Genomic DNA, 57,671 nt, shown 5'->3' with positions numbered 1-57,671 from the left:
GAAGGACAACAGGTTGCCGAGGGCGATGTGTTGCTGATTCTTGAAGCGATGAAAATGGAGACTCAAATTTGTGCGGCAAAATCCGGTACAGTGCAAGGCATTAATGTGAAACAGGGCGATGTGGTTGCTGTTAATCAAACCTTGATGAGCATTGCGTAGAGGTGAGATATGGAAGGTATTATTGCTCTGTTTAAAGGAATGGGAATAATGCATCTCGAGTGGGGGCAAGCTGTGATGATTGCGGTGAGCGTGCTTCTGCTCTGGCTTGCTATCTCCCGAAAATTTGAGCCACTTTTGCTCGTGCCGATTGGTTTTGGTGGATTGATGTCGAACATTCCCGAAGCCGGAATGGCAATGACGGCATTAGACAATTTGCTCCATAGCGGCACGGCGGAACAGCTTGCGATGGTCGCGGCGAAAGTGAATAGCTCTAGCCTTGATCTGCACGCCATCAAAGATGCGATTGCACTTTCTGCCCCTTCCGTTCAAAACGAATTGGAAGTGATGGCTGGCGATATGGGCTATACCGCTGGTGTGCTGGCTTTGTTCTACAAAGTAGCGATTGGCTATGGCGTTGCTCCGCTTATCATCTTTATGGGCGTGGGGGCGATGACCGATTTCGGGCCATTGCTTGCAAACCCTAGAATGTTGCTACTTGGAGCAGCGGCTCAATTCGGTATTTTTGCAACCGTACTTGGGGCGTTAGGCTTGAACTGGCTTGGCATTATTGATTTTACCTTGCCACAAGCGGCAGCGATTGGGATTATCGGTGGGGCAGACGGCCCAACCGCCATCTATTTAGCCAGCAAACTCGCTCCTGAATTGCTCGGGGCGATTGCAGTTGCGGCTTACTCTTATATGGCGTTAGTGCCGCTTATTCAGCCGCCGATTATGAAAGCCTTAACCACCGAGCAGGAACGCAAAATTCGTATGACGCAACTGCGTGAAGTGAGCAACCGTGAAAAAATCATTTTCCCGATTGTGCTACTGCTTCTTGTTGCGTTGCTGTTACCTGATGCGGCACCACTACTCGGTATGTTCTGTTTCGGTAACTTGCTCCGCACCAGCGGCGTGGTGGAACGCTTGAACGACACTGCTCAAAATGCGTTGATCAACATCGTGACGATTTTCCTCGGCTTATCCGTTGGGGCGAAATTAGTGGCAGATAAATTCCTCCAACCGCAAACGTTAGGGATTTTGGTGCTCGGTGTGATCGCTTTTGGTATCGGCACGGCAAGCGGTGTGATTATGGCGAAAATTATGAATCGCTTCAGCAAACACAAAATCAATCCGCTGATTGGCTCGGCTGGGGTTTCAGCGGTGCCGATGGCAGCTCGTGTTTCTAACAAAGTGGGGCAAGAATATGACAAACAAAACTTCTTGCTCATGCACGCAATGGGCCCGAACGTGGCAGGGGTGATCGGCTCGGCGATTGCCGCTGGAGTGATGTTAAAATATATTGCGAATATGTAGCCATTGTACGCTACAAAAGCTTCCGAATATCTTCTCTCGGGAGCTTTTTTATTTTGTTGATAATAATTCTCAAAAAGTTATTGACTTATTATTTGAGAACTATTATCATCAACTCACTTCAAAAATAATAGGTAATCACTCCAACTCTTTACGCCGTATTTCCCCCACAGAATGCGGCGTTTTTTTCATCTTCGCTGCAAAAAGCCTATCAATTTCAATTCAGACCGCTATAATAGAAGCATTTTTTGACATATTAAGAAAGGAAAGATCAATGACTCAATCTATCGAATCGCTCCTTGCCGAACTCAAGCGTGGCGTGGAAAATATTTACTCAGAAGAAGATTTAATCGCAAAATTAAAAGAAAACCGCCCATTACGTATTAAATTAGGGGCAGACCCAACGGCTCCAGACATTCACTTAGGGCACACCGTAGTCTTGAACAAACTTCGCCAATTCCAACAATTTGGTCACGAAGTTTATTTCTTAATCGGCGATTTCACCGGAATGGTAGGCGATCCGTCAGGCAAAAACTCAACTCGTCCGCCATTAAGCCGTGAAGACGTGTTACGCAATGCGGAAACCTACAAAGAGCAGATCTTCAAAATTTTAGATCCGCAAAAAACCAAAATCGTGTTTAACTCCGATTGGCTTGGCAAATTAGGTACAGAAGGAATGATCCGTTTAGCCAGCAACTACACCGTTGCCCGTATGCTTGAGCGTGAAGATTTCAAAAACCGCTTCACCAACCAACAGCCGATTGCGATCCACGAATTTATCTACCCATTATTACAAGGCCACGACTCTGTTGAACTGAAAGCAGACGTGGAACTTGGTGGTACAGACCAAACCTTCAACTTGTTGGTAGGACGTGAATTACAAAAATCTGCAGGGCAAAAACCGCAAGTAGCGATGACGTTACCACTTCTCGTTGGCTTAGACGGTGAGAAAAAAATGTCGAAATCCCTCGGCAACTACATTGGCGTGACGGAAGCTCCAAGCGAAATGTTCGGCAAAATTATGTCGATTTCAGACGATTTAATGTGGGATTGGTACAACCTACTTTCATTCCTCCCATTAGACGAAATCGCCCAATTAAAAGCAGATGTTGCGAACGGCAAAAACCCTCGTGATGTGAAAATTCTGTTAGCGAAAGAGATCATCGCACGCTTCCACGATGAAACCGCCGCCGATGCTGCAGAACAAGAGTTCATTAACCGCTTCCAAAAAGGGGCAATCCCGGACGAAATGCCGGAATTTACTTTTGAAGGCGACATCGGTTTAGCCGCATTACTGAAAGAGGCGGGCTTAGTGCCATCAACTTCTGAAGCAATCCGCTCGGCTCAACAAGGTGGTGTGAAAATTGACGGTGAGAAAGTCGAAGATGTGAAACAAAATGCTCAAAAAGGCACTTTTGTTTACCAAGTCGGCAAACGCAAATTTGCACGCATTACCGTGAAATAATTCCATTTAATAAGCAAGCGGTCATTATTTGCAATTTTTTTGCAGATAATGACCGCTTGTATTTTCTTATAAATCAATAAGTTACTTCGCAACCGGCACTAAATCCAGTGAAAGATCGTTATCAATCACTTTGAATAACAAATCAATATTCGGGTGCTTGCCCACGTTGACTTTCGCATCTTCAACGTGCTCCGCAAACCATTCAATGCCTTGTTTTGCTACTGTGGCATCTAATTTTCCATCAAATTTTTCATAAAGTGCATAGTAGAGTCTGAGCGAGCCTAGTTTGCCTTCAATTGCTGGAATATGTTGCATTACTTCACCGCTATTAATCACATCTAAGCCTGAAAGGTGATCGATGGCTGGAAAAGTCGCTAAGTAATCTTTAAATTGCATTTTATTCTCCCTAATAAATAAGGCAGACACAATGCCTGCCTTTTGATTATATGCTGTTATGATTAAAATTTATAGCTTAAAGAACCACTAATTTTACGCTCTGCACCATAGTAGCAATAGAAATCACAAGCGGCGACATAACGGCGGTTGCCTACGTTATCTACATTTACTTGTGCAATCCAGCTTGGCGTAATTGCATAGCGAGCCATTAAATCAACTACGGTTGCTGACGGTACTCGATAATGTGAGTAGTTGTTATAGAGTGATTTAGTTGCAACACTATGCCCAATATGACGGATACCTGCTCCAAGTGTTAAGCCACTTAATGCACCATTATTAAATGTATAAGCAGTTTTAGCTGATAATATATTAGTTGGAATATATTGATTTCGGTATTTTGTACCTATTGCTAAACCAGTATTATAAGTATGATCTGTTGCTACCTTTGTTTCAGACTTCGTGTAAGTATAAGCAAGCGTTGCATTCCAGTTTTCAGTTAAATTAGCATCAATCTGAACTTCCATACCTTTACGGTAAATCGGATCACCGCTAGACACAGTTACACCGCCATCTTTAGATTGTAACGCCCCAGTATCTTTTGCACGGAAACCAGCTACAGAAATCGTACCATCTAACCAAGTTGGCACATATTTCACCCCTAATTCATATTGGCGAGTGATTTGTGGATCATAGAGCTTGTTTACACCACTCACACCCAACGGCATATTGAATGATTCGCTATAGCTAAAGTATGGGTTAAGACCTAACGGTGCCTCATACATAAATGAACCAGAATAAGAGGTTACATTATATTTAGCATCTTCGGATAAATTGCCTTCTGATACATTAGAACGATCGTGACGAACACCTAAACCTAAAATATATTTATCAGCTAAACGAGCGTTATTTTGCAAATAGAAACCTAATTGACGCCCTTTAAGCATATAATGCTGAGTATCAAATTTCGTATCTTGAGCTTTCCCCCAACCTATTTGTGGATTATAAATATTTGTAGGTGAGGTAGCATAAGCATTACCATAGAGAGATGCCGTTGATCCCCAAGCCCACCCATCAGGTGAATACATTGTATCTACTCTGTTATGTCGATAATCCACACCAACAACCAATGTATTTTTCAGCCAATCATTGTTATAGTCCCAGCTTAAATGATTGTCTAATGTATGTGAAATCGCTTTACCATTGTTATATACCACTCCACGATCTATATTACCATTTGCATCAACAGTACTAAAAGGATAAGAACCACGATGGAAGTTCTGAGCATGTTGATATCTATAGCTCGAATTTAAACGTAATCCATTATCAAAGTTATGGCTGAACTCATAACCAACACTATATTGACGGTTAGTTTCAGTATCGTTTACCGGATCACCTAAATTTGTCGAGCGATCAATATAACCATTCGCCGCTGGCACTAATGTTCCATAAGCTGGGTAGAAGTTACTACTTGGCGTACCATGATCTCTTTGATAGCTGGTTAATAAGGTAAAACGTGTTTTATCGCTAATATCCCATTCAATAGTTGGGGCAACATACAACGTTTGATTATTCGTTAAATACCATTCTCCATCACGGCTTAAATAACTTCCGACAACACGATAACGCAAGCTCTCATCATTTAAAATCTTGCCTGTATAATCCGCTGCAAAACCATACTGGTTATGGCTACCAAACGTCGTTTTAAATTCGCCCTGCCCGATTTTTTCACGGTGAGCTCGTTTAGTTACATAGTTAATCAAACCACCACCATTAGCCGCACCAAAAGTCATCGAATCTGCACCTTTTGTCACCTCTACAGCTTCTAAACCGAAACTGTCTACATAAGGTGTAAAGAAACCATAGCTAAAGGTTGGCAAACCATTTACAGCTTGCGAAACTTCTGCCCCACGTACACGAAACCAGTTAGTGTTAGTATCGTTTCCAAAAATTTGATTCGCAAAACCTGCTTGGTATTTTGCGATTTCATCTAGTTTATCGACTTTTTGATCGTCTAATTGTTCACGAGTAACCGCCACCGCAGATTTAGCTTGATGAAATGGTACTTCACCCATTTTATACATTGAACCGCTTGATACTGTTACTTCATCAAGCAATGCATTCTGTTCATTAGCAATAGCACCTTGTGCTATTGCAAGTAGCACTACTTGCGAAATTGCTGTGTATGCGAATGCTTTTTTCATTTTAATTCCTTAGACAATTTATTGAGAAAATGCAAAATTTTTGGCGATTATAATAATGAATCTCATTTAAGTAAATGAAAAGAAAATTAAACTTTCCTTACCATTAGTAAAAAATAAGTGCCTCCAATCAGGGTTGCTACTAACCCCGCAGGGAGTTCATACGGGAACATAATTTGTCTGCCAAACCAGTCTGCTAACACCATAATCAAACCACCTAACAAAGCTGAAATGAATAGTTGCTGATAAGCCCTCGTTACCCCTAAAAATCTTGCAATTTGTGGCACAAGTAAACCAATAAAACTGAGTGGACCAATAATCAAGGTGGCTAACGCAGTTAATAAAGCACTAAATAAAATCAGTATCCAACGAACCTGTTTAAGGTTCAGCCCTAACGCTTGAGCAACAGGGGCTTGTAAAGATAATATTTCTAGCCAGCGGCTAAACATTAAGCTGACAAGTAATAACACAATACTTGTAATAGCAAAAGGTAATGCAAGCTCCGCACTCACACTTTGAGTCGAACCAGATGTCCATGCAATGAGTTGATTAGCTCTTGGATCACCACTGGCAATGGCAATACGTTGCAATGTATCAAAAAAGGCGGAAAGCGAAATCCCCGTCAGCAATACCTTTTCTGGCAACATACCGCTCTTTTGATTAATCAATGTAATGACAAACAACACTGCCAATGCTCCTAAAACTCCTGCTAACCAAAAATATTCAGTTTGCTGTGCAGAAAAGAGAAATAGCATCACTAAAATTCCCATTGACGTACCTGAAGATACTCCCAGTAATTCAGGGCTTGCCATTGGATTAAGAGTTAAACGTTGTAAAATCACCCCCGCTACAGCTAATAAAATGCCAACCGACAGCGCAATTAATACACGCGGGTAACGAATTTCCAGCAGTCCTTTCTCCCATTGCGTTTCTATCTTGATAAACGATAAACCGCCTTCAGCATTGCCCATAAATAACGCCAATAACACTGCTGCCATAAATCCAAATATAATGAATCCGATTACAAGCGGTGAAATTTTGCGACTATTTTGCAAATACGTTTCTTGCACTCGCCCTGTATGAGGCAAAGCTTTAAACATTAACCACAATAATAATGGCGTGCCAAGTAAAGCTGTAATTGCCCCTGTTGGTAAATTGATTCCTTTAAAATGAGCTAACAATTGTAAACATAAATCGGTAACACAAAGTAACAATGCTCCAAAACTAAAAGCAGAAATTAACTGCCCTCTTAAAGTTCTGACACCAAACTGACGAACCATTGTTGCGGCTGTTAGCCCAACAAACCCAAGCATTCCTACTGCAGATACCACTACAGCAATTAAAAATGCTGAAACCAACACCCCTATGAATCGTAACTTTCCAACTGATACTCCTAGACTTTGAGCATTATTGTCATTCAGTGATAAAATCGTTAAAGGGCGAATTAACACTGCAACTAGCACAAAAGTTGGCACAGATTGAACGATCAGCCAAAGGCTATCTCGCCAACTTTCTTGAGTAAGTGAACCAGCTCCCCATTGCGATAGCCCTCTTGCTTCCTCTGGGTAAAATAGCATCATCATTGCCGAAAATGAGCCAAAATAAAGATTAACGACTAAACCTGCTAAAATCAGCAACAATGCCGACATTGTTTTTCTCATTGCAAGACTTAATACCAACACCAAACTCAATACCGCACCAAAAAGAGCAATCACACTTGAACCCTGTTCTAACCATTGCGGAGCAAAAATCGCCGTAAGAAATAAGGAGAATTGCGAACCACTGCTGATACCAAGTGAATAATCCGAAGCTAGAGGATTAGCTAAGACTTGTTGTAATAACAAACTGGCAAAACCTAAAATTCCCCCTGCCAATAATGCCATTACTACACGAGGAAGCGTGTAGTTTTGTACTAAAAGCAGCTCTACATTTTCAGTAGCTTGAAACAACGCCCAAACACTCGTTTCACTCGGTAATTGTGCATTCAATAAAATGGCAAATAACCCACAAAAAATGACCGCTAGTAACAAGCCTAATCGTAAAATAGGTTTAGCTACCACTCTTCACCTCCATTCATTAACGCATTTGCCAGTACATCAGCAAAACGTTGAGCGGAAGGAATACCGCCAAAAGTCCAGCCTTCAGGTAAAATCAACGGTGTTTTTGCCATTTCTAAACGTTGCCAAATACTATTATATTTCAATGCTGAAGCTATATTTGTAGGATAAGGCTTAACCACTACAAATCGACTGTTTTGTGGCAAGCTGACTAATTGCGTTACGTTAATCACTTCAAAGCCCCAATTATTGTGTGAACCGCGCCAACTATTTTCAAAACCAAGCTGCGAAAGCACCGCACCAAAGGGGCTATTTTTCGCATAAATTCGTAAATGTCGTGTGTCGATAAACTGCACTAAGGCAATAGGGCGATCTAGATATGGCGCTACAAGCGGTCGAATTTGCTCAATTTTTTGCAAATAACGCTGCTTGAGTGTATTGAAGGCTTCTGGCTTTTCAATCAGCTCTGCCACTTTTTCCGATGCACTGAGAATATTTTGCCACGCATCACCCTCACGATAAAAATCTACAATATCAATCTGCTTGGTAAAGCGAGCTAACATTGGCGTAGCTTGAGCATAAAAACCACTATTAATAAAATGTAACGACTGATTCTCTTGGCTTTGGGAAAGTAACAATAACTGTTCAATATTAGGCTGTAAGCGAATGCCGAGATCTTTCACGCTTTTAGGTAAAGCAGGCTCTTTTACCCATTTTTGATAGCTATCCACATCGCCCACGGCAACAGGCGTTTCGCCTAATGCAATTAACGTTTCGGCGACTGTCCAATCCAGTGTGGCGAAACTTCTTTGCGATTCGCCGGCTAAGGTGATGTTAGTAAAAAAAAGAGAAAAAACAACCGCTTGTAATAATTTCATCAGATTAGTCATTAATAAAAACTCACTGGTCGTTTGGTTTCAGGGTGTTCAATCACATTAAGGTCGATGCCATAAATGGCTTTCAATGAGGGAGAATTCACAATTTGGTGAGAATTCCCTTCCGCTAATAATCTTCCGCTGTGTAAAGCGATGAGATGGTCGCAATAACCTGAGGCTAAATTAATATCGTGAATCACAATAATAATGCCCAAATTTAGCTCGTGGGCAAGCTTTTGCACCAACTGCATCACTTCAATTTGATGAGCTATATCAAGGGCGGCAAGCGGTTCATCAAGCAATAAAAATTGGCTTTGCTGAGCCAGCAACATTGCCAGCCAAATACGGGAACGTTCGCCGCCAGACAGCACATCCACCAGCTGATCGGCAAATTTTTCGGTGTGAGTTAGGGATAACGCTCGTTCAATGGCAGCGTTATCTTCCGCTTTATTGCGGCCAAATAAACCGTTCCACGCATAACGTCCCATTGCGATCAGCTCTCGGGCAGTGAGGTTAGTGGCCTGCGGTAAATGCTGGGGCAAATAGGCAACTTGCTTGGCAAATTCACGGTTAGACCATTCGTTTAGCTCTTTTTGATTAAAGGTAATTCTGCCCGATGAATACGGATTTTGTTTTGCCAGTAACTTGATTAAGGTGGATTTACCCGAACCATTATGCCCGATTAAGCCATAAACTTTACCTCGCTCAAATTGCAATGAAATCGGATGCAATAAACGCCGAGTTGGAATATCAAAGGTTGCATTTTCAACGCTAAACACGTTTTTTCCTTAAACGATAAATAAACTGTCCTATTCTAGTTAAAAACGATTAGCATTTAAACCACTTTTTAGGCGTGTAATAACAAAAAGGCTACACCAAGTGTAGCCTTATTAAAGAACATCTTAATTCCAATGTAATAGTCCGTTCACTGCCGTGCCTTTTACATTAAATTGATTATCGAAAATAGCTAAGTTTGCAATTTTACCTACCTCTAATGAACCGAGCGTATCATCCACACCGATTGCTTTCGCTGGGTAAAGGGTACTCATTCGGATTGCTTCATTGAGGCTAATGTCACAATGCAGAACTACGTTGCGGATCGATTCAATCATCGTAACCGCTGCTCCGCCTAAAGCACCAAACTCATCGTAACATTTGCCATCTTTTACCGTCACTTTTTTGCCGACGAAAATGAACGATTCAATATCGCTACCAGCAGCAGCTACCGCATCGCTTACGATCACTAATTTATCGCCTTTCGCTTTTTTCGCAATGCGGATATTTCCCCACTCTACGTGCAAGCCATCGCAGATAATGCCGGCGTAAATGTCGCTGTCTAGCACCGCACCAACTACGCCACCTTCACGTCCGTTGCTCACCGGCGACATCGCATTGTGCAAGTGGGTAGCGAATGATGCCCCTTCGGCAATGCGTTGTTTGGTTTCAGCGTAAGTCGCATCGGAATGCCCGATGGAGACGATGATACCCGCCTCGTTAAAATGTTTAATGTGGTTAGCAGTTGGGTTTTCCGCCGCAATAGTGACTTTGGTGATCACATCGCTGTTTTCGCAGAGAAAATCCAACATTTCAGGGCTGATTTCACGGATAAATTCCGGGCGATGTACCCCTTTTTTCGCCACACTTAAATAAGGGCCTTCAAAGTGAATCCCCAATGCTTGGTTTTTGTGTTTGGCTAAATAGTCACGCATTACCGAAACTGCCTGCTTCATCCCCTCATCAGGCGAAGTGATGAATGTCGGCAAGTAGCTGGTTGTGCCTGAACAGAGGTTGGTTTCCTGCATAATTTCTAAGGTACGAGTGGTGATTTCCTCGTTAAACATCACGCCACCGCAGCCGTTTAATTGCAGATCGATAAAACCGGCAGATAAATTCGCACCAGCTAAATCAATTTTTTCTAAATCGCTTGGTAAATTTTCTTCTAGCGTAATCTCGGCAATTTTGTCATCTTTCACCACTAAAGCGTGCTGATACAACACCTCTTCACCGGTGTAAATCACACAATTTGTTAAGGCATAATAGGTCATTTTTCGTTCCTTTTTATGGCAACAAGCGGTCGTTTTTGCAACATTTTTTGCGAAAAGAACCGCTTATAATCAAGCACTAACGTGCTACGTTTTTCTCTAACTCTTTGAAATACTTCACAGTTTTAACTTTCAGCTCTTGGGTTGCCGGCTCATCGCACACCACAATGCCACGGCGGTGTAACTGCAAGCAGCTGATTGTCCAGAGGTGGTTCACGGCACCTTCCACACACGCTTGTAATGCTAGAGCTTTATTATGACCTGTAACTAAAATCATCACTTCTTCCGCATCAAGCAATGTGCCAACGCCCACCGTTAACGCAAATTTTGGTACTTGGCTGACATCATTATCAAAGAAACGAGAGTTCGCAATGCGAGTATCTTCGGTTAAGGTTTTGATACGGGTGCGAGAAGAGAGTGAAGAAGCTGGCTCATTGAACGCAATGTGACCATCCACACCTACACCGCCCATAAAGAGGTGGATTTTGCCGTAAGAACGGATTTTTTCTTCGTAACGTTCACATTCTGCATTAACATCTTCCGCCATACCGTTCAAAATATTGATATTTTCTAACGGCACATCAACGTGATCAAAGAAGTGTTTGAACATAAAGCTATGATAACTTTCAGGGTGTTCCTTAGGTAAGCCAACGTATTCGTCCATATTAAATGTTACCACGTTTTTAAAGCTCACTTCACCCGCTTGATAGAGTTTAATTAATTCTTTATAAGTTTTTTCTGGCGTACCGCCGGTTGGCAAACCAAGCACGAACGGTTTTTCTTTAGTCGGTTTGAACGCATTAATGCGATCAACAATATAACGAGCTGCCCAAACACTAACATCGTGATCCGTTTCTAATGGAATTAAACGCATAATATCTCCTTAAAATATAAATATTGAATGAATTGCTTCATTTTTTATGATTTTAATGAAATATAACTTCAAATTCTATTTTTTATGCTGTTTTTGTGATCTGGATCACATAAAATTTAAGCAGTCGGATTTTTGCAAAAATCTGCAAATTTCCGACCGCTTGTTATGCTTAAATCGACTGTGGCGATACGGCATTTTGGTAGCCGAACTGCCGCCACGCTTCGTACACCACCACCGCAACGGAATTGGATAAATTCATACTGCGGCTGTCTTTGCACATTGGAATGCGGATTTTCTGCGACATCGGCATTTCCGCCAACAATGGCTTTGGAATACCCCGGCTTTCTGGCCCAAACATTAAGAAATCGCCCAACTCATATTTCACATCGCTATGATTTTGTTCGCCTCGGGTGGTGAGGGCGAACAGGCGTTTCGGCTTGGCTCGTTCCAAAAAATCCTCAAAGTTTTTGTATTTTTGAATATCGACAAACTCGTGATAATCCAGCCCTGAGCGGCGGAGTTTTTTGTCGTCCCAAGCGAAACCGAACGGCTCAATCATATGCAGACGAAAGCCACAGTTGGCACAAAGGCGGATAATGTTTCCGCTGTTTTGCGGAATTTCAGGTTCGTATAAAACAATATCTAACATTTTACACTCCAGTTGAAAACGTAGGGGCAAATTGCAATTTGCCCCTACCTCGTAACGATTATATATGCTTCACAATCCAACAATTATGAATCTGCGGATTGCGTTCAAAATCAAGCGGTAGGGTTTTGTGCGAGATATTTTCTGCCGTCAAGCCGAGTTCCGCCAAGCCGTCAAAATCCATTTTGAAACCCCGTTTGTTGTTCGAGAACACGATGGTGCCATCTGCGGTTAAAATGCGTTTGAGCTGCGTCATCAGCTTGATGTGATCTCGTTGCACGTCCCAGCTGTCTTCCATTCGTTTGGAGTTAGAAAACGTTGGCGGATCCACGAAAATCAGCTCAAAACGCTCCCGACATTCCGCCAGCCATTGCAAACAATCAGCTTGGAACAAGCGATTATTACGTAGTGGTAAATTGTTCAGTTCCAAATTCTGCTCCGCCCAGTTCAAATAGGTGTTCGACATATCCACCGTGGTGGTCGATTTCGCCCCATTGAGTGCAGCGTGAATGGTTGCCGAGCCGGTGTAGGCAAACAGGTTCAAGAACGTTTTGCCTTTCGCCATTTCGCCCACCATTTTACGGGTTAGGCGGTGGTCGAGGAACAAGCCGGTGTCCAGATAATCGGTCAAGTTTACCCAGAGTTTCGCCCCATATTCATTGACGTAGAAATAGTCGCCTTTGTTCGCCAATTTTTCGTACTGATTCGTGCCTTTCTGTTTTTGGCGAACTTTCAGCACCAATTTGTTGGTTTCCACGCCGGTTACATAAAGCGTGGCAGAAACCGCATCCAGCAAGCGTTGGCGAGCTTTTTGCTCATCAATATTTTTCGGGGCTTGGTACTCTTGCACCACGATGTTATCACCGTATCTGTCCACCGCCAAATTATATTCCGGCAAGTCGGCATCGTATAAACGGTAGGCATCAATGCCCTGCTGCTTCGCCCATTTTTCGATTTTTTTGATATTTTTCGCAAGGCGGTTCGCAAAATCCGGAGCCACTTGGCTGTTTTGCTCAAATTGTAAATTTTCGTCTAAATCTGACCGCTTGTTGGCATTTTCGCTGATCAAATAATTCTTCTGCACGCAATCCAACGGGCCATTTTTCGCCTTGAACTGGCGGGCAGAGCGCAAACGCAGGCAATTTAATAATTCAGGCTCGCCGCTGAAAATCGAGGCATTCCAGCCGCCGAATTGCTGTTTTAAACGCTGCCCGAATACGGAATAGAGCGCAATTAACGCAGGTGTTGTGCCTAAACGCTCACCGTACGGTGGGTTACAAATCACTGTGCCGACTTGTTCCGGGCATGGATTTTTAAGTGCCGCCACATCACCTTGTTGCCATTGGATTAAATGATCCACGCCAGCATTTTTAGCGTTTTGTTTGGCTTTGGCAAGCACACGGTGATCGAGATCGAAGCCGTAAAACATTGGGGATTCAGGCGAATGATGATTCGCCCCTACGTTATTAAATGCTTCATCTAACACTTCACGCCATAATTCGACATTATGCCCTTTCCACGCATTAAAGCCCCAATATTTGCGGTGCAATTGCGGGGCAATATTCGCTGCCATTTGAGCTGCTTCAATCAGTAGCGTGCCTGAGCCGCACATCGGGTCAACCAACGGCGTACCTTTTTTCCAGCCGGAGCGTAGCACAATCGCTGCCGCCAAGGTTTCACGCAAAGGGGCTTTGCCGGTTTCTTCACGGTAGCCTCGAATGTGTAGAGCATCGCCGCTCAGATCAAGGGAGATCACCACATTTTCACGATCTAAATAGACGTGGATTCGTACATCTGGATTGTCTTTATCCACCGTTGGGCGAGCTGAGCCTTTGCGTTCAAAATAGTCCACAATGCCGTCTTTGACACGCATTGCCCCGAATTGGGTGTTGCGAATTTCACGGTTAGTGCCGTTAAAATCCACAAAAAAAGTATCACGAGGATCGAACAGTTCCGCCCAGTTAAAGGAAACGATGGAAGCGTATAAATCGCTGTCGCTGAAAATTTTGGTAGTGATTAACGGCAGTAAAATGCGAGAGGCTAGGCGGCTGTGTAGCAACGCTTGGTACGCCCCTTTTTGCGTAGTGGTGAAATGCACGCCGCCTTGGGCGACTTTGCATTCTGCCCCGCAAATTTGTTCCAACTCGGTTTTGAGTATTTCCTCAAAACCTCGGGCTGCGGTGGCGAAATAGGTGGTTTGGTTCGTCATATTCTTCATATTTCAAAATAAAAATTGGGGCTATTATAGCCGAACAAACGGTCTTTTTCTTGCAAAGTTTTGCAATTTCTTGATGAATTAAAAACTTAGCTAAGATCAAAAAAGAGGCATTTATTAAAATCGTAAACTTGCTATTTCGCAGTAATAATTGCAGAATTAACCGATTATGAAGAAAAAAAGGAGAAAGAAATGGCAACTCCAACAACAATTTTATTAATTGATGACCACCCGTTAATGCGTCAGGGAATGCGTCAGTTATTGGAATTAGACGATAAATTTACCGTGGTAGGCGAAGCCAGCAACGGCACAGATGGCATCAAATTGGCATTACAGCTTGAGCCGGACGTCATCATTTTAGACTTAAATATGAAGGGGCTTTCCGGATTGGATACGCTGCGTTCGTTGCGAGCGCAGGGTGTAGATGCTCGCATTATTGTGCTAACCGTTTCAGATGAGCAATCGGACGTATTTGCCTTAATGGACGCCGGAGTTGATGGCTATTTATTGAAAGATACCGACACACCGGAATTGTTAGATAACATTCGCCGAGCGGCAGCTGGTGAGGTGGTGTTAAGCGAAACGGTTCGCCAACACTTGCTCAATCGCCAGCCGGAAAATGATCCGCTAAGCTGTTTAACCGACCGAGAATTAGACGTTCTCCAGTGGATCGCAACAGGGATGTCAAATAAACAGATCGCAGCCCAGCTCTTTATTTCGGAAGAAACGGTGAAAGTGCATATCCGTAACCTGTTACGCAAGCTAAACGTGCATTCTCGTGTGGCGGCAACGGTTCTCTATTTAGAGCAACAAAAAGGCTAAATTAAGACGCATAAAAAACGCTGAATATGAAAATATTCAGCGTTTTACTTTATCTGACGAACCGAATTTCGCTGTACCAATTCAGGCTCAAGCATAATGGTTTGGAAATCGCTCGACTTCGCCCTAATCCGCTTCAACAAGGTTTCCACCGCCAATTTGCCAAGCTCTGCTTTCGGTTGGCTGATAGTAGTGAGCGGAGGAGAGAGATATTTCGCTAACTCAATATCATCGTAGCCGATAATCGAAATATCGTTCGGCACAGTTAAGCCTTTCTGCCAAACAGCTTGGTAAGCCCCAACCGCTATGGTGTCGCTGCAAGCAAACACGGCAGTCGGTTTTTCGGGCTGTTCGAGCAATTTGTTCATTCCCTCAATGCCGCTGGCGAAATCAAAATGGCTTTCGATAATCCAATTTGGATTCAGCGGAATGTTCGCTTCCGTTAAGGCTTTTTTGTAGCCTTCCAAACGGTTTTGAGCGAGGGATTTTTTGAGATTGCCCGTGATGATACCGATTTTGCGATGCCCTGCTTCAATCAAGGTTTTTGTCGCAAGATAGCCGCCAGATATTGAGTTTTCAAAGATTTTATCCGCATTTAGCTCAGTAAACCACCAGTCCACCACCACAAGCGGCAGTGGAATATTTAACTGCTCACCGCTGTTTAGCCTTGCATCGCCACACATTAACAGTAAGCCATCAACCTGCCGTTGCACCAGCATTTGCAAATGGTGCTGCAGGCGTTCAGCATCGCCATTGGTGGTGGCGATAATCAAGTTGTAATGATGCTGTTGGCAATATTGCTCCACCCCTGCCATCACTTCTGCAAAGAAAGGGTTGCTGGTGGCGGTCACCAACATGCCGATCGTTTTGGTCTCTTTCACCTTAAGGCTGCGAGCCAAAGCGGAGGGGGTATAATTCAGCTCTTGCACCACTCGCAGCACCTTTTCCCGAATTTCCTCGCTCACAAAACGGCTGCTGTTGATAACGTGGGAAACAGTGGAGGTGGACACCTTCGCCAAACGAGCAATATCTTTCATCGTTGCCATTTGCAAAATTTCCTCAAAAAGAAACCGCTTGTTACTGCTTACTCAAAAAATCTAAGGTTTCTTGACGGCTTGGAATCGAAGGCTGTGCCCCTTTTCGGGTTACGCTGATGGCTGCCGCTGCATGGGCGAAACGAATTGCCTCGCCAAACGGTTTATCTTCCAACATTGCGGTGACTAATGCTCCGTTGAAAGTGTCGCCGGCTGCCGTGGTATCCACTGCTTGCACTCGAAAGCCTGCCACGATGTTGCCCGAGCCGTTTTCACTCACAAACACGCCTTTTGAGCCAAGTGTAATCAGCACGGTTTCGATCCCTTTTTGGTGGAATACCTCTGCTGCTTGGCTAGCGGTGGCTTCATCAACCACTTTCACGCCGGTGAGAATTTCCGCTTCGGTTTCGTTCGGGGTGATCATATCCAACAAGCCTAAAAGCTCGTCCGGTAACGCTCTTGCTGGTGCTGGGTTTAACACCACTTTTGTGCCGTGCTGTTTAGCGATTTGAGCCGCTTGGATAATCGCAGGCAATGGCGTTTCTAGCTGCATTAGCAAGCAATCGGCTTCGGAAATCGCAGATTTGGTTTCAGCCACGACTGATTCGTCTAAATGTCCGTTTGCTCCGGCTGAAATCACGATACTGTTCTCGCCTGATTCCGCCACTTGGATCATCGCAATGCCGGTCATTTGGTTGTCGATGGTTTTGATTGCCCCGACATCAATGCCGTCTTGAACAAACGCCGTCTTCATCGCACGTCCAATGTCATCATTGCCGATACAGCCGATAAACGATACCTTCGCCCCAAGGCGAGCCGCCGCTACCGCTTGATTCGCCCCTTTGCCGCCGTAAGCGATGTGGTAACTATGCCCTGTGAGCGTTTCCCCCGGTTTGGCAAAATAGGGGACGGAAATCACGTGATCAGCGTTAATGCTACCGAGAACGGTGAGTTTTTTCATAGTAAGTCCTTAGTTGCCAACATTTTTGTTTACCCAGCACGGCAAAGCCGTACTGGGTTACGCATAATTCAGCCCCTCTGGGGCTGTAAAGCGATTATTTTGCGATAACTTTTAAATCCACTGGGATTTTCGCTTCGACTTTTTCGCCTTTTAACACTTTGTCAGCGGTTTCCACGCCAAGTGAGCCGATTAAGTCCGGTTGTTGAGCAATCGTTGCCGCTAATTTGCCGCCTTTAACCGCTTTCACGCCGTCATCTGTACCGTCAAAGCCAACGATTAATACATCTTTCTTCGCAGCACCCACGGCACGCAATGCACCTAATGCCATTTCATCGTTTTGAGCAAAAATCGCTTGTACATCGCCTTTGCTGGCTAATAAGTTTTCCGTTACGTTTAAGCCTTTGGTGCGGTCAAAGTCTGCCGGCTGGCTGGCAAGTACGTTGAATTTGTGAGCGTCAATCGCTTGTTTGAAACCTTCGCCACGTTCACGAGCCGCTGATGTACCGGCAATCCCTTCTAATTGGATCACTTTTGCCCCTGCACCTAATTTTTGTGCGATGAAATCACCAGCCATTTTACCGCCGGCTACGTTGTCTGAAGCGATATGGCTTACCACATCACCTTTCGCTGCACCACGGTCAAGGGTGATTACCGGAATTTTGTTGCGATTTGCAATTGCCACTGCATTTCCGACCGCTTCCGAATCCGTTGGGTTAATTAAAAGCACTTTCGCCCCACGCACGGTCAAGTCTTCCACGTTAGAAAGCTCTTTTGCCGGGTCATTTTGTGAATCAAGCACCACTAATTTGTAGCCTAATTCATCCGCTTTCTTTTGAGCACCATCTTTAAGGCTCACGAAGAATGGGTTGTCTAAAGTAGATACTGCTAAGGCAATGGTCTCTTTCGCTGAAGCAGTTGCCGCTACAGAGAAACTTAACATAATTGCTGAAGCTAAAGTCGTTAGTTTTTTCATAGAAAATCTCCTTTGAAGATTGATTACACTTTTTTCGTGCCTAAGTAATTATCAGCCAATACCGCTGCGAGAATAACCAATGCTTTGGCGATCATCTGATAATATGAAGAAATGTCTAATAAGTTTAGTGCATTGTTTAAGAAGCCGATAATTAATGCCCCAACTAATGTGCCCATTACACGTCCTTTACCACCCATTAAGCTGGTTCCGCCAACTACTACCGCTGCAATCGCATCCAGTTCGTATGAAATCCCAGCCGTTGGTTGTGCAGATGAGAGACGAGAGGTCACAATTAAGCCTGCCAGTGCTGATAAGAAACCGCTCACGGCAAATACGAAGATCTTAATTTTAGTAACGTTAATGCCTGAAAGTTGGGTCGCCGATTCGTTGCCGCCTAAGGCGTAAATGTAGCGTCCAATTGGAGTGTGTTTGAGGATATACCAAGCAAGAGCGAACACCACCGCCATAATCCAAATTGGGAACGGAATCCCGAATAAATAGCCTGTTCCGATGAATGAGAAAGCGTCTGCTTGGTCAGAAAAACCAGTGCTGATTGGTCGCCCGTCCGTGTAAACCATGGTTAAACCACGCAATAATGTCATTGTAACTAAGGTGGCGATAAAGGCTTGCACTTTTCCTTTGGCAACAATGGCTCCGCTAATGCCACCAAATGCTGTACCTAGCAATAACACAAGAGGGATCACTAAGAAAATCGGCAGTTCTGAGCCGACTAGGGTTGCCGCCACCGCTCCGGTTAAAGCTAAAACCGAGCCGACAGAAAGGTCGATCCCTGCAATTAAGATCACGAAGGTCATTCCCACCGCAATAATCGCATTAACGGATGTTTGACGTAAAATATTGAGAATGTTATCCACACTGAAGAAATCAGGGTTGATCATCGACACAATCACGATCAAAATGAATAACGCCACAAATGAACGCTGTTCAATTAAAAATCTGCCTAATTGAAATTTATTTGCTTGAGTTGTCATAAAAACACCTTAATTTAATGTTCTGTTTTGCCAATTGCCGCTGCGAGCAATTTTTCTTGGGTTGCTTCTTCACGAGAATATTCGGCTTTGATTTTGCCCTCGTGCATCACCAAAATGCGGTCGCTCATTCCAAGCACTTCCGGCATATCGGACGACACCATCAAAATGCTGAGTCCATCTTTCTTAAATTCGTTGATTAATTGATAGATCTCTTTCTTCGCTCCCACGTCCACGCCTCGGGTCGGCTCATCTAAAATCAGCACATTCGGACGAGTCATCAAGCCTTTTGCAATCGCAACTTTTTGCTGATTACCGCCAGAAAGCAAACCGATTTGCTGTTCACGGCTTGGCGTTTTGATGTTGAACATTTCGATAAAATCATCCACTGCCATTCTTTCTGCTTCGTGGCGAATGGAGCCACCTTTGGAGAAATGATCGAGCGAAGTCAAAGACATATTCTCTTTCACCGACATTCCTAAAATCAGCCCATCACCTTTGCGATCTTCAGAAATATACACAATGCCGTTGTTCAAGCCATCTTGCGGACAGCTGTTTGAAATAGCCTTGCCTTTCAGCTCAATCGTACCACCTGTTTTTGGCAACGCACCGTAAAGCACTTTCATTAACTCGGTACGCCCTGCTCCCATTAAACCTGAGATGCCGACAATTTCCCCTTTGTGCAGTTGGAACGACACATCATTCACACCGCTACCGGTTAGATTTTTCACATTCAGTAACAGCTCGCCACGAGGTTGCTCCAAGTGAGGATATTGCTCTTCCAAACGGCGACCCACCATCATTTCGATCAACTTGTCTTCATCAAGATCCGCGACTCTCGCCTCGCCGATAAATTGACCGTCACGCAGTACCGTCACGTCATCGCAAATCTCGAAAATCTCTTTCAAGCGGTGAGAAATATAGACAATGCCACGATTTTCCGCTTTCAACTCACGAATCACCTTAAATAACGCCTCGGTTTCAGTGTCGGTTAAAGCATCGGTCGGCTCGTCCATAATGATCACTCGAGATTCAAAACTCAAGGCTTTGGCAATTTCGACCATTTGCTGCTCACCGATGGATAACTCCGAACAGAGCTGATGACTGCTATGTTTCACGCCAAGTCGAGCGAGTAATTTGTCTGCCTCTGCGTACATTTTTTTCCACTCAATCGCCCCCCAAGCGGTTCTAAATTCACGCCCGAGGAAAATATTTTCCGCAATGGTTAAATTGCCGACTAAGTTAAGCTCTTGGTGAATAATACTAATACCGGCTTCCTGTGAATTTTTCGGCCCTTTGAAGGCGACTTCATTGCCTAAATAGTGAAGCGTGCCGGCATCTTTGCTGTAAATGCCCGTTAACACTTTCATTAACGTGGATTTACCCGCTCCGTTTTCGCCCATCAACGCCATCACTCTGCCGGCATACACCGACAAACACGCATTGCTTAACGCTTTTACGCCCGGGAACGATTTGTCGATCCCACTCATTTTTAACAAGGTTTCCATCATTCCACCTTAAAACGGCACACCCGAATATAGAATAATATTCGCATAAGGCGAGCATTCGCCCGTCCGCACAATCGCTTTACTGCTATGGGTTTGCTCTTTAAATATCTCGTGATTCACATAATCAATTTGAATTTGATTGTTTTGAGCTTGCTCCAATTGGTTTAAACGAGCTAATAATGCGTCTAAAATTTGTGGATTTTTTTGTTTAATTTCTTCCGCAATCAGCACTCTCTCAACAAAAAGTTCACTCACTACCACATCAAAAGTTTGTAAAAAACTCGGCACGCCAGCGGTTAATGCTAAATCGATTCGCTCAACAAAATCGGGAATCGGCAAGCCTGCATCGCAAATAGTCAGGCTGTCGGTATGCCCAAGGGTCGCAATACTATGCGAAAGCGGAGCATTCAAATTTGTCGTTTTTTTCATTCTTTTCTCCTTTCATTTCTTTTCTCAGTTTCGCTTAATTTCCTGGTGGGAAACCCCATCGAAACGTTTCGATGGAGTAAGAATAAAAAATTTTCCGAAAACAATAAACAAGCAAATTGCAAAAATGTGAAGTAGTTCAAATTTTTTTGCTTTATAATAGGTAACCTCGAATGACAAGCGGTCGACTTTGCAAAATTTTTTACACAAACGCTTGCGTTTGAACATCGGCTTTTGCCTATGGCACGAAGTGCGAGCGAAGCGAGTAAATCTAACCGCTTGTTTGATTTTTATTTTCTGAAAACAAACTATGGCTTTACTGATTACCCACAAATGTACCAACTGCGATATGTGCTTGCCCGAATGCCCGAATGATGCAATTTCGGTGGGCAGTGATATCTATGTGATCGACCCCGTACTCTGCACGGAGTGTGTCGGGCATTACGACAAGCCAACCTGCCAGAAAGTCTGCCCAATTACGAATTGTATTGTGAAAGATCCCGATAATCAGGAAACCGAAGAACAGCTTTGGGAAAGGTTTGTGATGATTCATCACTCAGATAAGATATAGAAAAAACGGTCATAACAATATGACCGTTTTTCTTTAATTTTCTTCCAAACTATACGGTAGTTCGTACAGTTGTAACGCCACGCCATTGACTCGGAACTGGGTGTCAGGCTCAACGTCTTTATTCATCACCACCTGCACCCAAAGGGTGTTTTCGTAGGCGATTGAAGTCAGCACTGTGCCGGTCGCTCGCCAGTTTTCGCCGAGTTGCATTTCGATTGCAGAGGCGGTTTCAGGAAGCGTGATTTCTCCCTCAAATCGCCCCACCAAGGTGAACAATGCCCGTTTATTTGCCCCACGATATTTCGCACGAGCCACGGTTTCTTGCCCAATGTAGCAGCCTTTAGTAAACGAAATCGCATTTTCCAACAGCTGTAAATTAGCCGCTTGTGGAATAATTTCAAACTGATTTTCTTTCAGCAGCACCGGCACGCCATCTTGAATGTCCATTAACGTCCAGAGGCGTTCATCGCCGTTTGGCTCGAAGTTTCCGCCCCAAACGAAGGCTCGTTTTTGCCCTTGGCTAAGGGTTAAAGCGGTCACATTTTCAGGTAATTTTGCAAATGCTTCTTCGCCGGCAATGCCGTAAACCGGGGTGTCTAGCTCAGTGAAGGTCACTTTGGAGAACACCGCATATTTTTTTAATTGAGTGAGGGCTTCGGGCAGTAGGCTTGTGTGAATAATCGCCACAAATTTGTCGCTTTCGGCACGGTATAATCGCAACAACGCACTCATTTTACCTTTTGGGTCACAATGGCTAGTTAAAGTGTGGCTGCCCACTTCGATTTTTGCCACATCACAGGTTAATTGCCCTTGGAGATATTTCTCCGCATCTGCCCCTGCAATGTCAATTAAGCGATATTGGGAAAGTTGCACGCAGAGATTTGGGTAAGCGTGGCTGACTTGGTTACAACTCAATTTCATCGATTTTCCTACTCTAAATTCTGAATTTGCTCACGCATTTGTTCGATTAAAACTTTCAGTTCCACCGCCGAATTGGTGACGTCCGCATTGATAGATTTTGAAGCAAGGGTGTTCGATTCACGGTTAAGCTCTTGCATCATAAAATCTAACTTACGACCCACCGCTCCGCCTTTTTTCAGCACATTCGTGGTCTCTTTAACGTGGAGTTGCAAGCGGTCTAATTCTTCCGCCACATCAACACGCTGGGCAAGCAGCACCATTTCTTGCTCTAAACGTTGTGGTTCAAGCTGTAAATTCAGCTCATCAAAACGTTGCTGCAAACGCTCTTTTTGCCATTGCAAAATTTCTGGCATTAAGGCTTGCACTTTTGCCGCTTCCACCGAAATCGCATCTAAACGCTGTTGGATCAAGGCTTTCACGTTCTCGCCCTCTCTCGCACGCATAGCGATAAAGTCTGCCAAAATTTGCTCGAAACCAGCTAATAAATCTTGCGAAATTTGGTCGAGATCTTGGCTTTCGTTATCCACCACACCTGGGAAACGCAATACATCAACAAGGTTGATGTCGCCCTCATTCGCTGTTTCTTTTAGCCATTTTAGCGAAGCCAACACCTGCTTGGCGTAATCTTGGTTGAGAGCAATTTCGCTGTTTTGGGTTTTGCTTAAATCAATGCGTAAACTACATTCCACCTTGCCTCGGGTTAGCGTTGCTCGCAGGCGTTCACGCAAGGTCATTTCAAGATTGCGGAACTGCTCCGGCAGGCGAAAATAGGTTTCTAAAAAACGTTGGTTTACCGAGCGAAGCTCCCACACCGCACTGCCCCACTCTTTTTTGATTTCTAAATGGGCGAAGGCTGTCATACTGTAGATCATTGTTATTCCTTAATTTCATTACTGTTATTTACACTAACCCCCCTCTTTAGAAAAGAGGGGCAGGGGGAGATTTGATTAAGATGTTAAAATTTCTTATGAGCGTAAATCAATTCTGCCACAAACGCTTGCGTTTGAACGTTGCTTTAGCAACGGCACGAAGTGTGAGCGAAGCGAATAAATCTCCCCTTAACCCCACGTAGCTCAAAGAGGGGGAACAAATTCTTTAATACACGTCTTCATAAAGAAAACTCACATTCTACTGTTTTCTTTGTTAAAATGGTAAAAATTTTAGAGAAAAGGAAAAGAAAATGCGTCCAAATAATCGACAAGCTCATCAAGTGCGTGACATCAAAATCACCCGCAATTACACCCGCTATGCTGAGGGTTCAGTCCTCATCGAATTTGGTGAAACCAAAGTGTTGTGTAACGCTACGGTGGAAGAAAGCGTGCCACGTTTTTTAAAAGGTCAGCAGCAAGGCTGGGTTACGGCGGAATACGGAATGTTGCCACGAGCGACCCACTCTCGCACCCAACGTGAAGCGGCAAAAGGCAAACAAGGCGGTCGTACAATGGAAATTCAACGCTTGATCGCTCGTTCTCTACGTGCGGTAGTGGATTTAAAAGCCTTAGGCGAACGCACCGTAACAGTGGATTGCGATGTTATCCAAGCAGATGGCGGTACTCGTACGGCTTCTATTACTGGGGCTTGTGTTGCACTCTATGATGCAATGAATAAATTGGTCGCCGATGGTGTGCTAAAAACCAATCCGATGAAAGGTTTAGTTGCTGCAATTTCTGTTGGTATTGTAGCAGGCGAAGCAGTGTGCGATTTAGAATATGTGGAAGATTCCAACGCTGAAACCGATATGAATGTCGTGATGGTAGAAGACGGCAGATTAGTGGAAGTACAAGGCACAGCCGAAGGCGAGCCATTCTCTCACGAAGAATTACTCACTTTACTTGATTTAGCGAAGCAAGGTATTAACCAATTAGTTGATGCTCAACGCAAGGCATTAACAGCATAATAGCTTATATCCTCTCTAACAAAAATCTCCCTCTGAATTTGAGTATTCCGAGGGAGCTTTTTTATCAATCTTTCTCTCCTTAACTCCTACAAAATCATATTTATCTTTTATGGATATATTGCGATTTTATAGAAATCATTGTAAATTTCATTTCCATGATTTATTTATGGTTTTTATTTTTGAGGTTTGAATGTTTAAGAAAAATAATCTTGCAGTTGCGGTATTTATTGCAATTAGCGGAATCAGCTATGCAAATGAAGCTGTACTGGAGACAATCAATGTTGATGGTAGTATTCCTTCAACAAAAGGAAAGTTGCTAGGTGATGAGTTAAATAGCAATGAAGCTGTTATTGATGAAAAAAAACTAAAACAAGGCGGTATCACCTTAGGAAATGCTCTTTCTGGTGAACTGGGGATCCACTCTAGTCAATTTGGTGGTGGGGCAAGTACGCCGATTATTCGTGGACAAGAAAGCAAACGTGCCAAAATCTTACAAAATAACGGCGAAAATTTAGATATGTCGGGAATGTCGCCCGATCACGCTGTTACAGTTGATGCGTTACTGGCTAAACGGATTGAAATTTTACGAGGTCCTACTACCCTGCTATATAGTGCAGGTAATACTGCCGGTGTGATTAATGTCATAGATGAAAAAATTCCAACCGCTATTCCAGAAAAAGGCTATAAGGGGCAATTTGGTGTACGTTTTGGCTCAGCGGGTAAAGAACGCTTAACCTATGGAGGCTCAACCTTTGCACTTGGTAATAATTTTGCATTACGTGTACAGGGTATGTATAACAAAGCCTCCGAGTACTATGCTCCGAATTTTACGATTGAAGGGAAACCTTATCACCGAGTTCCAGATAGCGATGTACAATCACAAACAGGTACAATCGGGCTTTCTTGGATTGGCGAACGTGGTCATCTTGGTGTGGCTTACACTGATCGCCGTGATAAATACGGCTTAGTCGGACATACCCATAAATATGATCACTACACGATCAGCATTATTCGCCAATCAGTGATGTTTGCAAAAGGTTATTTACGTTTCTATCCACACCTTGCTGAAGAAAATGATATTGATTACAACAACCCAGGTTTACGTTTACTACATACTCATATTCCGGGAGGCTCACAGCACGGTGCTGTAGAAGAACACCCGCACGGTAAACCTTGGATCAATATGCACAGCAAGCGATATGATTTAGACGGAGAATTGAAAAATCCATTACCTGGGTTTGAATCCTTTAAGGTATCTGCCAACTATGTGGACTATTACCACGATGAAAAAGATGGCCAACGAGTTGAAAACTACTTTAAAAACAAAGGGAAAAATCTCCGATTTGAATTAGTACATAACGAATGGAAAGGATTAAAAGGGGCGATTGGGATTCAATATACTAGTCAAGAAACCGGTGCATTATCTTTAGAAGCCTCTCGTGCGGTTAATAAACAACAGTTGTTGAATAACCCTAAAACTAAGCAGTTAAGTCTCTTTGCGATTGAGCGTTGGAATCTGGGCGATTTTTCTTTTGAGCTAAGCGGACGTGCAGAACGCCAGAAAATCACAATGGATTACGATGTAAAATTGATTGATGACTGGCTGGGCTTTAATGAGCCAATGCCAAAACTCGATCCATATAAAGGTAAAGGCTACTCTTATAGCTTCGCAACCCATTGGTATTTTGCGCCAAACCATAAATTGACCGTTAATGCCGCTCATCAAGAACGTTTGCCGAATGCACAAGAGCTTTATGCTCACGGTAAACATATTGCGTTGAATGCGTTTGAGGCAGGTAATAAAAATCTGACAAAAGAGCGTTCAAACCATATTGAGCTCTCTTTAGCTTATGTCGGCGATAAATGGGACTACAAATTCAATGTATTCCATACCAAATATGGTAACTACATTTATCCTTTGACCTTGAACGATAACCGTGGGCCTAAATCCTTTACTGATGAATATAACTTGAAAGTGAATCGCTATTATCAAGGCAAAGCAAGATTCAGTGGGGTAGAAGGCGAAATTGGTTACTTATTTACACCGAACTACCGCTTATCAGTTTTTGGCGATTATGTTCGCGGCAAGTTAGTCGATTTGCCTGATGTGCCGATGGGTTTCCATATTTTCGGACCACTGCGTGGGCAAGTTACCCATTGGGAAAAACAACCCGATTTTTCCGCACCTCGTGTTCCGCCACTACGTTTAGGGGCAAGATTTAATGCCGACTTCAACCAAAATTGGTCGGGAATGTTGGAATATTATCGTGTCTTTGATCAAAATAAAGTCTCAAAATACGAACAGCCAACAAAAGGTCATCACCAAGTTAATCTCGGTGTAACTTATAGTAATCAGTTTAATCAAACGGATTATCAGATTTTCCTTAAAGTGGATAATATTCTTAATCAAAAAATGTACCAACACACCTCATACCTACCACATATTCCACAAATGGGTAGAAATGCAATGCTTGGTTTAAATATGAACTTCTAATTGAAAATTAGGAGCAAAACTAAACCGCTTGTAATTAAACCTTACAAGCGGTTATTTTTCTGTGTTTTTTACCAATTACAGATCATCGATTACTAGGTAAATTTTATTCACCGGGCCGTGTACGCCAACAACTTTGATTAACTCAATGTCGGCAGTTGCTGATGGACCTGAAATAATATTCACACAAGATGGCATTCTTTCCCCACGTTGAGCTTTGTCGTGTAGGATTTTCGCCAGTTGTGCCACACGAGGTAACACGGTGCTTTTGCGTAATACCACCACCGATTTTTCAGGTAACAAGCTCACTGAACGTCCGAACTCTTTATCTGAGAAAAGCACGATACCGCCCGACTCCGCCAAGCCATACTCAGCGTACACCACACCGATATTCGCATTTTTCGCTTTCTCAAAGTTGGTTTCCGGTTGGTTGAAATCCCAAATATAGCTCTCTTCGTATTTCGCTTGAATCGCTGCGGTAATGCCAAGATCTTTTAAGCGTTGATCGTTATTGACGATCACGCTTGCTCCGCCATATTTTTCGCAAATGTCGATAATCGCTTGTGGTAAATCCGCTTCTTTCGCTTCCACCACATCCGCCATCATTACACGAGCAAAGTCAATAAACTCTTGGCAAAGCTGTGGTTGAGCACGATCAGTTAAACGGGTGATCGCGTGGTTGTTTTCCAACACAGGCATTGGCTCAGGCACATTTTGGCGTGGTCTGCCCATACGCTGTGCCAATTTATTTAAGAAATTTTCACGATTTTGTAAATCCATCTTAATTTTCCTCTTAACCTCTGTTGTTGAACCAATCACGGAAGCTCTCACCTTCTGGTTGAGGTAAATCACGAGCTTTTGTCCATTCACCTAACGCACCAAAATTCACAGGGGCTTTACCGTTTTTAATGAATTTGCTTGCTACTTTTGCCCCTACATTCATACCCACTTTCCAAAGTGTTGGGTGTGAATTAGCAAAATTGAAGCCGAAAATCGATAAACGCTCTGTCATTGGTGTTAAGCCGGCGTCCGCAATTTTCTCACGGTGTTTTAAAATCAGTTGTGCTAGTGGAATTTTCACCGGACACACGCTGTTACACGCCGTACAGAGTGAACAAGCGTACGGTAACTCTTTAAATTCTTCATAGCCTCCGAGTAATGGCGAAATCACCGAACCAATCGGGCCCGGATAGATTGAGCCGTAGCCGTGACCACCAATTTGGCGATACGCTGGGCAGGTGTTCAAACACGCACCGCAACGGATACAACGTAAAACTTCTTGGAATTCGCTTTCTAAAATTTTAGAACGGCCGTTATCCACAATCACCAAGTGGAAATCTTCTGGGCCGTCTGTTTCACCTTCAAGACGAGGGCCTGTTAGCCAAGTATTGTAAGCGGTTAATTTTGCCCCTACCGCACTGCGAGCAAGCATTGTGATTAAGACATCCACTTCTTGGAAAGTTGGGGCGATACGCTCCATACCCATTACCGCAATATGCGTTTTTGGCACAGTGGTTGCCATACGCAAGTTACCTTCGTTAGTTACCAAGCAAACAGAGCCGGTTTCCGGTACGGCGAAGTTACAACCTGATACACCAATATCTGCCCCTAAGAAATCTTCACGGATTTTTTGACGCACGAAAGCGGTCATTTCTTCAGGTGTTTCTGAACCTTCGTAACCTAATACGTCGTGTAATTCTTGGCGGATTTTAAAACGGTCTTTGTGAATTGCCGGCACTACGATGTGTGATGGTTTATCGCCCACGATTTGTAGCAAATATTCACCCAAGTCGGTTTCCACCACTGTCATACCTTCCGCTTCTAAAACGTGGTTCATCCCGATCTCTTCGGTTACCATTGATTTCGATTTTACAATCTTTTTCGCATTTTTCGCTTTCGCTACTTTCTTGATGTAATCTGTTGCTTCTTCCGCCGTTTCAGCGAAGAAAACGTGTCCGCCATTTTGAGTGACTTTTTCACTTAATTGGTAAAGGTAAGCATCAAGGTTGGCTAAAACGTGGTTACGAATTGCTTTCGCATCATCACGCCACTCTTCCCAGTTACCAAGCTCGTCCACCATACGCTGACGGTTCGCCCCGATGGTTTCTTGAGCTTTCACCAAAGCTTTACGCACCATTTCGTTATTAACTTGTTGTTCAACACGCTGTTTAAACGGTAGGGTATTTGTTTGTAAATAAGACATTTTATTTTTCCCCCTGCATTAACACTTCAGCAATGTGCATCACTTTGATTGGCTTGCCTTCACGGCTTAAACGACCACCAATGTTCATCAAGCAGCTTACGTCCGCACCGATTAAGTAATCTGGCTCATCAGTATCAATATTCGATACTTTCTCTTTTACCATTTCGCCGGAAATTTCCGCCATTTTCACCGAGAACGTACCGCCGAATCCGCAGCAGGTTTCTTGGTTTTTGATTGGTAATAGCTCTAAGCCTTTTACATTTTGTAATAAGGTGATTGGCTCATCTTTAATGCCTAATTTACGGAATAGTGAACAAGATGGGTGGTAAACCGCTTTACCCGGTAAGTAAGCCCCAACATCTTTAACGCCTAATTTGTTCACAATAAAATCGGTTAAGTCAAAGAAACGATCTGCCACTTTCTTCGCACGCTCTGCCCATGCTTTCTCGCCAAAACGCTCAAAATGCTCAGGGTAGGTTTTAATCGCATACACACAAGAACCAGCAGGAGCAACGATTGGGTAATCGTTCTCTTCAAAGGTTTCAACTAAGGTTTTCATTCCAGCTAATGCTTGTTTGGTATAGCCACTGTTGATTGCCGGCTGTCCACAGCAGCCTTGCTTCTCTAGGAAGATAACGTTACAGCCCAATTTTTCTAACAAAAGCACCGTGTTTTTCGCCACGCCTGCTTTCATCACATCAGCGATACAAGTCACATAAAAATTCACGTTCATAGGGAACCCCCACAATAAAAATAAGAATTAAACTCAGACTGCCCTATTTAAGACAGAGAAAGGAAGGGGATTTGCAAAATTTTAGCAAAATCTGACCGCTTCCTTTTTATATTCATTAAATACTAATTATCTAGTTGTTAAACATTATAGAAGATTGGCACAATCAATAGCGCAGCAACTGCAGCAATCACCCCGTATACAATCATTGGAACAACCGTTTTCTTAATAATCGTACCTTCTTGTTTTTCAATACCTGTTACTGAACATACCGCAACAATGTTATTGATACATACCATATTACCCATTGCACCACCTACAGATTGTAATGCTAAGATTAGGGTTACTGATAAACCAACTTGTTGAGCAGTTGCATATTGCACTGTACCAAAGGTTAAGTTAGATACCGTGTTAGAACCTGAGAAGAATGCACCGATTGCTCCTAAGAATGACGCAAATAATGTCCAAGATTGACCGGTGAACTCTGCAAAACTTCTACCAATAACTTGTACCATTGACTCAGAACCGCCAATCAACATTAATTTTACCATAATAATTGCACCTAAAAGGGCTAAAAATGGTTTTTTAACTTGGCTTAACGATGTACCGAAAATATCTTTGGTATTTCTAGCGGATACCGAGAAAATCGGTAAGCAGATTAATACCGTAATCACAAAAGGAATCAATGCCGGTACATAAAGTAACTTATAGCTGGTTGCAACATTCGTGCCTAAAATATTTTTCAGTGCGAAAATCAAACCTTGGCTGATTTCAAAGTTAGCAAAACCTAGTGAACTTGCAATCCAAGTCGTCGCATCATTCAACCACGCTTTAAGTGGAAGTTGTTGAATACGGGTAATCACTAAGATGAAGATTAACAAACCTGTTGGTAATAATGCTTTCGCTACTTCACCAAAAGTTGCTTTTTCGCCTGCAAGATTATTCTCAGTTTTCGCTAAACCAATACCTGCATTTGCTACAAATACAGAAACCAATAAACCAATTGCACCTGCCACTAATGAAGGGAATTCATAGTTAAATTGAGCAATAATAAAGTAAGGCACAACACAAGCTAGAATACTAATGTAGATAAACACAATATTCTGACGAATTTCTTTCCAGCTTACAATTAAACGCAATGCCATAATTGGAATAATGAATGCCGCAACGGAGTGAATTAGAGCTGTCATAGAGCCGATTTCAAGCACTTGTGCATCACTTAATAAACCATCTTTTAAAAGTGGTCCCATACCGAACCACGTTGGCGTACCTACTGCACCAAATGAAACCGGTACAGAGTTCATCACGAGTGCTAACATAGCTACTTGTAATGGTTTAAATCCCAAACCAACTAAGATTGGGGCCGCAATAGCAGCAGGCGTACCAAAACCAGATGCGCCTTCAATCATAAATGCAAATGCCCAACCGATAATCATCAACTGAGCAACAGGGTTCGGGTTAATTGCTCCCAACCATTTACGCATCGTATTAGTTGCACCGGATACTTCTGAGAAACGATTAAATAAAATTGCTCCGAATACCACAGTAATCGGCGTTAACACATCACCTAAACCTGCAATAATATTTGCAAAGATTAATGTAACATCATTACCAAAATAGGTAAGTTGAAGGATAAAAATAAGTAACGCTGTCAGTGGAAGAGCTACATAAGATGGCAATGCATTACGTTTTACCATTAAATAAATTAGTAAAACAATTGGAAAGACGCTCAGAAATAGAGCCATAGAACACCTCTTTTATGATGGGAAAACAACCTTTATGGTCAAGATAGGTGCGAATTGTACTCCTAAAGTAAAGCAATGTAACTGGTGTGTTACAAATTTGTGATCTAATTCAAATTTTTTATGTTTATATGATTAAAAAAAACACATTATTTTCTATATCAATACTCATAATAGGCTTATTTTGGGATTCTATACCGATTTAGCTAAGAAAAAGACCGCTTACAAGCGGTCTTTTTTTAGGAAAATGTTACACATTGAAGCGGAAGTGCATTACATCGCCATCTTGAACGATGTACTCTTTTCCTTCCAAACGCCATTTTCCGGCGTCTTTCGCACCGGCTTCACCTTTGTACTCGATGTAATCTTGGTAAGCGATCACTTCAGCACGAATAAAGCCTTTCTCAAAATCGGTGTGGATAACTGCTGCTGCTTTTGGTGCGGTTGCACCAACGGAAACTGTCCATGCACGCACTTCTTTTACGCCTGCGGTAAAGTAAGTTTGCAGGTTAAGTAAGCGATAGCCCGCACGAATTACACGGTTTAAACCCGGCTCTTCAATTCCTAAATCTTGTAAGAACTCGACTTTTTCTTCGTCATCAAGCTCTGCAATTTCAGACTCAATCGCCGCACACACTGGCACAACCACAGCCCCTTCTTTTTCCGCAATTTCACGCACACGATCAAGATACGGGTTATTTTCAAAACCGTCTTCGTTTACGTTGGCGATATACATTGTCGGTTTTAAGGTTAAGAAGTTGTATCCTTTGATGGCGTGAAGTTCGTCTTTGTCTAACTCCACTGAGCGGATCATTCCTGCATTTTCAAGTACCGGCAGGATTTTTTCCATAATCGATAGCTCGAATTTAGCGTCTTTATCGCCGCCTTTCGCACGTTTTTGTAAACGTTGGATGGCACGCTCGCAGCTGTCTAAATCAGCCAATGCTAACTCGGTATTGATGATTTCAATATCGTCCGCCGGGTCGATTTTGCCGGCAACGTGCACGATATCATCATTTTCAAAGCAGCGTACAACGTGCCCGATAGCATCGGTTTCACGAATGTTAGCTAAGAATTTGTTACCCAAACCTTCGCCTTTGCTTGCACCGGCAACTAAGCCTGCGATGTCAACAAATTCCATTGTGGTTGGCAACACACGTTCAGGTTTCACGATTTCCGCTAATGCGTCTAAACGAGGATCCGGCATTGGCACCACACCGGTGTTTGGTTCAATAGTACAGAACGGATAGTTCGCCGCTTCAATACCTGCTTTTGTTAATGCGTTGAAAAGGGTTGATTTACCCACGTTTGGTAAACCGACGATACCACATTTAAATCCCATTTTTTGTTCCTTTAAATTACAAAATTTTGTGAAAATTTGACCGCTTGTAGGGCAAATGGCAATTTGCCCTATCAATCGTAAGAATGGGGCGTATGCAATACGCCCCTACATTTATGCTTTAAAACTGTTTAAACGGTTAGTTGCTCTAACGATACCGTCTTTTAATAAAATCTCGATACAACGACTACTTTCATCCACCGCAGCATTAATCAGCTCTTTTTCCTGCGGAGCTGGTTTGCCGAGTACATAGCCTGCCACCAAATCTTTATGCCCCGGGTGTCCGATGCCGATTCGCACACGGTAGAACTCTTTGTTATTGCCGAGGGCGGCGATGATGTCTTTCAAGCCGTTATGTCCGCCGTGTCCACCGCCTTTTTTCAGTTTTACGGAGCCGGGTGGTAAATCCAGCTCATCGTGAGCCACCAAAATTTCTTCTGGTTTGATGCGGTAGAAATTGGCTAACGCCCCCACCGCTTTGCCGCTTAAGTTCATAAAAGTAGTGGGCACTAATAAACGCACTTCGCCTTGAGCGGTGTTGATTTTGGCGACTTTGCCGAAATATTTCGCTTCTTCTTTCAAGCTTACGTTATACATTCGAGCCAGTTTGTTAATCAGCCACTCGCCTGCGTTGTGGCGAGTTTCCTCATATTTGGCTCCGGGGTTGGCAAGCCCGACAATTAATTTAATTTCTGACACAATTTCATCTCAATTCATTGAATTACAAGGCGATATTGTAGAGAAAAAATGCCTTTTGCTCAACCTTGTCCATTAGCCATATTGGCGATACGGGTTCGCAACACATTGATATTTTGCCAACATTGATTCGGTGAAATCAGTGCGTGAAGCGGCGTTATCATTGTTTAAACTCACCACGCCAATTCGCTTGCCTCGGCAATCCCCTTTGGCAATAAAGGCTAAATTGTAGCCAGCCTCACGGGTGTAGCCAGTTTTGCTCACTAACGCTTGGTAAGATTGAGAACGCACCATACTGTTGGTATTTTTCATTGAAAAATGTTGCCCGCCGGCATACACGCTCACCATCGGGGAGTTAGAAAGCTGCTGAATTTCAGGCTTACTTGCGGCATAACCTGCCAATTTTGCTAAATCTACCACGGTTGAAACATTATCCGCAGACAAGCCGGAACTGTCGCCAAAGTAGGTTTGAGTCATTCCGATTTCACGGGCTTTGCTGTTCATTCGAGCCAAAAATTGGGCTTTATTTAAGTGAGTCGCGTGAGCCAGTGCGTGTGCCGCATAATTATCTGAACGCACTAACATTGCTTTTAATAATTCGCCACAGGCAATGTTAGTATTCTTTGGTAACGGGCTGGTTGTGCCTTTAATGAAATCCGCATCTGAAGGCAAAATTTGCGTTTGGCAGCTTGAGCCGTAGCGGTTTTCTTCCAAGAAAACGACCGCTGTCATCAATTTAGTTACAGATGCAATCGGACGAACTAAGTTAAAGTTCTTCCCTTCTAAAAATTTTTTCTGTTTTAAATCAAACACCACATAAGCTGAATTTTCAGTTGGAATATAAGCCGCTTTCGCTTTAATACGAGGGCTTGGTTTCTTTGCAGGTTGGGAAGAACAAGCACTTAGCACCATCGCCGCAATCAATACAGGAAGTAATTTTTTCATTATCAATATAATCCGAGAGTAAAAGTTCGCTATTCTACCCTGTATTGTGCCAAAGTTCAAAAAGCAAGCGGTCGTTTTCCTCTGCTTTTTTGCAATTTTTCGGAAAAATTTAACCGCTTGCCCTCTTGCCTCAAATCAGCGAAAATATCAGCGAATTTTCGGCGGGCTTTCCGCCCTTTTATTTTTAATTTATTGAGAAAAAAATGTCATATCCACAAGAAGTTAATAAACGCCGCACCTTTGCGATTATTTCCCATCCCGATGCGGGTAAAACCACCATCACCGAAAAAGTGCTTTTATACGGAAATGCGATTCAAACCGCAGGCTCGGTAAAAGGCAAAGGCTCGGCACAACACGCCAAATCCGACTGGATGGAGATGGAAAAGCAACGTGGGATTTCCATTACCACATCTGTTATGCAATTCCCTTACAATGATTGCTTGGTGAACTTGCTCGACACGCCGGGGCACGAAGACTTCTCGGAAGATACTTATCGTACTTTAACCGCTGTAGATAGCTGCTTGATGGTGATTGATTCGGCAAAAGGGGTTGAGGAACGTACCATTAAATTAATGGAAGTTACCCGCTTGCGTGATACGCCAATCTTGACCTTTATGAATAAGCTTGACCGTGATATTCGTGATCCAATGGAATTATTGGACGAAGTAGAAAGCGTATTGAAAATCAACTGTGCACCGATCACTTGGCCAATCGGTTGCGGTAAGTTGTTCAAAGGGGTTTACCACATTTATAAAGATGAAACTTACCTTTACCAAACAGGCCAAGGGCATACTATTCAAGAAGTCCGTATTATTAAAGGATTAGATAATCCAGAGTTAGATCAAGCGGTTGGCGATGATTTAGCCCAACAACTGCGTGATGAGTTGGAATTGGTACAAGGTGCTTCACACGAATTTGAACACGAGGCTTTCATCAACGGCGAATTAACCCCAGTGTTCTTCGGTACAGCGTTAGGCAACTTCGGGGTAAACCACTTCTTAGACGGTTTAACCGAATGGGCTCCGGCTCCGCAAGCTCGTGAATCTGACAGCCGTACCGTTGAGGCAAGCGAAGAAAAATTCAGCGGTTTCGTGTTTAAAATCCAAGCGAATATGGATCCAAAACACCGCGACCGAGTTGCCTTTATGCGTGTGGTTTCCGGCAAATATGAAAAAGGAATGAAGCTCAAGCACGTACGCATCGGCAAAGATGTGGTGATCTCTGACGCCTTAACCTTTATGGCGGGCGACCGTGCTCACGCAGAAGAGGCGTACGCCGGCGATATTATCGGCTTACACAATCACGGCACAATCCAAATTGGCGATACCTTCACCCAAGGCGAAAACCTGAAATTTACCGGTATTCCAAACTTTGCCCCAGAACTGTTCCGCCGTATTCGCTTAAAAGATCCGCTCAAACAAAAGCAACTGTTAAAAGGCTTGGTTCAGCTTTCAGAAGAAGGTGCAGTGCAAGTTTTCCGCCCACTAATCAACAACGATTTAATTGTGGGAGCGGTCGGTGTGCTACAGTTTGACGTGGTGGTTTCCCGCTTAAAATCGGAATACAACGTTGAGGCGATTTACGAAACGGTAAACGTGGCAACCGCCCGTTGGGTTGAATGTGGTGATGCGAAAAAATTTGAAGAATTTAAACGCAAAAATGAGCAAAACTTAGCCCTAGACGGCGGCGATAACCTCACTTATATCGCCCCAACGATGGTGAACTTGAACTTGGCACAAGAACGTTATCCTGATGTAACCTTCTTTAAAACAAGAGAGCATTAATCCTTTAATACAAGCGGTCGATTTTGCAGAAAATTTTGCAAACCGACCGCTTATTTTATCCATAAACGTTTATTTTTCCTATGAAACGCCTCTTAATCCTCTTATCACTACTCTCCTCTAGTTTCTCCTATGCTGAACATCAATGTATTGATTATTCCGATCAATCCCCTTTTCATATTACTCGGGTGGATTTGAACTGCAAAAATTTAGCTTTTGTCGGTTCGGAAAAAAGCGATAACGGCTCAACAGTGTCTGATTTTGCGAAGAAATATGAAACCGATGTTGCCATCAACGCCAACTTTTATTGGAAAGATTACACGCCGATTGGCTTGGTGGTAAGCCAAGGCAAGCGTTGGTCTAAATATGGTGATGTGCGTAATCGGGTGGTATTTGCCTGTGATAAATCTAATCAGTGCAGCATTGAGGGAAAAAATACTCTCTCCAAGCAAAATTCGACATGGCAAGTGGCAGTGAGCGGCTGGCATTGGTATAACGCCAAAAGCGGGAAATTTGAGTGTGCGGAAAATGATAAGGTCGGCTGTTCGCAAAGTATTTTTCACGATAAACACCCTCGCACCTTGCTTGGCTTGAACGAGCAGAAAAACTGGCTCTATTTGGTTGTGGTTGAAGGGCGTCAATTAACCTTTGGTGGCGTTACCTTAGATGAGCTAGCTGAACTTGCCGGCAAACTTGAACTCACCAAAGCCATCAACCTTGACGGTGGCGGCAGTTCAACAATGGTCATTGGTAACAAGCGGGTCAATTCTTTGCCGATTTTGCAAAATGAGGAACGAAAAGTCGCCAACCATTTTGGAGTAAAAATAATTCCGGTGCCAAAATAGAGCTCATTTCACATACCGACTATTAAATAACCAATTAAAACACTCAACTTAAAAAACTCTACTTTTTTTATGGAAATATGCTAAAGTTCGCGGTTATATAACCCCTTATTTTTTTATGGAGAAAAATAAAATGAAAAAATGGTTAATTCCATTAACGATGGCAGCATTTTGTGTTGCAGCTTGTGATGATAAAAATAATACACAAGCTAATGTAGAGAAACCGGTAGCACAGCCTGAACAATCGCAAAAAAATCCGGAAACTTTACCGCTTGTAACGGTTGTTGCGCCTTGGGAATTAAACAGTTTAGATTTAAACCAATCGGGCGTGATTTTCCAACGTATGAATATTGCTGAAACCTTAGTTGAAGCTAATCTTGAAGGTCAATTAGTAGAAGGTTTGGCAACGAAATGGGAGAGCAATAGTGATGCAACTATTTGGACTTTTACCCTACGTGATGCCAAATTCCACAACGGCAAGCCTTTAACCGCACAAGCGGTCGAAAAATCGTTAAAAATTGCACTTTCCAAACCGGGTGTGTTGCAAAAGGCGTTTATCAAAGAGATCAAAGCAGTCAACCCAACACAAATTCAATTTGAATTAACAAAATCTTTTGTGCCATTTCCTTCTTTCTTAACACACTATACGACCTTAATTTTGGCGGAAGAAAGTTTTAATGATAAAGGCGATGTAGCACAAGTAATTGGTACAGGTGCATTCAAAGCTACTAAAATCGAAGCTCCACAAAAATTAGAAAGCGTTCGTTTTGATGAATATTGGGGCAACAAGCCACAACTTCAGCAAGCGAATTATTTGGCAAGTAGCCGTAGTGAAACTCGGACCTTAATGGCACAGAGTGATAAAACGTCGTTAGTGTTTAATTTAGATAAAGCAAGTGTCGCACGTTTAAAAGCCGATCCAAATTTGCAACTTATCAATACCTCTATTGCCCGCACGACTCAGCTTAAAATGGATGTTGCGAAGCCATTCTTTAACGACTTAGCTATTCGCCAAGCCTTATCACAAGCGATTAATCGTAAAGCGATCGCCGAACAGATCTTAAAAATCCAAGATGGAATGGCAGATCAAATTTTACCTAAAGCCTTTGCTGACTGGCGTGTTGCAACCACAGAATCAACCTTAAGCCACGATGAAACTATTGCAAAAATTAAGGAAAATTTAACCGCTTCTGGTTATGAATATAACGCAGAAGGCAAACTAACCAAAGAGGGCAAGCCGTTTACTTTCACGTTAAGAACTTATTCAGATCGTCCAGAATTGCCGATTATTGCAACTATTTTACAAGCTGAATGGAAGAAAATCGGGATTGATGTCAATGTATCTGTTGGTAACTTCAGTGAAATTCCGCTAGGACACCAAAATGGGACTTTAGAGATGGCGCTTTATGCGTTCAACTATGCGAAAACCCTCGATCCATTCGCCTTGTTAGTGCAAGACTTTGCCAATGGCGGAAGCGATTGGGGAACAATGAACTGGCGCAATGACAACCTAGATCAGGCTCTAAAACAACTTGAAACAGAAGTCGATTCTGAAAAATCGAAGCAATTAAAGCAGCAAGTGAGCCAAATTATTCACGATGAATTACCTATTATTCCGATTGTGTACGATCAACAAACCGTAGTCGGACACCAAGGTATTAATGGCTTGACGCTTGATCCGTTTGAAAGACGTTTTTATTTGGAAAAACTAAGTAAATAATCGTAGGGACAGGCCTATGCTTGTCCATATTCTAATATTAATTTTAAGGGCGGGTACAGGACCCGCCTCTACATTTTGGAAAAACTAGACGTGATTCGTATCTTACTCCGCCGCCTTACCCAACTCTTATTAGTGATTTGGTCAGTCGGCACATTAACTTTCATTATTACCCGCCAGCTGTCGGGCGATATGGCATACCGTATCGCCGCCAGCCGTTATGGTTACGACCAAGCCGACAGTATGGCTGCTGAAGCAGTGCGAGCCGAGTTAGCGTTAGATCAGCCTTGGTGGCAAAGCTACTTCAGTTGGTTGGGCGATTTATTGCAGTTTAATTTAGGCAAATCGTTGGTAACAGGCGATTCCGTCTGGGCTGAAATTCAGCACCAATTCGGGCATACCTTAAGCCTTGCGATTGTGGCACTTATCTTAGCTATTCTTATTGGTCCGACACTTGGACTACTTGCCGCTCGCAAACCAAACGGTTTTTTTGATCGCTTGACGCTGGTATTTAGTACCTTATTCCGTTCTGTGCCAGCTTTTATTATCGCTATTGGCTTAATTACTCTTTTTTCAGCACAGCTTAAATGGTTGCCTGCAGGCGGATACGGCAGTTGGCAACACTTTATTTTACCCGCATTAACTCTTGCGATTGGATTGAGTGCGGTTTCAGTGCGGGTAACTCGATCTGCAATGGTACAAGTGAAAAGTGCAGAATTTTACCAATTCTCACAATTAAAAGGGCTAGACCGCTGGAAAACCTTCGTGCGACACGGTTTACCAAACATTGCTGTGCCTGTTATTGCCTACCACGCAGTACAACTCGTTTACTTAATTGAAGGTGTTGTAGTGGTAGAAAGTTTATTCGCTTGGCCAGGCAGCGGACACGCATTGGTTCACGCCATTATTGCCCGAGATGTACCGATGATTCAAGGCACAACCCTCGTAATGGGCGGATTATTTGTTGTATTAAACACCCTTGCTGATCTACTCAGTGCTTGGATTGACCCACGAATTAAACGATAGGATGCAAAATGAAAATTTCAACTTCACAATATTTAGGCGGTGCAATCCTACTGATTATGCTAGGGTTTGCCTTCTTACAACCTTATTTTTACCCGATGGATATCGGCTTTCAAGATTTAACTAATACACTTTCTAATCCAAATGAATTAGCATGGTTCGGCACAGACCATCTCGGCAGAGATATGCTTGCTCGCCTTTCTTCTGCAATCCGCCTCTCTTTTGGCTTATCGCTATTTAGCGTATTTTGTGCTTTAGTAGCAGGATTAATTACAGGCATTATGGCAGGCTTTTTCGGCGGCTGGATTGACCGCATTTTCAGCTTTATTTGTGATTTGGTAATGGCTCTGCCGGGCTTACTATTAGTGCTACTCTTTGCTGCCCTCTCTCCGGGTTCGTTCTGGACACTTTACTTAGGGATTTCACTGGTAATGTGGGTGGAGTTTTTCCGTGTGATCCGCTCAATCAGCTCGACAATGGCAAACAGCTCAGAAATTCAAGCCTCTCGCTTAATGGGAATGGGCTGGCTTTATAGCTTCAAACGCCATTTATTACCTCGTTTACTGCCAATGATCGCCACATTATCTGCTTTTTCACTCGGCAATGCGATTTTAGCCCTCGCAACACTCGGCTTTGTAAGCGTGGGGTTACGCCCACCTACAGCAGAGCTTGGCTTAATGATGACGGAATTATTCCCTTATTACTATGAAGCTCCGCTCATTTTCTTACAACCTGTAGTAGCGGTGTTTTTAATGGTGCTTAGCCTACAATTGTTATCAGGGAGAGTGAAATAATGTTACTGGAAATTCAAAATGTAAGCGTAAAAACCAAAGAAGGCACAACGCTGGTTCAACCTATTTCTCTCTCATTGCAACAAGGCAAAAATATTACCATTTTAGGCGAAACAGGTTCAGGAAAAAGCCTGTTAATTCAAGCTATTATGGGAGCTTTACCTGAAGGGCTGATTGCAAGCGGTCAATTTTTTGTTGAAACTTGCAAAATTGATTTTAACCAACAATCTGAGATTGAAAAAATGTGGGGTAAAACCTTAGTAATGCTGCCACAAGAACCTCGCCGCTCGCTCAACCCTATTATGGCAATAGGCAAGCAGTTATGGGAGAGTTTTCACTATGTAGCAGGGAAATCGTCTCCCCAAGCGAAAACAGAAAGCCAAGCCTATTTAGCCAAGCTCGGCTTAAAAGAATCTGTGGAAAGCTATCCACACCAGCTTTCAGGCGGAATGGCACAACGTGCTTCCTTTGCCATTGCAACTGCTGCGGGTGGAAAAATTTTACTGGCAGATGAACCGACCAAAGGGCTTGATCCAATTAGCAAAGGCAAAGTGATTGAACTGTTAAAATCCGCTTACCAAAATGGTGGTGGTTTATTGACCATTACCCACGATATTGAAGTTGCCGAACAACTCGGTGGCTACATACTGGTAATGAAAAAAGGCGAGCTGTTGGAACAAGGCGAGGCAAAAGCTCTATTAAGCAATCCACAACACCCTTATACCCAAGCCTTAATTGCCGCTGATCCAAAACATTGGCAGCCATTGCAAGATTTGCAAAATATGAGCCAAAAACAACCGCTTGTATCGGTTAAAAACCTGAGTATTGCTCGAGGCAAGAAAACCTTGTTTAGCAATCTCTCTTTTGATCTGCACAAAGGCGAAGTGCTAGGCATTGTAGGACATAGTGGCATTGGCAAAAGCTCATTAGCTGATGTGCTGTGTGGCTTACTCAAACCTAAATCGGGCGAGATAAAATGGTACAGTCAAAGCCATAAAAAACACCAAGTGTTAAAGCTCTACCAAGATCCACCAGAGGCTTTTGCCCCAAATGTAAGCTTGCAAACCTTGCTTGATGATGTAATAAACAAGCATAAACTCGATCGCTTACCAATTCCAAGTTTGTTAGAGCAGCTTTCGCTTAACCCAGATATTTTACAACGCAGTGCGGAAAATGTATCAGGTGGCGAGCTGCAACGGGTGGCAATTTTACGAGCATTATTACTCGACCCTGTGCTGCTATTTGCTGATGAAGTGACATCTCGACTTGACCCTATCACACAACAAGAAACGATTGAATTACTGATAAACCAATGCCGAGCCAGAAATTGCAGCTTGATCTTGGTGAGCCACGATCCTTATTTAATCGAGAAATCGTGCGACAAGGTGATTAATTTGGAAGATTATTTAGATAAGTAATAAAAATAGGGGCAAATAATAATCTGCCCCTATTTTTTCACTATTTTGCTGCCAACTTTTGGCGAACAATTTCAAACAAACAAACACCTGTTGCAACCGAGACATTCAGTGATGACACCGAACCTGCCATTGGAATGCTGATAAGTTGGTCGCAATGTTCACGGGTTAAGCGACGCATTCCATCGCCTTCTGCACCCATCACTAAAGCAATTGAACCTGTTAATTTCGCTTCATAAATGCCCGATGTTGCTTCACCTGCCGTGCCAACAATCCACACATGGTGGCGTTCTTGCAAATCACGCATTGTGCGAGCAAGGTTAGTTACTCGAATAAGTGGCATTACCTCTGCTGCTCCACACGCCACTTTACGGGCAATTGAAGTCAGTTGAGCTGATTTATCTTTCGGTACAATAACCGCATCAACCCCTGCAGCATCAGCAGTACGTAAGCATGCACCGAGATTGTGGGGATCAGTTACGCCGTCTAAAATGAGCAGTAGTGGATTTTGTTTTTGGCTTAAAATTGCATCAAGATCGTGTTCGTTTAGCTCTTTTTGTGGCACAACTCTTGCAATAATGCCCTGATGTACTTCGCCTTGCGATTTGTTATCTAATGCTTGGCGATTAACCTGCTGAATCGAAACACCTAAACGCTGAAGTTCATTTAATAACGGCATTAAACGTTTATCTTCTCGCCCTTTTAGGACTAACACTTCGATTAAACGCTCTGGGGCATTATCTAAAAAGGCTTTCACAGCGTGAATGCCATAAATTTGTTCACTCATTTTTATCCTTAATAATTGAGCGAACAATCAATTCGCCCTTATATTGCATATTTTACAGTAACATCTTCACAATCTTATCAAGTTTTACTCTGCCAAATTTTTTCAGCAATTTACGCACATTTTCAGGGTAGTCTGCTAACACTTCTAAGTCGCTGTAATGACTTAAAATTTGAGTATATTGGCGAATTTGGCTTAACTCCATTTCCGCTTTCTCGCTGAGTTCAGCTTTTGGGTCAGACACTAAAATCGCATTTTCCGCATCTAACCGCCATGCACGTGGATTTAAATTATTCCCCGTGAGTAGAATATAGCGGTTATCTACCCATACACCTTTAAGGTGGTAACTATTTTCATCGTCCTTCCATAAACGAATCGTAAGTTGCTGATTCTGAATATAAAAATCTAATCGTTTCGCAAAAGCCCGCAAATTCTTTTCATACAAATAAGGTAGAGCTGATGCCATCGTAAATTTTTCATCAGGCTTGGTATAGAAATCATTAGCGGTTTTATCGCCCACAATAATTTCCACTGATTTACCGTTTGCCAACAACCACTCAATGCGGGTTCTTAGCGAAAGCGGAAAATTAAAATAAGGTGTGCAAATCGTTAATTTTTGTTCGGTTTGGTAGAACAATGCCTCGATAACTTTGTTGAGCTGATTTCTGCGACGTCCTAAACCAAATAATGGAGAAACCAGCAAATCATCACTTTTCGCCATTCCATTAAATTGATATTGCTCACGACTTAACTGTTTGCGGAATGCTTTAATCTGTGAGCGAATTTCGATCGTTTTAGGGCGATTCGCTATATCTAAACGCTTAACTGCTTCATTCGGTAAGATATTTTGCTGAACAAACGTTACCCAGCTATCCGCTAACTCTTTATTTTCCAGAACGTGATAACGATCGTAACGATAACGATCAAATTGGTGCAAATAGACATTATTAATGCTAGCACCGCTATACAAAATGGTATTGTCAAACACAAAACCTTTTAGATGCAACACGCCAAACACTTCTCGCCCATTAATTGGCACACCGTAGAACTCAATTTCTTGCCCTTCAGGGAGATTTTGTTCGGCTTTAAATTTCGTGTACCAATCAGCATTCGATAGACTTTCCACTTCGCCAATACGCCCACGTTGAGCTCTGTGCCAGTCCACCAAGATTTTAATGTCTAAATTTGGATTACTCCGTTTAGCATTATAAAGTGCGCTTAAAATTTCCTGCCCTGCTTCGTCCTTTTCAAAATAGAGAGCGGTTAAATAAATTCGTTTTTTTGCCGTTTGAATCAGCTGTAAAATTTGCTGTTTAAACGCATTGCTTGAAGAAAGAAAAGTAACTTGCTCTGCATTTTGTGGCAGATATGGCAGGCTTTTCAATAGCTGTTCGGCTTTGCGTTGTTTATTCAAAATTAACATTAATGATTCCCGATTTTTAATAATTTACTACTATTTTACACCGAAATTGCCAATAAAGCGATTTTACATTAATGGCACTCTGGGGAAAAGGTGGAATCTTCTTGAGAAAACATTGAGATAAAAGAGAGGAAAAGAATAATTTTTTCATTTTTATAGGGATGCAAGCGGCTATTTTTTAGGAAATTTTTGCAAATTTTAAGAAGGTGTCTATCTATAACTGAAAAAGCTAAGGCAGGGTTTTCCCTGCCTTAAACTATATAGAATGATTACGCAAACAACCGTTTTTCGCCCACTTTCGCTACGTTTTCCACACAACGTCCGCAAATTTCTTTGTGCTCGACGTGGCTGCCGATATCGGTGGCGTAGTGCCAGCAGCGTGGGCATTTTTCGCCGTCTGCATGTTCCACTTTCACTGCTAAACCGGCTAATTCGCCTTCAGCTACGTCTGCTTCTGCGAGCGGTTTGATAATTGCTTGTGAGGTAATCAACACGAAGCGTAATTCATCGCCAAGTTGTTCTAGCAATGGACGAATTTCTTCATTCGCATAAACCGTCACTTTCGCTTCTAAACCTGCACCGATGATTTTGTCTTTACGGGCTTGCTCAAGCACTCGGTTCACTTCAGAACGCACTTTTAAGATCTGTTGCCAGTAAGCATCGTCTAATTTGTCCGCTTCGGTTAAGCCGAATAATCCGTTATAGAACTCTTCAGTGAACACAAATTCGCTTCTGCCTTCCAGTTGCGGCAAGTAGCTCCAAATTTCATCAGCGGTGAATGACAGGATTGGAGCAATCCAGCGTACCAAGGCTTCTGAAATGTGCCATAACGCCGTTTGGCAGCTACGGCGAGCTAGGCTATCCGCTTTGGTGGTGTATTGGCGGTCTTTAATGATGTCCAAATAGAACGAGCCCATTTCGATTGAGCAGAAACGCATTAAGCGTTGCACCACCGTGTGGAATTGGTAGTTGTCGTAAGCTTCTTTGATCTCGTTTTGAGCCTCTAACGCACAGGCTACCGCCCAGCGATCTAAAGCGATCATCTCTTCAGGTTTAACCAGATCACGTTTTGGATCGAAGCCGTTTAGGTTCGCTAACAAGAAACGAGCCGTGTTACGAATACGGCGGTAAGATTCCCCTGCACTGTTTAAAATGTTGTGTGAAACTGCAATTTCGCCAGTGTAATCGGTTGAAGCAACCCATAAACGTAAAATATCCGCTCCATTTTTGTTCCACACTTCGCTTGGTACAATCACGTTACCAAGCGATTTCGACATTTTTCTGCCTTTTTCATCTACAGTGAAGCCGTGGGTTAACACTTGCTTGTATGGAGCTTTGCCGTTGGTTGCGGTGGAAAGCATTAGCGATGACATAAACCAACCACGGTGTTGGTCTGAGCCTTCCAAATACATATCTGCCGAATTACCGTTAAATTCTGGGCGTTGTTCTACAACAGAAGCGTAGGTTGATCCTGAATCGAACCACACGTCTAACGTATCCGGCACTTTGCGGTAATCTTTCGCTTCTTCGCCCAAAAGCTCTGCCGGGTCTAAATCCCACCACGCTTGAATGCCTTTTTCTTCTACACGTTTCGCTACTTCTTCGATTAATTCAAGCGTGCGTGGGTGCAGCTCTTCGGTGTCATTGTGAACGAACATCGCCATCGGTACACCCCAAGTACGTTGGCGTGAAATACACCAGTCCGGACGGTTCGCTACCATTGTGTCGATACGAGCTTCACCCCAAGCCGGGATCCAACGCACCGATTTGATTTCGCCTAACGCTTGTTGGCGTAAACCTTGAGTTTCCATACCGATAAACCATTGTGGAGTCGCACGGAAGATAATCGGGGTTTTGTGACGCCAGCAGTGTGGGTAGCTATGCTTAATGCGGGATAATTTTAATAATGCCCCCACTTCTTGCAGTTTTTCCACCACTTTGTCGTTCGATTCAAACACGCCTAAGCCGGCAAAGAATGGCGTTTCCGCTTTGAATTTGCCATCGTTTGAAATCAAGCCTGCCATTTCGATATTGTATTTGCGAGCCACCACGAAGTCGTCTGCACCGTGGTCTGGAGCGGTGTGAACCAAGCCTGTACCACCATCGGTGGTCACGTGGTCGCCGAAAATAAACGGCACGTTGAAGTCGTAGAATGGATGGTTAAAGCGTAATAATTCTAGGTTTTCACCTTGAATGGTGGCTAAAATTTCAAACGCTTCTACGCCCACCGCTTTTGCAACATCTTCCACTAAATCGACCGCTAGCACCACACGCTCATCGCCGAATTGCACTAAGGCATAGGCTAATTCAGGGTTGATCGCAATCGCACGGTTAGACGGAATTGTCCACGGTGTGGTTGTCCAAATCACCGCAGATAACTTACCGCTGCCTTTGCCTTGTGCGTTGAATTTGGCTTCAACCGCAGCTGTATCTACCGCTTCAAAACGAACGTAAATAGACGGCGATACTTTGTCTTCATATTCCACTTCTGCTTCAGCAAGTGATGAACCGCAATCTAAACACCAATGAACCGGTTTTGAGCCTTTGTATAAGTGGCCATTCGCAATCACTTTGCCTAGCGTGCGGATAATGTTCGCTTCGGTGTTGAAATTCATTGTGAGGTATGGATTATCCCAATCCCCTAAAATCCCCATACGGATAAAGTCTGCTTTCTGCCCTTCCACCTGCTCTTTCGCATAATCACGGCACGCTTGGCGGAATTCCGCTGCTGAAATTTTTTCGTTCGGCTTACCCACAATGCCTTCTACTTTTAGTTCGATCGGCAAACCGTGGCAGTCCCAGCCTGGTACATAAGGGGTGTCATAACCCAGTGAAGTCTTAGACTTCATAATAATATCTTTTAAAATTTTATTTACAGCGTGCCCTAAGTGTAAGTTACCGTTCGCATACGGAGGGCCATCGTGCAAAATAAAGGTTTTCTTGCCTTTTGAAGCGGTGCGGATTTTTTGGTAGAGGTTTTTGTCATACCAATTTTTCAGCATATCAGGTTCACGCTTGGCAAGATCGCCACGCATCGGAAAGCCTGTTTCAGGCAGGTTTAAGGTGTTTTTGTAGTCAATAGTCATTTTTTTATTTCTCGTTAAAATTATCTGTTTATGTCTAACTCAGCCCCTCTAAGGCTGGAAACTAGAAAGGATTAATTTGCAAATTCCTTAAAAAATTCTACCGCTTGTAGGCGGTCTTGTTCGATCTGTTTTTTTAATTCCTCAAAATTTGGGAATTTGATTTCGTTGCGGATCTTCTCCAGAAAAATCACTTCAATCGCCTCATTGTAAATGGAGGCGTTGAAATCGAAAATATGCACTTCTAGCAACGGTTTTGTACCATTAATGGTTGGTCGGTTGCCGACATTGGCAATGCCATTGTAGCTACCGTTTTTGGTTTGGACTTTCACTGCAAATACGCCTTGAATAGGGGTTACTAGGCGGTTGAGCATAATATTTGCCGTGGGGAAGCCGATGGTTCTGCCGAGCTTGTTACCATGGGCAACCCGTCCGTGAATAGAATAGGGCTTGCCGAGCAATTTTTCCGCCAACGCTAAATCGTTATGTTCGAGGGCTTCTCGCACAAGCGAGCTGCTAATTCTCTGCTCGTTTAGGCTATGGGTGTGGCTCTCTTCCACCGCAAAGCGGTATTTTAAGCCGGCATTGCGTAGCGTTTCAAAATCGCCGCTACGTTTGGCTCCAAAGCGGAAATCATCACCCACGCTCAAATAGCGAACTTTCAACCGTTTCGCCAATAAGTCGCTGATGAAATCTTTCGCTGAAATTTGGGCGAACCTTTCGCTAAAACGCACACAAAGCACAAAATCCACACCAGCCTCGGCGAGATATTTGAGCTTGTCACGCAGTCGCATTAGGCGAGCCGGTGGGTTGCAAGCGGTTAAATTTCCGCTTTTTTTTGCAAAAAATTCTCGAGGCTGCGGCTCGAAAATCATCACAACCGAAGGCAAATCCAGCTCTAAGGCTTGGTCGCAAAGGCGAGCTAAAATATTTTGATGCCCAATATGCACGCCATCGAAATTCCCGATAGAAAGCACACAGCCTTTATTCAGTTCTGTGTATTTTGCTAAATTGTGGAAACCTCGAATCAGTCGCATAAAGTCTAAACCATTTTTAAGTGAAAATTGCCGTGATTATAGCGAGAAATCGGCAAAAAAGGAAAAAAAATCCTATGTGTTATCAATTAATGCACGAATATAATATCAGCATGGCTTTTTTCGTATAAAAAGATATTAAAATGCTACATTTTACTATATGATGACGACCAAAAATCGAGGGAATAATTATGGCAGACTTCGCTTATCTTCAACAAAAACGTAAACAACTTAAACTTAAAGTCAATGATGTTTGTGAACAAGCAGGTGTCACACGCGCCTATTTTAATCAGTTAGTCAGTGGAAAAATTAAAAACCCAAGTGCTAACAAGCTCAAAGCATTACATTCTGTTTTAGAAATTGTCGAAGATAGTAATCAGCGTTCTGGTGTCATTTTTGGTAAATTTTACCCGATTCATACAGGTCATGTTAATATGATCTATGAGGCATTCAGTAAAGTCGATGTGCTACACGTTATTGTATGTACTGATTCTGAGCGTGATTTACGCCTTTTTCAACAAAGTAAGATGAAGCGTATGCCAACTAATGAAGATCGCCTTCGTTGGGTGCAGCAGATCTTCAAATATCAGCAAAAACAGATCTTTATCCATCATTTAGTCGAAGATGGTATTCCAAGCTACCCTAACGGTTGGGAAGGCTGGTCTGCTCGTGTGAAAGAATTATTTGCCGAAAAAAATATTAATCCGACTATTGTCTTTAGTAGCGAAACACAAGACAAAGAGCCATATGAAAAATATTTGAATTTAGAAGTGCATTTAGTCGATCCTGCTCGTGAATCTTTCAATGTTTCTGCGACACAAATTCGTAATAATCCGTTCCAATATTGGCGTTTTATCCCGAAAGAAGTGCGACCGTTTTTCGTGAAAACTATCGCTATTCTTGGTGGTGAAAGTAGCGGTAAATCAGTGCTGGTAAGCAAATTAGCGAACGTGTTTAATACCACTTCTGCGTGGGAATATGGGCGTGAATTTGTGTTTGAACAACTCGGTGGTAATGAGCAAGCAATGCAATATTCTGACTATCCACAAATGGTGCTAGGACATCAGCGTTATGTTGATTATGCTATGAAACACGCTCATAAAGTCGCCATTATTGATACCGATTACATTACAACACAAGCATTTTGTATTCAATATGAAGGCAAAGCGCATCCATTTTTGGATTCGATGATCCGTGAATACCCGTTTGATGTTACTATTCTACTTTCCAATAACACAAAGTGGGTTGCAGACGGTTTGCGTAGTTTAGGCTCGAAAAAGCAACGCCAACAATTCCAACAATTATTGAAAAAATTATTGGAAAAACATCGTATTCCTTACATTGAAATTGAATCGCCAAGTTATTTAGATCGTTACAACCAAGCAAAAGAAGTAGTTGAAGCAATCTTAAATGAAGAGCAGATCCCACAATTTAAACAATATAACCTTAACGAATCAGAACCTAAGTAACGGAAAACAAGATGATACTTTTTGCAGGCGATCCGCACGGTAACTATGAGCATCTTTACCCTATTTTACAGCAACAAACTGAGGAAGTTGCACTAGTTATTTTAGGCGATCTCCAACTGACTAGCCCCGATGAATTAGATAAACTTTCACAATATTGTGATATTTGGTTTATTCATGGCAATCACGACAGTAAAACCGTTGCTGCCTTTGATGCAATTTGGAACAGTAAATGGAAAGAACGTAACATTCACGGCAGAGTAGTAGAAATTCAAGGGATTAGAATTGCGGGAGTCGGCGGTGTATTTCGAGGTCATATTTGGATGCCACCAAACCGCCCGATGTTTTTTGACCCTATCCATTTTTGCCAATATACCCCACAAGAGAAAATTTGGCGTGGAGGTGTGCCATTAAGACATCGGTCCTCAATTTTTCCATCTGATTTTGAGGCGCTAGAAAATGAAAAAGCAGATATTTTAATTACTCATGAAGCACCAAGACCTCACCCACAAGGTTTTTCGGCAATTAATCTATTGGCAAAAAAATTAGGTGCTACAAAGATTTTTCACGGTCATCATCACGATAATTTCAACTATAAAAGCCTAAATACTCACCATGAGTTTGAAATTTTTAATATTGGCTTTCGTAGCCTTGCTGATATTCAAGGAAATTACCTAATTTTTGGCATTGATGATAGAGATAAATAACAAAACTTTGATTAAGTTAAATAAATCATCATTTCTACTCTTTCTATTAATAAATTTATAAGTAAAATGTGCATAATTGTTACATAAAAGTTACTGAATAGAATTTATAATTTAAAATTAGAGGTTTATAAAATGAAGATCCCACAAATCTTAATTGTTGAGGATGAACTCGTTACACGTAATATGCTAAAAAGTATCTTTGAAGGAGAAGGCTATCAGGTATTTCAAGCATCAAACGGTGAGGAAATGCATTCTGTTCTCAATTCACAAGACATTAATCTCGTATTAATGGATATTAATCTACCTGGAAAAAATGGGCTCATTCTAGCTCGTGAAATTAGGGAGAATAAAAAACTTCCTCTTATGTTTTTAACTGGTCGAGATAATGAGATTGATAAAATTCTCGGTTTGGAAATTGGGGCAGATGACTATATCACTAAACCATTTAACCCTCGTGAACTAACTATTCGCTCTAGAAATTTACTGCAAAGAACAATGCCCGAAAAAGAGCATTCTCCTGATAATGTAAATGCTGAGGTTGAAAGTTATCATTTCAATGGTTGGACTCTTGATCTAAATAGCCATACACTTATTACACCAGAAGGAGAAACAACTAAATTACCTCGCAGCGAGTTCCGAGCATTACAACATTTTTGTGAAAACCCGGGTAAAATTCAAACTCGTGAAGAGTTACTACAAAAAATGGCTGGGCGTGAATTAAAGCCTCACGATAGAACGGTTGATGTAACCATTCGCCGTATTCGAAAGCATTTTGAAGCTCATCCAAGCACCCCTGAAATGATTGTTACCATTCACGGTGAAGGTTATCGTTTCTGTGGCACTATTGAATCTTAATCAAAAGAGGAGTCATTTTATGAAAAAACTAACGATTGCAGCACTTACTTGCTTATTCTCTGCAAATCTTTTCGCAGCACCTGTTGGCAACACATTTACAGGTGTAGGCGTTGGTGTTGATGTAACAACAACCAAATACAAGGTAGATGGTGTAAAAGGGAAAGACTCAACAGGCCCAGTAATTGTTGTAGATTACGGCTTTGATCAAGGTAACAACTTTGTTGGTATTGTTCAAGGCAAAGCAAAAATTGGGAGCACAAAAGTATTTAGTGATGTAAAACAAAAAAATAAATATACTGTAGCTTACCAACAAGGCTATCGTGTAGGTTCAGATTTACTTCCTTATGTAAAAGTCGACGCAACCTCTAGTAAAGTAGGCGATGAAACGTATCGTGGTTTTGGCTTTGGTGCAGGTGCAAAATATGCAGTATCAAGCGATGTTGAATTAGGCGCGGAATACACCCGTGATAACTTAAAACGCAGTGGTACGAAATTAAAAGGCAACGCATTCACTGCAAATGCTACTTACCGCTTCTAAACAATAAATATAATACAAGCGGTAAAATTTCTCATAAATTTTACCGCTTGTTCTTAAGCATTATAATAATGCAAAGGGCCTGAATATCATTCAGGCTCTTTCTTAATTAGTACAGAACTCTAGCTCGAATTGTGCCTTCAATAGCTTTTAAGCGTTGTAATGCATCATCAACATTATCACACTCCACATCAATTACTACATAACCAATAGTTGGTTCTGTTTGCAAATATTGAGCAGCAATATTGACATTCTCTTCCACAAACACTTGGTTGATTTGGTTTAAGATACCAGGACGATTCTCGTGAATATGTAATAAACGCTTAGTTTGGCTGTGAAGTGGCAATGACACCTCAGGAAAGTTTACCGCTGTTACAGTAGAGCCATTATCTGAATATTTCACAAATTTATTTGCTACTTCCGTCCCTATATTTGCCTGGGCCTCAGAGGTTGAACCGCCAATGTGTGGAGTTAAGATCACATTATCAAACTTACATAATGGCGATACAAACGGATCGTTAATTGAAGCAGGTTCTTCTGGGAATACGTCAATTGCCGCGCCACGCAATGTACCAGCTTCTAAGCGAGCGGCTAACGCATCAATATCCACAACCGTACCACGAGCTGCATTAATCAATACAGACCCTTCTTTTAATTGAGCAATGCGTTCTGCACTCATTAGGTTTTTAGTAGAGTCAATTTCTGGAACGTGTAACGAAATCATATCGCAAGTTGAAAGCAGATGCTCTAACGTTGGCACTTGCTGTGCATTACCGAGTGGCAATTTATTTTCAACATCATAGAAATAAACCTGCATACCAATGGCTTCTGCAAGAATACTAAGCTGTGAACCGATATGTCCATATCCCACAATCCCTAATTTCTTACCACGAACTTCATTCGCACCAACGGCAGACTTATTCCACACCCCTCGATGTACCTCAGCATTCGCAGTTGGTACTTTACGCATTAATAAAATCATTTCTGCAAGTACTAATTCTGCCACAGAACGGGTATTTGAGAACGGTGCATTAAATACTGGAATACCTCGTCTTTTCGCCGCACTTAAATCAACTTGGTTTGTACCAATACAGAAACAACCAATCGCAATTAATTTAGAGGCATGAGCTAACACTTCTTCGGTTAAAAATGTACGAGATCGAATCCCTATAAAGTGAGCATCTTTGATCGCGTCAATCAATTCTTGACCATCTAGTGCTTTTTTATGAACTTCGATATTGGTATAACCTGCTGCTAGTAGCACATCAATTGCGTTTTGATGCACTCCTTCAAGCAGAAGAAACTTGATCTTTGATTTATCCAAAGAGATTTTAGCCATTTTTTGCTCCTAGTATTATGTATTTGCGATAATAAATTATTCTAATATAACTGCACCTTCAGGTGTGCCAACAATAGTAACATTAGCATAACGCTGTGCGAAAATGCCATTTGTAACGACACCTGCAATATTATTGATTGTATACTCCATTTTCAACGGTTCGATAATTTTAAAATTATGTACATCTAAAATCACGTTGCCATTATCGGTTACTACTCCTTCACGATATTCCGGCGAACCACCAAGTGCCACTAACTGACGAGCAACGTAAGAGCGAGCCATTGGAATAACTTCTACCGGTAATGGGAAAGTTGAACCCAGTACATCCACCTGTTTTGAGGTATCCACGATACAAATAAACTTTTTAGCCAAAGAACTAACGATTTTCTCACGAGTGAGAGCCGCACCTCCGCCTTTAATCATCGCCCCTTGAGGTGTGATTTCATCAGCACCGTCAATATAAACATCAAGTTCACTCACTTCATTGGCACTAAACACTTCAATGCCGATATCACGCAGGCGTTCTTCTGAGGCTTTTGAAGCGGCAACTGCTCCTTTAATTTCATCTTTCATTGAAGCGAGAGCATCAATAAAGCAGTTTACCGTTGAGCCACTACCAACGCCTACAATCGTATTCGGTTTTACAAATTTTAATGCAGCTTGAGCTGCAATTTTTTTCATTTCTTGTTGATCCATTTTTTGCTCCTTTTAAACAACAAGCGGTCATATTTTGCAAATTTTTTACAAAATATGACCGCTTGTTGCGATTAATTACGTTTTACTGCTTCAACAATTTCTTCTGCACAGCTTTGTGCGAGTTGCCCATCTTCGCATTCTACCATTACACGAATTAATGGCTCAGTACCTGATTTACGCAATAAAATACGCCCTTTGCCTGCCAAACGTTTTTCTACCTCAGCGGCAACGGCTTTCACTTCATCGCTTTCAAGGGGATTCTCCGCACCTTTCTCAAAACGAACATTCAGTAGAACTTGAGGGAATAACGGTACAGCTTTCGCTAAATCATTGAGACTTAATTTATGGCTTACCATTGCAGCTAATACTTGCAGAGAGGCAATTACTCCATCGCCTGTTGTATTTTTATCTAATACAATGATATGCCCTGAGTTTTCACCACCCAATTTCCAGCCTTTCTCTTTAAGCTGCTCTAGTACATAGCGGTCACCTACGTTCGCACGAGAGAATGGAATCGCTAACTGTTTTAATGCTAACTCCAAGCTCATATTACTCATTAATGTGCCAACTACCCCACCTTGTAATTTACCTGAGCGAAGAGCTTCACGGGCTAAAATAAAGAGAATTTGGTCACCATCAACTTTATTACCTAAATGATCAACCATAATTAAACGGTCGCCATCACCATCGTAAGCTAAACCAACGTCTGCTCCTGCTTCAATCACCACTTTTTGCAGGGATTTAATATCCGTTGCTCCGCATTTTTCGTTGATGTTTAAACCATCTGGCTTCGTACCAATCTCAATTACCTCTGCACCTAACTCACGCATTACACTTGGTGCGATATGGTAAGTTGCACCGTTGGCACAATCTACTACGATTTTATAACCTTCAAGGCTTAATTCAGATGGAAAAGTTCCTTTACAAAATTCAATATAACGCCCAGCAGCATCATTAATACGGCTTGCACGCCCTAAATTTGCTGAATCGACACAATCCATTGGCTGATCAAGCATTGCTTCAATCGCTTCTTCGATTTCATCAGGCAATTTTTCGCCTACTGATGAAAAGAATTTAATCCCATTATCATAATATGGGTTGTGAGAAGCTGAAATCACAATACCTGCTTCAGCACGAAAAGTACGGGTTAAATAGGCTATCGCAGGAGTAGGCATTGGACCAACAAATACTGCCGATAAACCAGCTGCAGTTAAACCCGCTTCAAGTGCAGATTCCAACATATAACCTGAAATACGAGTATCTTTTCCGATTAGAACCTTTTTTGTGCCTTGTGTTGCCAACACTTTACCCGCTGCCCAACCGAGCTTTAAGGCAAATTCAGGAGTAATCGGAAATTTACCTACTTCTCCACGCACACCATCTGTGCCGAAATATTTACGAGCCATTTTAATTCCTAACTTTTATTTCAAAAAATATTGATATGCAGGGCTATTGCTGACATTTTGGAAACGATAGCCAAGCTGTTCTAAATGTTGATTTAATTCTACTTCATCGCCTTGATTTAGTGCAAATGCAGCGAGAATATCACCATAATCTGCCCCGTGAGCACGGTAATGGAACAAAGAAATATCCCAATTTGTGAGCATTTGCAAGAATTTCAGTAACGCCCCTTTCTGTTCCGGGAATTCAAAACTATAAAGCTGTTCATTTTTGATAGAGGCCGCTCTACCACCAACCATATAACGAATGTGAGTTTTAGCAATATCATCATCCGACAGATCCGTTACATCATAGCCATTTTGCTGTAGCTCTTTAATGATTTCTAACTTCTCTGCCGAGCCGGAAATTCTTACGCCAACAAATATGCACGCATTTTGATCATCGGAATGACGATAGTTAAATTCAGTTACCGCACGATTACCTAAAATCTCACAGAAAGTTAGGAAACTGCCTTTCTGTTCAGGGATGGTTACCGCCAGTAATGCTTCACGTTTTTCGCCGATTTCACAACGCTCAGAAACAAAACGCAAAGTATGGAAATTAACATTCGCCCCGGAAAGGATACAAGCTAAATTCTTTTCTTGTAATTGGTGCTGTTTTACATATTTTTTTAAACCAGCCAATGAAGTTGCCCCCGATGGCTCTGAAATGGCACGTACGTTTTCAAAAATTAACTTCATTGAAGCACAGATTTCATCATTATCCACCAACACAACATCATCAACATATTGCTGACAAAGGCGGAAGGTTTCATCGCCAATTCGGCGAACCGCAATACCATCGGCAAATAAGCCCACACGCTCTAAATCGGTTGGCTGACCATTTTTCAATGCGTAATACAAACAGGCGGAATCTTTAGACTCTACCCCAATAACTTTAATATTTGGTAAAACTTGCTTAATGAATACGGCAATTCCTGCAATTAATCCACCACCACCAACAGGAATGAAAATATAATCTAAGTCCGGCTTTTGCTGCACTAATTCCAAACCGATAGTGCCTTGCCCTGCAATTACCGCTGGGCTGTCAAACGGGTGAATAAAGGTCATCCCCAATTCAGTTGAAAGCTCAATCGCTTTTGCTTTAGCTTCATCGAAGTTTGCACCATAGAGCAATACCTCACCACCATAACCACGCACTGCATCAACTTTGATTGCAGGGGTATTTTGTGGCATTACAATCAGGGCTCTTAAACCTAAATGTTTTGCTGAAAGTGCCACACCTTGAGCATGATTACCGGCGGAAGCGGCAATCACACCGGCTTCTTTTTGTGCTTTAGATAGATTAGAAATCATTGCAAAAGCACCGCGCAATTTAAAACTATGCACAGGCTGACGATCTTCACGTTTAATAAACACATTATTGCCTAAACGTTCAGACAGTTTTTCCATTTTTTGCAGAGGGGTAACTTGGGCGAGATCATAAATGTTCGAGCTTAAAATCGAACGTAAATAATCTACCGATTCGTTTTGTTTGGTTTCACTCATCATTTGAAAGGTTATATTTTTATAAAGACATTGGTAAATTTTCAGAGAAATTTGACCGCTTGTTTAACTATTTAGCAATGGCTTTAAAAGGGAAATTCTGAAAACAGCTCTCCCTCTAAAAGGGAGGGAGAACATAAAAATTAGTGATAACTGCCGCAGCCGCAGCCACCGTGTCCGTGATGGTGGTCGTGATCGTGTCCACCACAGCAGCCTTCGTGATCGTGATGATCGTGTCCGCCACAACCACAACCGTGCTCGTGACCACCGTGAACGTGTCCGTGTGCAATTTCTTCTGCCGTTGCTTCACGCACGCCAACTACTTCTACAGAGAATAATAACTCTTGACCGGCTAACATATGGTTGCCATCTACCACCACTTCATCGCCATCAACTTCCGTGATTACCACCGGTAATGGGCCTAAATCGGTATCAGCGATAAAACGCATACCCACTTCTAATTCATCAACGCCCATAAACACGTCTTTCGGCACGCGTTGAACCATATTGTCGTTGTATTCGCCGTAACCCTCTTCCGGTTTTACACGTACTTCAAAGACTTCGCCTACAGCTTTGCCTTCAAGGGCTTTTTCTAAGCCTTCCACCAAGTTGTTATGACCGTGTAAGTATTCTAACGGTTGATTTGCCGGAGCTTCGTCTACTAATACGCCGTCTTGGGTACGCACTTGGTAAGCAATGCTTGGCACTAAATCTTTAGTAATTTTCATATTGAATCCTTTAATTCATACTGTGTG

General features: G+C 42.5%; 50 protein-coding genes (1 of these 50 cut by a window edge). 17 read left to right on the top strand and 33 right to left on the bottom strand.

Annotated features, from left to right (window positions below):
* From oadA to tyrS, 3 genes are all read left to right on the top strand, one after another.
* Positions 1-159 carry the end of a sodium-extruding oxaloacetate decarboxylase subunit alpha gene (gene oadA / locus A6B40_RS08360; protein WP_176672122.1) on the top strand. Its footprint begins 1,644 nt before the window's first position, so only the last 159 of its 1,803 coding nucleotides appear in the window; its start codon lies off the left edge, out of view; its stop codon occupies positions 157-159.
* A gap of 9 nt (positions 160-168) precedes the next feature.
* Complete coding sequence (locus A6B40_RS08355) at positions 169-1,473, top strand: sodium ion-translocating decarboxylase subunit beta (protein WP_176672121.1); 1,305 nt, start codon at positions 169-171, stop codon at positions 1,471-1,473.
* 271 nt (positions 1,474-1,744) lie between these two features.
* On the top strand, positions 1,745-2,935 hold the full coding sequence (gene tyrS / locus A6B40_RS08350) for a tyrosine--tRNA ligase (RefSeq protein WP_176672120.1): 1,191 nt from the start codon (positions 1,745-1,747) through the stop codon (positions 2,933-2,935).
* 81 nt (positions 2,936-3,016) lie between these two features.
* Here the strand turns inward: tyrS and A6B40_RS08345 are convergent, their stop codons facing one another.
* From A6B40_RS08345 to rlmKL, 9 genes are all read right to left on the bottom strand, one after another.
* Positions 3,017-3,331 carry a DUF2322 family protein gene (locus A6B40_RS08345; protein WP_176672119.1) on the bottom strand — a complete coding sequence of 105 codons (315 nt, stop codon included), beginning with the start codon at positions 3,329-3,331 and terminating at the stop codon, positions 3,017-3,019.
* Positions 3,332-3,393: 62 nt separating this feature from the next.
* The gene (locus A6B40_RS08340; protein ID WP_176672118.1) at positions 3,394-5,532 is read right to left on the bottom strand and encodes a TonB-dependent siderophore receptor; all 2,139 of its coding nucleotides are present in this window, start codon (positions 5,530-5,532) and stop codon (positions 3,394-3,396) included.
* 86 nt (positions 5,533-5,618) lie between these two features.
* Positions 5,619-7,589: a Fe(3+)-hydroxamate ABC transporter permease FhuB gene (gene fhuB, locus A6B40_RS08335; RefSeq protein ID WP_176672117.1), complete on the bottom strand. Its 1,971-nt coding sequence runs from the start codon at positions 7,587-7,589 to the stop codon at positions 5,619-5,621.
* A complete protein-coding gene (locus A6B40_RS08330) occupies positions 7,583-8,464 on the bottom strand; it encodes an iron-siderophore ABC transporter substrate-binding protein (protein ID WP_418887710.1) in 882 nt (293 codons plus the stop codon). Before A6B40_RS08330 ends, fhuB begins: the two co-directional genes overlap by 7 nt.
* Before the next feature lie 11 nt (positions 8,465-8,475).
* On the bottom strand, positions 8,476-9,240 hold the full coding sequence (locus tag A6B40_RS08325; RefSeq protein WP_025342997.1) for an ABC transporter ATP-binding protein: 765 nt from the start codon (positions 9,238-9,240) through the stop codon (positions 8,476-8,478).
* Positions 9,241-9,363: 123 nt separating this feature from the next.
* Positions 9,364-10,506 carry an N-acetylglucosamine-6-phosphate deacetylase gene (gene nagA / locus A6B40_RS08320; RefSeq protein ID WP_176672115.1) on the bottom strand — a complete coding sequence of 381 codons (1,143 nt, stop codon included), beginning with the start codon at positions 10,504-10,506 and terminating at the stop codon, positions 9,364-9,366.
* A 76-nt stretch (positions 10,507-10,582) separates the two neighbouring features.
* On the bottom strand, positions 10,583-11,377 hold the full coding sequence (gene nagB, locus A6B40_RS08315) for a glucosamine-6-phosphate deaminase (protein WP_025216647.1): 795 nt from the start codon (positions 11,375-11,377) through the stop codon (positions 10,583-10,585).
* Between the two features lie 169 nt (positions 11,378-11,546).
* A complete protein-coding gene (trmL, locus tag A6B40_RS08310) occupies positions 11,547-12,026 on the bottom strand; it encodes a tRNA (uridine(34)/cytosine(34)/5-carboxymethylaminomethyluridine(34)-2'-O)-methyltransferase TrmL (protein WP_025216646.1) in 480 nt (159 codons plus the stop codon).
* A 58-nt stretch (positions 12,027-12,084) separates the two neighbouring features.
* On the bottom strand, positions 12,085-14,232 hold the full coding sequence (gene rlmKL / locus A6B40_RS08305; RefSeq protein ID WP_176672114.1) for a bifunctional 23S rRNA (guanine(2069)-N(7))-methyltransferase RlmK/23S rRNA (guanine(2445)-N(2))-methyltransferase RlmL: 2,148 nt from the start codon (positions 14,230-14,232) through the stop codon (positions 12,085-12,087).
* Positions 14,233-14,430: 198 nt separating this feature from the next.
* Here rlmKL and narL point away from each other — a divergent pair, with 198 nt between their 5' ends.
* Positions 14,431-15,060, top strand: a complete 630-nt coding sequence (gene narL / locus A6B40_RS08300) for a two-component system response regulator NarL (protein WP_176672113.1) — start codon at positions 14,431-14,433, stop codon at positions 15,058-15,060.
* A 44-nt stretch (positions 15,061-15,104) separates the two neighbouring features.
* On the opposite strand, the gene A6B40_RS08295 is transcribed toward narL, so the two are convergent.
* The 6 genes from A6B40_RS08295 to rbsD form a co-directional block, all read right to left on the bottom strand.
* A complete protein-coding gene (locus A6B40_RS08295; protein ID WP_176672112.1) occupies positions 15,105-16,103 on the bottom strand; it encodes a substrate-binding domain-containing protein in 999 nt (332 codons plus the stop codon).
* A 31-nt stretch (positions 16,104-16,134) separates the two neighbouring features.
* Positions 16,135-17,052: a ribokinase gene (rbsK, locus tag A6B40_RS08290; protein WP_176672111.1), complete on the bottom strand. Its 918-nt coding sequence runs from the start codon at positions 17,050-17,052 to the stop codon at positions 16,135-16,137.
* A gap of 94 nt (positions 17,053-17,146) precedes the next feature.
* Positions 17,147-18,025 carry a ribose ABC transporter substrate-binding protein RbsB gene (rbsB, locus tag A6B40_RS08285; RefSeq protein ID WP_025216641.1) on the bottom strand — a complete coding sequence of 293 codons (879 nt, stop codon included), beginning with the start codon at positions 18,023-18,025 and terminating at the stop codon, positions 17,147-17,149.
* Positions 18,026-18,048: 23 nt separating this feature from the next.
* Entirely contained in the window at positions 18,049-19,017 is a 969-nt protein-coding gene (gene rbsC / locus A6B40_RS08280) for a ribose ABC transporter permease (protein ID WP_176672110.1), read from the bottom strand.
* Positions 19,018-19,031: 14 nt separating this feature from the next.
* Complete coding sequence (rbsA, locus tag A6B40_RS08275; RefSeq protein WP_176672338.1) at positions 19,032-20,522, bottom strand: ribose ABC transporter ATP-binding protein RbsA; 1,491 nt, start codon at positions 20,520-20,522, stop codon at positions 19,032-19,034.
* A gap of 9 nt (positions 20,523-20,531) precedes the next feature.
* The gene (rbsD, locus tag A6B40_RS08270; protein ID WP_112110522.1) at positions 20,532-20,951 is read right to left on the bottom strand and encodes a D-ribose pyranase; all 420 of its coding nucleotides are present in this window, start codon (positions 20,949-20,951) and stop codon (positions 20,532-20,534) included.
* A gap of 307 nt (positions 20,952-21,258) precedes the next feature.
* Between rbsD and A6B40_RS08265 the strand changes: the two genes are divergently transcribed.
* Positions 21,259-21,519, top strand: coding sequence for a YfhL family 4Fe-4S dicluster ferredoxin (locus tag A6B40_RS08265; protein ID WP_081732142.1), 261 nt, complete (start codon positions 21,259-21,261; stop codon positions 21,517-21,519).
* 33 nt (positions 21,520-21,552) lie between these two features.
* On the opposite strand, the gene ygfZ is transcribed toward A6B40_RS08265, so the two are convergent.
* Complete coding sequence (gene ygfZ / locus A6B40_RS08260) at positions 21,553-22,440, bottom strand: CAF17-like 4Fe-4S cluster assembly/insertion protein YgfZ (protein WP_176672109.1); 888 nt, start codon at positions 22,438-22,440, stop codon at positions 21,553-21,555.
* A gap of 8 nt (positions 22,441-22,448) precedes the next feature.
* The gene (locus tag A6B40_RS08255) at positions 22,449-23,312 is read right to left on the bottom strand and encodes a YicC/YloC family endoribonuclease (RefSeq protein ID WP_025343006.1); all 864 of its coding nucleotides are present in this window, start codon (positions 23,310-23,312) and stop codon (positions 22,449-22,451) included.
* 308 nt (positions 23,313-23,620) lie between these two features.
* On the opposite strand from A6B40_RS08255, the gene rph reads away from it, so the two are divergent.
* Positions 23,621-24,337, top strand: a complete 717-nt coding sequence (gene rph, locus A6B40_RS08250; RefSeq protein ID WP_138317845.1) for a ribonuclease PH — start codon at positions 23,621-23,623, stop codon at positions 24,335-24,337.
* Between the two features lie 190 nt (positions 24,338-24,527).
* On the top strand, positions 24,528-26,831 hold the full coding sequence (locus A6B40_RS08245; RefSeq protein WP_176672108.1) for a TonB-dependent receptor: 2,304 nt from the start codon (positions 24,528-24,530) through the stop codon (positions 26,829-26,831).
* A gap of 75 nt (positions 26,832-26,906) precedes the next feature.
* Here the strand turns inward: A6B40_RS08245 and A6B40_RS08240 are convergent, their stop codons facing one another.
* The 7 genes from A6B40_RS08240 to A6B40_RS08210 all read right to left on the bottom strand — a co-directional run bounded on the left by A6B40_RS08240 (position 26,907) and on the right by A6B40_RS08210 (position 34,483).
* Positions 26,907-27,608: a LutC/YkgG family protein gene (locus A6B40_RS08240; RefSeq protein WP_025247236.1), complete on the bottom strand. Its 702-nt coding sequence runs from the start codon at positions 27,606-27,608 to the stop codon at positions 26,907-26,909.
* Between the two features lie 13 nt (positions 27,609-27,621).
* On the bottom strand, positions 27,622-29,031 hold the full coding sequence (locus A6B40_RS08235) for a LutB/LldF family L-lactate oxidation iron-sulfur protein (RefSeq protein ID WP_176672107.1): 1,410 nt from the start codon (positions 29,029-29,031) through the stop codon (positions 27,622-27,624).
* 1 nt (position 29,032) lies between these two features.
* Positions 29,033-29,764 carry a (Fe-S)-binding protein gene (locus A6B40_RS08230; RefSeq protein WP_176672106.1) on the bottom strand — a complete coding sequence of 244 codons (732 nt, stop codon included), beginning with the start codon at positions 29,762-29,764 and terminating at the stop codon, positions 29,033-29,035.
* Positions 29,765-29,901: 137 nt separating this feature from the next.
* Positions 29,902-31,506 (bottom strand): L-lactate permease, encoded by a 1,605-nt coding sequence (locus tag A6B40_RS08225; RefSeq protein WP_025216629.1) that lies wholly within the window; start codon positions 31,504-31,506, stop codon positions 29,902-29,904.
* A 247-nt stretch (positions 31,507-31,753) separates the two neighbouring features.
* Positions 31,754-32,845: a redox-regulated ATPase YchF gene (gene ychF / locus A6B40_RS08220; protein ID WP_176672105.1), complete on the bottom strand. Its 1,092-nt coding sequence runs from the start codon at positions 32,843-32,845 to the stop codon at positions 31,754-31,756.
* Positions 32,846-32,956: 111 nt separating this feature from the next.
* Positions 32,957-33,541, bottom strand: a complete 585-nt coding sequence (gene pth / locus A6B40_RS08215; protein WP_176672104.1) for an aminoacyl-tRNA hydrolase — start codon at positions 33,539-33,541, stop codon at positions 32,957-32,959.
* Positions 33,542-33,613: 72 nt separating this feature from the next.
* Positions 33,614-34,483 carry a D-alanyl-D-alanine carboxypeptidase family protein gene (locus tag A6B40_RS08210; RefSeq protein WP_236966863.1) on the bottom strand — a complete coding sequence of 290 codons (870 nt, stop codon included), beginning with the start codon at positions 34,481-34,483 and terminating at the stop codon, positions 33,614-33,616.
* Between the two features lie 203 nt (positions 34,484-34,686).
* Here A6B40_RS08210 and prfC point away from each other — a divergent pair, with 203 nt between their 5' ends.
* The 6 genes from prfC (at position 34,687) to A6B40_RS08180 (ending at position 42,055) form a co-directional block, all read left to right on the top strand.
* A complete protein-coding gene (gene prfC, locus A6B40_RS08205) occupies positions 34,687-36,267 on the top strand; it encodes a peptide chain release factor 3 (protein WP_176672103.1) in 1,581 nt (526 codons plus the stop codon).
* Between the two features lie 80 nt (positions 36,268-36,347).
* Complete coding sequence (locus A6B40_RS08200; RefSeq protein WP_176672102.1) at positions 36,348-37,109, top strand: phosphodiester glycosidase family protein; 762 nt, start codon at positions 36,348-36,350, stop codon at positions 37,107-37,109.
* Positions 37,110-37,239: 130 nt separating this feature from the next.
* Positions 37,240-38,826 (top strand): ABC transporter substrate-binding protein, encoded by a 1,587-nt coding sequence (locus A6B40_RS08195; RefSeq protein WP_176672101.1) that lies wholly within the window; start codon positions 37,240-37,242, stop codon positions 38,824-38,826.
* A 90-nt stretch (positions 38,827-38,916) separates the two neighbouring features.
* Entirely contained in the window at positions 38,917-39,849 is a 933-nt protein-coding gene (locus A6B40_RS08190) for an ABC transporter permease (RefSeq protein ID WP_025247228.1), read from the top strand.
* Positions 39,850-39,857: 8 nt separating this feature from the next.
* A complete protein-coding gene (locus A6B40_RS08185; protein ID WP_025247227.1) occupies positions 39,858-40,640 on the top strand; it encodes an ABC transporter permease in 783 nt (260 codons plus the stop codon).
* Positions 40,637-42,055: an ABC transporter ATP-binding protein gene (locus tag A6B40_RS08180; protein ID WP_176672336.1), complete on the top strand. Its 1,419-nt coding sequence runs from the start codon at positions 40,637-40,639 to the stop codon at positions 42,053-42,055. Before A6B40_RS08185 ends, A6B40_RS08180 begins: the two co-directional genes overlap by 4 nt.
* A 40-nt stretch (positions 42,056-42,095) precedes the next feature.
* Here the strand turns inward: A6B40_RS08180 and rlmB are convergent, their stop codons facing one another.
* The 4 genes from rlmB to ribF all read right to left on the bottom strand — a co-directional run bounded on the left by rlmB (position 42,096) and on the right by ribF (position 48,376).
* Positions 42,096-42,839: a 23S rRNA (guanosine(2251)-2'-O)-methyltransferase RlmB gene (gene rlmB / locus A6B40_RS08175; protein WP_176672100.1), complete on the bottom strand. Its 744-nt coding sequence runs from the start codon at positions 42,837-42,839 to the stop codon at positions 42,096-42,098.
* A 52-nt stretch (positions 42,840-42,891) separates the two neighbouring features.
* Positions 42,892-44,259: a CDP-diacylglycerol--serine O-phosphatidyltransferase gene (gene pssA, locus A6B40_RS08170; RefSeq protein ID WP_176672099.1), complete on the bottom strand. Its 1,368-nt coding sequence runs from the start codon at positions 44,257-44,259 to the stop codon at positions 42,892-42,894.
* Between the two features lie 266 nt (positions 44,260-44,525).
* Positions 44,526-47,342 (bottom strand): isoleucine--tRNA ligase, encoded by a 2,817-nt coding sequence (gene ileS / locus A6B40_RS08165; protein WP_176672098.1) that lies wholly within the window; start codon positions 47,340-47,342, stop codon positions 44,526-44,528.
* A gap of 71 nt (positions 47,343-47,413) precedes the next feature.
* Positions 47,414-48,376: a bifunctional riboflavin kinase/FAD synthetase gene (ribF, locus tag A6B40_RS08160; protein WP_025247222.1), complete on the bottom strand. Its 963-nt coding sequence runs from the start codon at positions 48,374-48,376 to the stop codon at positions 47,414-47,416.
* A gap of 188 nt (positions 48,377-48,564) precedes the next feature.
* Here ribF and nadR point away from each other — a divergent pair, with 188 nt between their 5' ends.
* The 4 genes from nadR (at position 48,565) to A6B40_RS08140 (ending at position 51,939) form a co-directional block, all read left to right on the top strand.
* A complete protein-coding gene (gene nadR / locus A6B40_RS08155) occupies positions 48,565-49,842 on the top strand; it encodes a multifunctional transcriptional regulator/nicotinamide-nucleotide adenylyltransferase/ribosylnicotinamide kinase NadR (RefSeq protein WP_025216615.1) in 1,278 nt (425 codons plus the stop codon).
* Between the two features lie 11 nt (positions 49,843-49,853).
* Entirely contained in the window at positions 49,854-50,546 is a 693-nt protein-coding gene (locus tag A6B40_RS08150) for a metallophosphoesterase family protein (protein ID WP_025247221.1), read from the top strand.
* A gap of 132 nt (positions 50,547-50,678) precedes the next feature.
* Positions 50,679-51,401, top strand: a complete 723-nt coding sequence (arcA, locus tag A6B40_RS08145) for a two-component system response regulator ArcA (RefSeq protein WP_025216613.1) — start codon at positions 50,679-50,681, stop codon at positions 51,399-51,401.
* A 19-nt stretch (positions 51,402-51,420) separates the two neighbouring features.
* On the top strand, positions 51,421-51,939 hold the full coding sequence (locus A6B40_RS08140) for a porin family protein (RefSeq protein WP_025216612.1): 519 nt from the start codon (positions 51,421-51,423) through the stop codon (positions 51,937-51,939).
* A gap of 106 nt (positions 51,940-52,045) precedes the next feature.
* On the opposite strand, the gene serA is transcribed toward A6B40_RS08140, so the two are convergent.
* From serA to slyD, 5 genes are all read right to left on the bottom strand, one after another.
* Complete coding sequence (serA, locus tag A6B40_RS08135) at positions 52,046-53,275, bottom strand: phosphoglycerate dehydrogenase (protein WP_025247220.1); 1,230 nt, start codon at positions 53,273-53,275, stop codon at positions 52,046-52,048.
* A 36-nt stretch (positions 53,276-53,311) separates the two neighbouring features.
* Positions 53,312-53,971, bottom strand: coding sequence for a ribose-5-phosphate isomerase RpiA (gene rpiA / locus A6B40_RS08130; protein WP_025247219.1), 660 nt, complete (start codon positions 53,969-53,971; stop codon positions 53,312-53,314).
* Between the two features lie 71 nt (positions 53,972-54,042).
* Positions 54,043-55,377 (bottom strand): phosphoglucosamine mutase, encoded by a 1,335-nt coding sequence (gene glmM, locus A6B40_RS08125; RefSeq protein WP_025247218.1) that lies wholly within the window; start codon positions 55,375-55,377, stop codon positions 54,043-54,045.
* A 15-nt stretch (positions 55,378-55,392) separates the two neighbouring features.
* A complete protein-coding gene (ilvA, locus tag A6B40_RS08120; RefSeq protein ID WP_414625547.1) occupies positions 55,393-56,919 on the bottom strand; it encodes a threonine ammonia-lyase, biosynthetic in 1,527 nt (508 codons plus the stop codon).
* A 140-nt stretch (positions 56,920-57,059) separates the two neighbouring features.
* Positions 57,060-57,644 (bottom strand): peptidylprolyl isomerase, encoded by a 585-nt coding sequence (gene slyD / locus A6B40_RS08115; RefSeq protein WP_176672097.1) that lies wholly within the window; start codon positions 57,642-57,644, stop codon positions 57,060-57,062.
* Positions 57,645-57,671 lie beyond the last annotated feature (27 nt).

It is taken from the genome of Mannheimia varigena (assembly GCF_013377235.1).
In the GTDB taxonomy this organism is placed as follows: domain Bacteria; phylum Pseudomonadota; class Gammaproteobacteria; order Enterobacterales; family Pasteurellaceae; genus Mannheimia; species Mannheimia varigena.
This window is presented reverse-complemented; position numbering and strand designations above follow the sequence as displayed.

Bases quoted from the DNA above. Each gene is read 5' to 3' on its own strand.
- tyrS (WP_176672120.1), top strand. From the start codon at position 1,745: ATGACTCAATCTATCGAATCGCTCCTTGCCGAACTCAAGCGTGGCGTG.
- A6B40_RS08355 (WP_176672121.1), top strand. From the start codon at position 169: ATGGAAGGTATTATTGCTCTGTTTAAAGGAATGGGAATAATGCATCTC.
- A6B40_RS08245 (WP_176672108.1), top strand. From the start codon at position 24,528: ATGTTTAAGAAAAATAATCTTGCAGTTGCGGTATTTATTGCAATTAGC.
- rbsB (WP_025216641.1), bottom strand. From the start codon at position 18,025: ATGAAAAAACTAACGACTTTAGCTTCAGCAATTATGTTAAGTTTCTCT.
- rbsD (WP_112110522.1), bottom strand. From the start codon at position 20,951: ATGAAAAAAACGACAAATTTGAATGCTCCGCTTTCGCATAGTATTGCG.
- rph (WP_138317845.1), top strand. From the start codon at position 23,621: ATGCGTCCAAATAATCGACAAGCTCATCAAGTGCGTGACATCAAAATC.
- trmL (WP_025216646.1), bottom strand. From the start codon at position 12,026: ATGTTAGATATTGTTTTATACGAACCTGAAATTCCGCAAAACAGCGGA.
- A6B40_RS08330 (WP_418887710.1), bottom strand. From the start codon at position 8,464: ATGAAATTATTACAAGCGGTTGTTTTTTCTCTTTTTTTTACTAACATC.
- A6B40_RS08150 (WP_025247221.1), top strand. From the start codon at position 49,854: ATGATACTTTTTGCAGGCGATCCGCACGGTAACTATGAGCATCTTTAC.
- A6B40_RS08200 (WP_176672102.1), top strand. From the start codon at position 36,348: ATGAAACGCCTCTTAATCCTCTTATCACTACTCTCCTCTAGTTTCTCC.
- A6B40_RS08210 (WP_236966863.1), bottom strand. From the start codon at position 34,483: ATGAAAAAATTACTTCCTGTATTGATTGCGGCGATGGTGCTAAGTGCT.
- rlmB (WP_176672100.1), bottom strand. From the start codon at position 42,839: ATGAGTGAACAAATTTATGGCATTCACGCTGTGAAAGCCTTTTTAGAT.
- ribF (WP_025247222.1), bottom strand. From the start codon at position 48,376: ATGCGACTGATTCGAGGTTTCCACAATTTAGCAAAATACACAGAACTG.
- A6B40_RS08265 (WP_081732142.1), top strand. From the start codon at position 21,259: ATGGCTTTACTGATTACCCACAAATGTACCAACTGCGATATGTGCTTG.
- pssA (WP_176672099.1), bottom strand. From the start codon at position 44,259: ATGTTAATTTTGAATAAACAACGCAAAGCCGAACAGCTATTGAAAAGC.
- rbsK (WP_176672111.1), bottom strand. From the start codon at position 17,052: ATGAAAAAACTCACCGTTCTCGGTAGCATTAACGCTGATCACGTGATT.
- rbsA (WP_176672338.1), bottom strand. From the start codon at position 20,522: ATGGAAACCTTGTTAAAAATGAGTGGGATCGACAAATCGTTCCCGGGC.
- A6B40_RS08340 (WP_176672118.1), bottom strand. From the start codon at position 5,532: ATGAAAAAAGCATTCGCATACACAGCAATTTCGCAAGTAGTGCTACTT.
- ygfZ (WP_176672109.1), bottom strand. From the start codon at position 22,440: ATGAAATTGAGTTGTAACCAAGTCAGCCACGCTTACCCAAATCTCTGC.
- A6B40_RS08230 (WP_176672106.1), bottom strand. From the start codon at position 29,764: ATGAACGTGAATTTTTATGTGACTTGTATCGCTGATGTGATGAAAGCA.
- narL (WP_176672113.1), top strand. From the start codon at position 14,431: ATGGCAACTCCAACAACAATTTTATTAATTGATGACCACCCGTTAATG.
- serA (WP_025247220.1), bottom strand. From the start codon at position 53,275: ATGGCTAAAATCTCTTTGGATAAATCAAAGATCAAGTTTCTTCTGCTT.
- arcA (WP_025216613.1), top strand. From the start codon at position 50,679: ATGAAGATCCCACAAATCTTAATTGTTGAGGATGAACTCGTTACACGT.
- ilvA (WP_414625547.1), bottom strand. From the start codon at position 56,919: ATGAGTGAAACCAAACAAAACGAATCGGTAGATTATTTACGTTCGATT.
- A6B40_RS08195 (WP_176672101.1), top strand. From the start codon at position 37,240: ATGAAAAAATGGTTAATTCCATTAACGATGGCAGCATTTTGTGTTGCA.
- A6B40_RS08295 (WP_176672112.1), bottom strand. From the start codon at position 16,103: ATGGCAACGATGAAAGATATTGCTCGTTTGGCGAAGGTGTCCACCTCC.
- ychF (WP_176672105.1), bottom strand. From the start codon at position 32,845: ATGGGATTTAAATGTGGTATCGTCGGTTTACCAAACGTGGGTAAATCA.
- glmM (WP_025247218.1), bottom strand. From the start codon at position 55,377: ATGGCTCGTAAATATTTCGGCACAGATGGTGTGCGTGGAGAAGTAGGT.
- A6B40_RS08240 (WP_025247236.1), bottom strand. From the start codon at position 27,608: ATGGATTTACAAAATCGTGAAAATTTCTTAAATAAATTGGCACAGCGT.
- nagB (WP_025216647.1), bottom strand. From the start codon at position 11,377: ATGCGTTTAATTCCATTAGAAACGGATCACGATGTTAGTGTTTGGGCA.
- prfC (WP_176672103.1), top strand. From the start codon at position 34,687: ATGTCATATCCACAAGAAGTTAATAAACGCCGCACCTTTGCGATTATT.
- A6B40_RS08185 (WP_025247227.1), top strand. From the start codon at position 39,858: ATGAAAATTTCAACTTCACAATATTTAGGCGGTGCAATCCTACTGATT.
- A6B40_RS08235 (WP_176672107.1), bottom strand. From the start codon at position 29,031: ATGTCTTATTTACAAACAAATACCCTACCGTTTAAACAGCGTGTTGAA.
- nadR (WP_025216615.1), top strand. From the start codon at position 48,565: ATGGCAGACTTCGCTTATCTTCAACAAAAACGTAAACAACTTAAACTT.
- slyD (WP_176672097.1), bottom strand. From the start codon at position 57,644: ATGAAAATTACTAAAGATTTAGTGCCAAGCATTGCTTACCAAGTGCGT.
- rlmKL (WP_176672114.1), bottom strand. From the start codon at position 14,232: ATGACGAACCAAACCACCTATTTCGCCACCGCAGCCCGAGGTTTTGAG.
- A6B40_RS08345 (WP_176672119.1), bottom strand. From the start codon at position 3,331: ATGCAATTTAAAGATTACTTAGCGACTTTTCCAGCCATCGATCACCTT.
- rpiA (WP_025247219.1), bottom strand. From the start codon at position 53,971: ATGGATCAACAAGAAATGAAAAAAATTGCAGCTCAAGCTGCATTAAAA.
- A6B40_RS08255 (WP_025343006.1), bottom strand. From the start codon at position 23,312: ATGATCTACAGTATGACAGCCTTCGCCCATTTAGAAATCAAAAAAGAG.
- nagA (WP_176672115.1), bottom strand. From the start codon at position 10,506: ATGACCTATTATGCCTTAACAAATTGTGTGATTTACACCGGTGAAGAG.
- A6B40_RS08225 (WP_025216629.1), bottom strand. From the start codon at position 31,506: ATGGCTCTATTTCTGAGCGTCTTTCCAATTGTTTTACTAATTTATTTA.
- rbsC (WP_176672110.1), bottom strand. From the start codon at position 19,017: ATGACAACTCAAGCAAATAAATTTCAATTAGGCAGATTTTTAATTGAA.
- A6B40_RS08140 (WP_025216612.1), top strand. From the start codon at position 51,421: ATGAAAAAACTAACGATTGCAGCACTTACTTGCTTATTCTCTGCAAAT.
- ileS (WP_176672098.1), bottom strand. From the start codon at position 47,342: ATGACTATTGACTACAAAAACACCTTAAACCTGCCTGAAACAGGCTTT.